This is a genomic window from Arthrobacter sp. N1, from assembly GCF_048288285.1.
GTDB lineage: Bacteria > Actinomycetota > Actinomycetes > Actinomycetales > Micrococcaceae > Arthrobacter_D.
On sequence record NZ_CP102608.1, the window covers coordinates 2,220,777 to 2,277,732 of the forward strand.

Sequence of the window (56,956 nt, forward strand, 5' to 3'; positions counted from 1 at the left end):
TACCGGCCGGTATGGAGACGAGGCTCCGGAACAGCGGGATCATCCGCCCGAAGAACACCGCCCGGTAGCCGTGCCGGTTGAACCAGTCCTCCACCTTGTCGACGTCCTCGATGTCGATCAGCGGCACCTTGGACACGAGGCGCCGCATGCGGTCCCGGCCGAGCCAGGCGCCGAGGGCGTAGAGCGCGAAGGCGCCGACGACGGAACCGAGGGTGGTCCACAGGATGGCCTCGAACAGGGAGAAGTTGCCCCTGCTGGCGGTGAACCCCGCGAGCGGCAGGATCACCTCGCTGGGCAGCGGCGGGAAGAGGTTCTCCAGCGCGATGGCCAGTCCCGCGCCGGGGGCTCCGATGGTCTCCATCAGGTTGACCGCCCAGTCGGTGACCGCGCCGAGTGCCGAGCCGTCCGACGATGGCGTGGTCGCTGCTGCGACGTGGACCGCCTGGGCTGCCTGGATGATGCTCACGGTGGTGTCCGTCCCTCTCGAGGTCCGCCCTGCGGGACGGCCGGTGCTGGTCGGCGTCGGTGACGCCGTTCTTCGTCGGTCAGTACTGCTGGTTGCTCGGGTGTCGCTGCGTGCTGTTCGGGGGTGCCGGTGCGGCTCAGGACAGCGCGACGACAAGATGCGGCAGGAGGGCCCGGAAGGCGATGCCGCGGTGGCTGATGGCGTTCTTCTCGTCACGTGTCAGTTCCGCGCAGCTGCGATCGAGGCCGGTCGGGACGAGGATCGGATCGTATCCGAACCCACCCTCGCCGCGGGGGGCCGCCAGCAGCGAGCCGCGCAGTTCGCCGCGCTCGGTGTGCCCGCCCGGGACCCGCGGACGTGCCAGGGCTGCAGCGCAGACGAAGGCCGCTCCCCTGCTATGCTCCGGGATGTCGGCGAGCTGCGCCAGGAGCAGGTGCAGGTTGGCGGGGTCGTCCCCGTGACGGCCTGCCCAGCGCGCCGAGAAGATGCCCGGAGCGCCCCCGAGGACATCGACGGCCAGGCCGGAGTCGTCCGCGACGGCGATCAGACCGGTTGCGGCGGCTGTCTGCTCGGCTTTCAGCAGGGCGTTCTCCTCGAACGTCACGCCGCTCTCGACCACGTCCGGTGCACCGGCGGCAGCGGCATCGACGACCTGCGTGTCGACGTCGAGTCCGGGGACCTGGCCCCGCAGCAGATCCCTCAGTTCCCGGAGCTTGCCCGAGTTGCGTGTCGCGAGGACGAGCCGGGGCTCGGGTGCATCAGCCACCGTGGGTGTCCCGCAGCGTGTCGATCTGGATCTGTGCGAGCTGGGCCGTGCCGAGCAGGGCCAGGTCGAGGAGGGCGTCGAGTTCGGCGCGGTCGAAGGGTGCACCCTCGGCCGTGCCCTGCACCTCGACGAACGTCCCGGAACCCGTGACGACGACGTTCATGTCCGTCTCCGCGCGCACGTCCTCGACGTACGGCAGATCGAGCATCGGGACGCCGTCGATGATGCCCACGCTGATGGCGGCGACGGTGTCGGTCAGCGGGGACGCCGACGCCGGGATGAGCTTCTTGTCTTTCGCGTAGCGGATCGCGTCGGCGAGGGCCACGTAGGCCCCGGTGATCGCTGCGGTGCGGGTGCCCCCGTCCGCCTGGAGCACGTCGCAGTCGAGCACGATCGTGTTCTCCCCGAGCGCCTTCGTGTCGATGATGGAGCGCAGCGAGCGTCCGATCAGGCGCGAGATCTCATGCGTGCGGCCACCGATCTTGCCCTTGACGGATTCGCGGTCGGACCGCGTGTTCGTGGCGCGCGGCAGCATCGCGTACTCCGCCGTGACCCAGCCCTTGCCCTCCCCTTTGAGCCAGCGCGGCACGCCGCTGGTCAGCGATGCGGTGCAGAGCACCCGCGTGTTGCCGAATTCGATGAGTGCGGAGCCCTCGGCCTGCTTCGACCACCCGCGCGTGATGCTGATGTTGCGCAGCTGGTCGGGAGTCCGGCCGTCCGCCCGCACCACGGGTGCTGCGGCGGGAGCGGAGGCGGAGGCGGGCGTGGCGTTCGCGGAGGTCATGATTTCCAGTCTAGACGGGCGGTCATGGGAGGGAACCCGGAGCACGGTGGGAGCTGCGGTGATCCGGACGCCCCTCTCCCCCGATCCGCAGGCAGGAGCGCCCGGGCGGTGACCGGGCCGGACGGGACTCCTCAGACCGTGTAGGACACGCCCGCGACGGCGACGGCGAGATGGCCGTCGTAACTCTCACGCGCCTCGCTCACCGCGAGGTTGGCGTCGTTCCAGACCGGCAGGTGGGTGAGCAGCAGGCGCTTCGCCGAGGCCCGGGTGGCGACGTCGCCCGCCCGCTTGCCCGTGAGGTGGACACCCGTGATGGCGTCGTCCCGCCCCTCGTGGAAGGCGGCCTCGCACAGGAAGATGTCCGCGTCACGCGCGGCGTCGACGAGGCCCTCGCAGGCGTCGGTGTCCCCCGAGTAGGTGAGGACGTGCGCCCGCGGGCTGCCGCCGGCGTCGGTCTCCGCGACCTCGACCCGCAGCGCATAGGCCTCGTCGATGGGGTGCAGCACCTGGAACGGTGTCACGGTGAACGGACCCACCGTGACGGGCGCCCGGTCGGTCCAGGAACGGAAGTCGAAATCCTCGTGCATCCCCGGATCGGGGTCGAGCCCGTAGGCGCTGGCCATGCGGTCGGCCGTCGCCGCCGGACCCCAGACGGGGATGCGCGGCATGCCCCAGCCCGAGGGATCCCAGTGCACGGCGACATGCAGTCCGCAGAGGTCCATGCAGTGGTCGGGGTGCAGGTGGGAGAGGAACACCCCGTCGATCTCGCGGAGGTCCATGTACCGCTGGAGGGCGCCGAGGGAGCCGTTGCCGAGGTCCAGCAGGATGCGCCACGTACGGCCCTGCCACTCGGCGCTCAGCAGATAGCAGGAGGCCGGCGACTGCGGGCCGGGGAACGAACCACTGCACCCGACGATGGTGAGCTTCATGCGCGCGGGAAGCCGGCGGCGGCGATCATCTCGGGGGTGATGCGCGCCAGGCTGCCGGTCGGGTACTGGGCTGCGACATGGTCCACGTGCTGCACCGACAGCACCTCGGGACCGAGGAACCGCCGGGCCAGGACCTCGAAGCTCGCGGCATCACCCGTCGCGATAAACCGGTGGACGGCGGTCTCCGTGCTGTCGCGTTCCAGCCCGTGGGACACGAGCGCCCGGTAGACGTCCTTCGCCGTCTCCTCGGCGCTGGAGACGAGCGTGACGTCGTCGCCCATGACGTAGGAGATGACGCCCGTCAGGAGGGGATAGTGGGTGCAGCCGAGCACGAGGGTGTCGATCCCGGCATCCTTCAGCGGCGCGAGGTACTCCTCGGCCGTGCGCAGCAGCGCGGGCCCACCGGTGATGCCCGCCTCGACGAACTCGACGAACGAGGGGCAGGCCACGGAGGTGACCTCAAGGTGTGGAGCGGCGGCGAAGGTGTCGTCGTAGGCGCGGGAGCCGACGGTGGCCGACGTGCCGATCACGCCGATCCGGCCCGATCTCGTCGACGCGACCGCGCGCCGGACGGCGGGCTGGATGACCTCGATGACGGGGATGCCGTACCGCTCGGTGTAGCGCTCCCGGGCGTCGCGCAGCACGGCCGCGGATGCCGAGTTGCAGGCGATGACCAGCAGCTTGACCCCGGAGTCCACGAGCTCGTCCATGACGCCGAGTGCGTGGGCGCGGACGCGCGCGATGGGCAGCGGACCGTACGGACCGCTCGCCGTGTCACCGACGTACATGATGGATTCGTGGGGAAGCTGGTCGATGACCGCTCTCGCGACGGTAAGTCCGCCGACGCCGGAGTCGAAGATGCCGATGGGCGCTTCGCTGCGGTCGGTGTTCGCTCGATCTGGACTCATGATCCTCCGAGAGTATGGCGTCCTGCCCGTGAACACCACGCGCCGATCCGTGGGGTTTGTCACAGGCAGACCATCGCCCCGGGCTCAGCGATCGAGCCGCGCGGCCTTCAGCATGGCCTGGACGAGGGACTCCTGCAGCCAGGTGACGAAGTTGTACACGAGCGCCAGGTAGGACTCGACGTCGTCCACGTCCTTGGAGTCGGCGATGTCGTGGAGGCGCTCGGCGTCCTCCTCCGACTCGATGGACAGCCGGTCCGCGAGGACCAGTCGCACGTCGTTCAGTGCCTGCGCCAGCAGCCTCGCCTGTTCGTCGTTCAGGGTCATGGGGCTGGACTCGATGAGCAGCGCGCTCCCCCTGAGGGCTCCGATCTTCTGCTCGCGCAGTGAGCGTTCCGTCAGGCGGCGGAAGGCGAGGGCCTCGTCGTCGTCGCCCCGGACGGCGTCGGGCAGGAGGCGGCGGACCGCGGAGTCGTCGGGAGCCGTCGCCTCGGCGTCGGCTCCCGACATGCCGACCAGGGCGGCCAGCGGATCCTCACTCGGCGCCGTGTCGGGCTCGAGCATGGTCACGACGTCGTCGAGCAGGGCACCGAGGAGGCGAGCCTCCCCGGGCTCCAGCGCACCGGTGATTCCACGGCGCGTCGATTTGAAGGCTTTAGCCATGGGGTGGGACTACTCGCTTCCGGCTTTTTCGAAGGTGGCCCAGAGACCATAGGAGTGGAGGGCCACGGTGTCCTGCTCCACCTTCTCCCGGGTGCCGGAGACGACGGCGGAGCGTCCCTCCTCGTGCACCTCGAGCATGAGGGTGCGGGCCTTGGCCTCCGAATAGCCGAAGTAGGACTGGAACACGTAGCTCACGTAGCTCATCAGGTTCACGGGATCATTCCAGACCACCACGACCCAGGGCTGGCCCAGATCGGTCTTCTCGTCCGTCCGAACCTTTTCCTCGGTATCGGTACCGGTGGCAAAGCCTACTGTCATAGGGTTCATTCTAGGTCGCGGCACCGACGCCCCGTGGCCGGGTACTCCCACAGCGGACGCCCGGCTATCGTTCTGAGGGTGACTGACGCCCTGAGCACCGATCCGCCCGCCGCCCCGCCGGCACACGCCCTGGTGAATGCGCCGAACAGCGCCCTGTTCACCGACCAGTACGAACTCACCATGCTGCAGGCCTCCCTCCATTCCGGAGCCGCACACCGCCGGTCCGTCTTCGAGGCCTTCGCACGCCGCCTCCCGGCCGGTCGCCGCTACGGCGTGGTCGCCGGAACCGGGCGGCTCCTGGAGGCGCTGTCCACCTTCCGGTTCGACGACGCCCAGCTGGCCTTCCTCTCGGATCGCGGGATCGTCGACGACACCACGCTCGCGTGGCTGGCGGACTTCCGCTTCACGGGCTCCATCTCGGGCTACGCGGAGGGAGAGGCCTTCTTCCCCAACTCCCCCATCCTCACGGTGGAGTCGACGTTCGCCGAGGCCTGCATCCTCGAGACGCTCATCCTGTCCATCCTCAACCACGACAGCGCGATCGCCTCGGCCGCCTCCCGCATGACGGGTGCGTCCGCCGGGCGTCCGTGTATCGAGATGGGCTCGCGCCGCACGCACGAGGAGTCCGCGGTCGCGGCGGCCCGGGCAGCCATCATCGGCGGATTCGCCAGCACGTCCAACCTGGAGGCCGGGCGGCGCTACGGCCTCCCGACGGTCGGCACCGCCGCCCACTCCTTCACGCTGCTGCATGATTCGGAGCGCGCGGCGTTCGAGGCGCAGGTCGCGTCGCTCGGCAGGAGCACCTCCCTGCTGGTGGACACGTACGACGTCGAGCAGGGTGTGCGCACCGCGGTCGAGGTGGCCGGACCGGAGCTCGGAGCCGTCCGGCTCGACTCCGGTGACCTCGTGGCCCAGGCACGCTGGGTCCGCCAGTTGCTCGACGACCTCGGTAACCACTCGACCCGGATCGTCGTCACCTCGGATCTCGACGAGTTCGCCATCGGCCTCCTCGCCTCCGCACCCGTGGACTCCTACGGTGTCGGGACGTCGCTCGTCACGGGCTCCGGCGCTCCGACCGCGGGCATGGTCTACAAGCTGGTCAGCCGCCAGGACGACGACGGCACGTTCGTCCCGGTGGCGAAGGCCGCGAAGAACAAGGTCTCCGTGGGCGGCATCAAGCACGCGCTCCGCCGTCTCGACGAGCACGGCACCGCGCAGGTCGAGGTGGTCGGCATCGGCCTGACGCCGGCCGACGACGGCAACGACCGCCCGCTCATCCAGGAGTTCGTCAGGGACGGCGTCGTCCTCCCGGGCTGGACCGGCCCGGAGGCGGTCACGCGCGCAGCCGAGCGCCACGCGCACTCCATCGCGGAGCTGCCCGGAGCCGTGCTGCGCCTGCAGCGCGGCGAACCCGTCATCCCCACCGAGTACGAGGAGGCATCAGCATGACACGCGCACTGATCATCGTGGACGTGCAGAACGACTTCTGCGAGGGCGGCACGCTCGCCGTGCAGGGCGGCGCCCAGGTCGCGGCCGACATCAGCGACCACATCGACGAGCAGGCGGGCTCCTACGACTACATCGTGGCGACGCAGGACTGGCACATCGATCCGGGCGCGCACTTCTCGGAGGCCCCCGACTTCGTCGGCTCCTGGCCGATCCACTGCGTCGCGGACACCAAGGGCTCCGACTTCCATCACGACCTCGACACCGAGAGCATCGACGCCGTGTTCCGCAAGGGCCAGTTCGAGGCGGCCTATTCGGGCTTCGAGGGCGTCAAGGCCCCCGACGACGAAGTGCCCACGGGCGAGCAGAAGCTGGGCGGGGCCGCCGAGAGCGACGACGACCCGATGACGCTGGACGACTGGCTGCGCGACCACGAGGTCGACGAGGTCGCCGTCGCGGGACTCGCGACCGACTACTGCGTGCGGGCGACGGCTCTCGACGCGCTCCAGGCCGGTTACGCCGTCACCCTGCTGACCGGGCTCACGAAGGGCGTGCACGCCGAGCGGACCGACGGCGTCCTCGACGAACTGGAATCAGCCGGTGTCGAGCTGGCGCGCTGACAACTGAGAACGCAGGAAGGCCGGGCTGCTGCAGCCCGGCCTTCCGTCGTCTCGCGGGCCTTCCTGGGCGGCCGGTCTTCCCTCGGTGACAGCGCTGTGTGTGCGAGCCACCTTCGACCGGCCTCCCTCAGGCGGCGGGCCGTCTCCTGCCCGCCCTACTTCTTGCCGATGAACCAGTCCTGCAGTTTCTGCAGGCGCCGCTGCAGCTGGTCCTCATTGGCCTGGGCGACGGCGGGGCCGCCGCATTGCCGCCGCAGCTCCGTGTGGACCTGGCCGTGGGGCATACCCGTGCGAGCGGCCCAGGCCGAGACGTTCTTCGCCAGCTGACCCCGCAGTTCGGTGAGCTGGCGGTGATCGACGACGAGCGGTTCCGCTGCCGCCGCAGCAGGCCCCCTGGCTTTCCGGCGCGACTGCTGCTCGTGCTGGCGCTGGCGCAGCAACTGCCCCACCTGGTCGGCGTCGAGGAGCCCCGGGATGCCCAGGAAGTCCTGTTCGTCCTCGCTTCCCATCTCACCGCCCGTGCCGAACTCGCCACCGTCGAACAGGACGCGGTCGAAGGAGGCCTGCGACTCCAACGCCTCGAACTTCTGCTTCATCAGCGAGTCGGAGGCCTTGTCCTCGCGGTTCGCCGCCTCCATGAGGCCGTCCTCGAGGCCGAAGCCCTCGTCGTCCTTCTCCGGACGGTCCAGCGCGTGGTCACGCTCCAGCTCGAGCTGGTTGGCGAGGGCCATCAGGTTGGGCACCGACGGAAGGAAGATCGACGCGGTCTCGCCCCTCCGCCGGGCACGGACGTAGCGCCCCACCGCCTGGGCGAAGAACAGCGGCGTCGCGGTGGAGGTGGCATAGACGCCGACCGCGAGCCGGGGGACGTCCACGCCCTCGGACACCATGCGGACGGCGACCATCCACCGCTTGTCGCCCTCGGAGAACTCCTCGATCTTCGACGACGCCTTCGCGTCGTCGGACAGGATGACCGTCGGGGACTCGCCGGTGATGCGCTTGAGCTGTCCCGCGTACGCGCGGGCGTCGTCGTGGTCCGTCGCGATGACCAGCCCGCCGGCGTCGTGCACCGTGCGGCGCACCTCGGTGAGCCGCTTGTCCGCGGCGGCGAGGACGGCGGGGATCCACTCGCCGGCCGGGTTGAGTGCCGTCCGCCACGCCTGCGCCGTGATGTCCTTCGTGACCGCGGCCTCCCCCAGGGAGGCCGCCATCTCCTCGCCGGCGCTGGTGCGCCACCGCATCTGGCCCGAGTAGGCCATGAACATGACCGGGCGCACCACGTGGTCCCTGAGCGCCTGGCCGTACCCGTAGGTGTAGTCGGCCTTCGAGCGGCGGACGCCGTCGCGGTCCTCGACGTACTCAACGAACGGGATGGCTGCCGTGTCGGATCGGAAGGGCGTCCCGGTGAGGGCTAGCCGTCGCGCTGCGGGTTCGAAGGCCTCCCGGATGCCGTCGCCCCACGAGAGGGCGTTGCCGCCGTGGTGGATCTCGTCGAGGATGACGAGCGTGCGGGCGGCCTCGGTCTTGGCGCGGTGGAGCATCGGTTTGCTCGCTACCTGCGCATAGGTCACGGCGACGCCGATGAACGCCCCGCCGTGGCGGCCGTCGGCGTTCTTGAAGTTCGGGTCGATCGCGAGACCGACGCGTGCGGCGGCGTCCGCCCACTGGCGCTTGAGGTGGTCGGTCGGGGCGACGACGGTGATCCGGTTGACGATCCCCCGATCCACGAGTTCGGTGGCCACGCGGAGTGCGAAGGTCGTCTTGCCCGCGCCGGGAGTTGCCACGGCGAGGAAATCGCTCGGCGAGTCGGTGAAGTACTTCTCCAGCGCTTCGCTCTGCCACTGGCGCAGCTTGGGAGCCGTACCCCAGGCCGCACGTTCCGGGTAGGCGGGGGGCAGGGCTGCGCCAGCACCGAACAGGGTGTCATTACTCACGCCGGGACAGTACCTTCCATTGACTTGCTGGGGGTCGAGGTGGGGGCGGCATCCGATGCCCTGGCCCCTCTCAGACCCGAAACTATACCTGCTGCCGTGGACACCCACAGAGCCAGCCAGATCGCAACGAACGTGGGCACGTGTCCCGGATTCCCGTCGTCGTGCAGGAGGGCGAACAGTGCTCCGGCACCCGCCGTGCCGACCACTCCGCCGAGCTGGTCGGAGATCTGGAGGGCAGCGGAGTTCCGGCCCTGCTCGGTGGTCGGCGAGAGCTTCAGGACCAGGACGGACGTGCTGGAGAGCGTCATGCCCATCGCGAATCCGGAGAGACTCCAGACGACGGCGAGCACCCAGAGCGGTGCTTCGACCGCCGTTGCGAGCGCGAAGCCGCCGAGGCTCAGCGACAGGATCGAGGAGCCGGCGACGAGGAGCCAGCCGCGCTCGAACGTCACGCGGGCCTGCACGAAGGAGCCCGCACTCCACCCGAGCGCCCCGGCACTCAGCGTCAGGCCCGCGGTGCCGGCACTGATGTCCCGTGAGCTCACCAGCATCAGCGGGATGAAGGCCTCGGTACCGAAGAACGCCACGTTCACGAGCCCGCGCGTGGCGATGACACTCGGCAGGCCGCGCGCAAGGACGAGGGTACCCGGCGGCAGGAGCGCGGGGAGGACCAGGAGGACGACGACGATGCCCGCCAGGGCGAGCGACACCAGTCCGGCGACCAGTCCGGCGCCGGGAGCTTCCGTGTCGGCAAGACGGACCACGGCCCACTGGGCGGCGAAGACCCCACCGGCGAGCGCCAGGCCGCGGAGGGTGCGTGCCCTCGCCGAGCCGGCCTCGGGCGCTCCGATGGGTCCGAGCTGCCTGGTCTTCGGCCAGACGATGATCACGGCGGCGAGGACCACGGGAGCCACCCCGAGGAACACCCAGCGCCAGCCGAACTGCTCGGTCACGAAACCGGAGACCACGGGTCCGATCAGCGCCGGAAGGACCCAGGCCGCGGCCAGCCAGCCGAACACCACGGGTTGTGCCTGCTGCGGGAATGACCTGCCGATCACCACGTAGACGGCGACGATCATGAATCCGCCGCCGAGGCCGGAGATCGCGCGGCCCACCGTCACGAGCCAGAACACGGGGGCGGCTCCCGCTGCCAGGAGTCCGAGGATCATGAGGGCCATGCCCACGGCCAACGCCGGACGCGGTCCCCTGCGGTCACACCAGGAGCCCGCGACCACGGTGCCGAGCAGGGATGCCGTGAGGTACATCGAGAAGGCCAGGCCGTAGCTCGATTCCCCGGAGAGCTCGCGCGCGACCGACGGCATCGCGGTCACCACCGCCATCGCCTCGAAAGCGGCGCAGGTGATAATCGCGAGGATGCCGATGGTGAGCGGGCGCAGCTCGGGGGACATCGCTCCTGGCTGCGTGCTCTTGCCGTCACCCGGGGTCTTACCGTTGGCCTTGCTCATGGCACCTGTTCTGCTGGTTGTGGATATGTGCTGTCACCCGGCCCGGTAGAGGTCCTGCCCTGGTGCGGCCGGCCTCAGGCTCCGAGACGTAGCAGTCAGTCCGTGCGCGCTGTCGACGACGCGTTCCCGATGTCCTGGAACTCGTCGTCGACCGGTAGTTCTCACCCCATCGACCTGTGATGGGACCGTCGCCGGCCTGTTTCGGACCGACGTCGGCCTGTTCAGAACCGTCGTCTCGCCCTACCCTGACGGTCATCAACCAGGTGCTGACCCGTCACTGGCTGGGGTTCTGGACCTGAATCGAGTCCGGCTCAGACGTCGTCGCCGGGTGACTACCGGAGCACGATCCGCTGGACCAGCGGCTCTCGTCCTGCTCCCGCAGGCATTACTTCTTGGGCTTGTCGTCCCCACCGGGTCGGAGCCCGTTGTAAATCTCCTTGCACTCGGGGCAGACCGGGAACTTCTCGGGATCGCGACCGGGCGTCCACACCTTTCCGCACAGGGCGATCACGGGTTCGCCAGTGAAGGCGGATTCCATGATCTTCTCCTTGCGGACGTAGTGGGCGAACCGCTCGGCATCTCCGGGCTCGACTTCCTGCTGAAGTTCCTCGCGTTCGAGCGTGGCGGTCGAACCGCCCATACCCGCGTCGGAGGGATCATTTGCGAAGGGGTCGGGAGGCATCGTCATGGCTCCAGTCTATCGCTCGGGCTCCCAGCGGTCAGATGGAGCGAACCCGCGTCCGAGCGGTTCTCGGCGGCTCCGGGTAGCTCCGGGCGGCGCGCCTCTTCAAACGTCCGCTGTTCGATCTTTCTGGCGGTTTCGCATTGAGCAACCGCGCCCGAACGACATCGGTGTAGAAAGAGTGGGCCCCTGATTGAGCACGGTCCTCCTCGCAGGAATGTCGGTGGGAGAAGGGATAATAGAGCATGAACACGAATTCGGAGGACCTGAAGGAGCTCGAGCAGATCTCCGCTCTTCTCCTCGCCTTGAATTCCGAGAAAGCTCGTATCGACGCGGAGATTGCCTGCTCGGTCGAACGTATGCGAGCGCTGTTCGAACACCGCGCTCAACTTCAGTCCTTCGCAGCAACGTCATTCAGTCGCAGTCGAGCAGCGTCGAGAACCACAGTCGACGGCGTAACGTCTGCGCTCGGCTCAGCAGAACCGAAGACAGCGTTCAGGACAGGCGGTCCGAGCGGCCCCGTGGACGCCGGGTCTGCCAATCCTGGCGTGCGCATCGAACGACGGAGCAACTTGGCCGACACGACAACCGCCACCGAGATCGCGTGCCTGCTTCGCATCTCCGAACGCACGGCACATCGGCTCGTCCACCATGCGGCAGTCCTGACGAACCATCATCCCGAAACTCTCCGTGCGCTCCGCTCAGGCACGATCTCGTGGTCCCACACCACCGCCCTGCTGCACGAGTACGCCGGGCTGCCCCATGCCACAGCCCAGGAGATGGAGCGCTCCCTCCTCCCCGTTGCGGAGGCCACCACGGTCTCCCGCCTCGCGTATCGCGCCCGGCGCCTACGTACCCGCTTGCACCCGGAACACCTCGATGACCGCGCCCGCGCGGCTGCCCATCACCGCCGTGTCGACTTCGAGCCTGCGGACGACGCCATGGCCTGGCTCCACGCCTACCTCCCGGCCGCCGATGCCTCCGCCATCGACGCGCAGCTCACTCGTCTTTCCCGGCAGCAGCAGGCACCGCAGGAGTCGCGCACCCTCCTGAACCTGCGTGCAGACACCCTCACCCGTCTGCTCCTCGTCACGCACCATCACCACTCCGCGGCTGGCGCCTGCACACCCGGAGACGTGAGTGCCCGAGTTGGAGCAGGCACACCAGGGGCCGGTCATTCCAGTGCTCCGACCGGGACCGTCAGCAGGGATTCCTCCGGGATCATGTCGGATGCCGTGCTGGGATGTGCAGAGCATTGCGTCGACGCCGGACAGATTCAGGGGCAGTCCCATGTCCGCGCCCACATCAACGTGACCGTGCCGGTCCTGACACTTCTGGGTGCCGATGACACTCCGGCCGATCTCGAGGGCTACGGGCCCATCCCGGCGACTGTCGCCCGGCGGCTGGCCGCGCATGCCCCGTCGTTCACCCGTCTCCTGACGCACCCGGAATCTGGGGCTGTCCTGAGCGTCGGTCGTAGCAGCTATGCCGTTCCCGCTGACCTCAAGCTATGGCTGCGCGTGCGCGACCAGACCTGCAGACATCCGGGCTGCGCCACGCCTGCTTCCCGCTGCGAACTCGACCACACCACGCCTTGGTCCCAGGAAGGGCGCACGGACCACACGAATCTCGCCCATCTGTGCCGCAAACACCACCGCCTGAAGTCCGAGGGCATCTGGCGCTACTCGCAGGACGAGACAGGAACAGTGACGGCGCACTCGCCCGCCAACAACACGTACGTCGACGCGGTCGATCCTCTTCTCGCCTGAATCCGTCAGTCGATATCAGCGGATCGGGGCCTCGCAGCCGATCCCACTGGGGTTCTCGATGCAGTTCTCGCTCACACTGTTGCCCTGTGTGCGCCAGATGCTCATCAGGTGCGGCTCCGAGACCACGGCGGCTTCGCCCGCCACGGGCTGGAAAGGACCGCCGTCCACCGAGTAGTCCCCCGCGAACAATGTGGTCAGCGTGAGTTGGAAGTCGCCGGTCTCCGCATACTGGTGACTCGTCGGGGTCTGGGTATCGAAAGCATCGCCTTCAACCGGCCCACCGGGGACCGAGGTCGTCAGGCTTGTTCCGTCGCCGTAGGACCATTCGTACGAGACGGGCCGGGCTTTGAGCACGATGGTCGCCTCCTGGAAGTCGAAGATGAACTCCTGCTCGGTAGCCTCGGCATAGATGTTGGAATGGGCGTTCTTCAGTCCGAAGTTCAGGGGCTGCGAGATGATCGTCGCAGCGACGACAGGCTGCTTCTGGAACTCCTCGAGCGTGATGACGATCGGTGCCTCCTCGGCCGCGGGAGCCGCCGTTCCTTCGACCGGAGGCTCAGGAGGCGCGCCGGGATACATGCACGACGAGCGTCCGGTCGGCGTCTGGGACGCAGGCTGCACGTTGCTGTCGACCTCGATCCAATTCACGAGGACGCCGCCCTCCTGAGCGTCGCACACAGCGTCGATAGTCGGGCATCGACCGGGATCGAGATCGCTGCCAATTCCTGCTGTGCAAGCACGCTCATACGCATACGAGATGCCGTCGTCTTCAGCCAACGCCGCGGGCTGTATAGGGGTGGGCAGCTTCACCTCTTCCTCGTCCGAATTCGCCCCTGCCGCTGTCTCCGCTGGTCGGATAGTCTTGCTCGAATTCGAAGCTTTTACAAATTGATCTTCAAAATCGATACCAGTATCCGCGGCAAAGGACACGGGAGCTGTTATCAATCCAATGAAGCCTAACGCGGCAGTTGACGTTATCGTAACCAGGAGGCTCTCTCGGCGAACCATCACTCGGATCCTTCAGGTGGTCCGAAATCCAACATAAGCCATTGAGTGTCATCGAAGATCGCAAAAGTAATGTTCGTGGAAGGTGCTTTCGAAGAGTCGTTCCCCGTTTCTCCGCCCGATTCCGAGAAAGTCGTGGTCTCTGATTGAACGACCTCTACAAACGAGCTAACTGATCCCTGCGTATTGGCTCTAAAATCAGTTGAAAATGCAGTCACTTCAGATTGTGCTCCAACAACCCAACCACCCGGCTGATAAATCTTCTGTACTGCCGCCACAACGTTGGAGCAGGTGCCACATCCAGGATCAGTGACCGCCTCGAAGGGCGCCCAGTCGTTCGTCTCGTACCCGTAGGAGAACAGTTCGAACCAGTACTTCGTGAAGGCCTCGAGGCCCGCTGCCGTGTTTTCATCGGCAAGTGCCGGTTTGACTGGAACCGGCAGATTGGTCGCGGGGCCGGCGGACGAGGCAGGAGAAGGCCGAGGAGTCGCCGCGGCGGTCGGCGAGGCGGTGGGCATGTCACCGGTCGGGGTTGCCGAGGCGGAGGCCTGCGGCGCGGAAGGAGCCGCCGTGGGAGTCGGCTCGGTGTCGCCCTGACAACCGGACAGCAGCATGACCGCCACAGCACCGCCGGCCAGCGCCGCAGCGACACGCCCGAGTCCCTGGCCGTCCGTACGAACAAAGACCATGGGACTCCTCCATCGCACTCGCCCGGCACTCGAATGCCCAACAGCATAGCGTGGCGCTTTTCCACCCTTCCGTTATGCACAACCGGCGCCAGCCGGAGACCGGGGAGCCTCTGGAGCCGCGTGCCAACAGCAACGTCAGCAACAGCAACGTCGCCAAGATCGGCGACGAGCACTCAACGGTTCGCCGACACCGCCAGCAGCAGCTCAGGAGCACGCCGGTCGTACCAGCGGCCGCCGACCCGTAGACCGACCACGAGCAGCACTCCGCCCAGCGCCACCCCTACCGCCAGCGCGAGCCACCCGAACAGGGCATCGCCGCTGACGAGGTACACGATCGCGAGGACGATCTCCGGCAGCGCCAGCACGAGCATCACGAACCAGCCGATGAACTGCACCGCGAACATCATGAAGTTGGTCCCGGGCGGCGTCTTGAAGGCGCTCTCCCCCGGCAACGGCACGTTGTAGGTGTACCTTGCGGAGACGATGCTGGACAGTCCCGCCCCCGTGAGGAGCAGTCCCAGCGAGAGTCCGAGCATCGCCGGCAGATCGCCGATCCGTCCCGCGATCACGAGCGGGACGACCGTGAAGACCAGCGTGATCGGCACCGCGAACACCAGCAGCGCCACTGCCCTGCCCAGGCGGTCGTCCCGCCCGCGGACACCGGTGGAGAGATGCAGGCTGAACGCCGTGTTGTCGTAGGAGATGTCGGCGGAGATGGACCAGGCCATCAGGAACGCCGTGATGGGCCCGAGGAAGGCGAACGCGCCTCCGGTCGTCCCGCCGGAGAAGAAGAGCAGAACGGCGATGAACGGGATCACCACCAGGGACGCGAAGTACCGGGGGTCCCTGAACCAGTACGTCAGCGCCCGCGCTGCCACGGCGCCCGCCGGCGTCGCCGGGAATCGCCCGAGGAACCCGAGGTTGCCGCCGGCCCGTTTGGCGACCGCGTTGTACGGCGGCGTCACCAGGGCGTGGCTGAGGCTGCGGCTCCACAGGAGGACGAACAACGCCAGCGTGCCGGCTCCGATGAGGAGCCGGACGACGCCGAGTCCCGGAGCGCCGGCGGCGACGTCCGCCGGCGCTGCCCACAGGGCGCCGAGCGGGGTCCAGGCCAGCACATCGGCGAGCTTCGCGGCGAAGCCGGGCGAGTTCTGGAACCCTGCGGTCACGCCACCGATGATGGGCCCGAGGAAGAGCAGCGGGATGAAGGCGACGATCCCGTTGACGTCCTTGAAACGCCGGGACCCGGTCATCGAGGACACCACCGTCGTCACGAGTCGGGACGCCACCACGCAGAGCAGGACGGCGATCAGCGCACAGACCAGCGCCATGGCCGCCGCTGCGGGGTAGCGGATCCAGGTCAGCACCTGCGCGAGGCTCGCGATGAGCGTGATGATGCCGGGGATCCCGGCCACGCCACCGAGCACCAGCCCGGCGAGGAGTTGGCGCATCGGGATGGCGAACGTGACGAATCGCGCGGGGTCCAGCGTCATGTCGATGCCGGTCGCGGCGATCGGGATGATGATCCAGCCGAGAACTGTCGCCGAACCGCCGATCACCAGGATGGTGCGGATGAGCTCGAGGTCGGCCGAGCCGAGGAGCACCAGGCCGACGACGATGAAACCGAGGATACCGAGGCCGTACAGTCCGCCGAGGATCACCCCGACGAGCTGAGCGGTGCTGCGTCGGAAGGAGTTGCGCAGCAGGAGGAGCTTCAGTCTCAGGAGGTCCGCAACCATGACAGGCCTTCCGACGTCGTACGCCCGCCGACGAGTTCCACGAAACGGTCCTCGAGGGAGCCGTCTCCCCGGACCTCGTCGATCGTCCCGGCCGCGAGCACGGTCCCGGCGGCGATAACCGCGACGTGATCACACATGCGCTGCACCAGGTCCATCACGTGGCTCGAGACGATCACGGACCCGCCGGACCGCACGTACCCGCTGAGTATGTCGCGGATGTTCGCCGCCGACACCGGATCGACGGATTCGAACGGCTCGTCGAGGACGAGGAGCTTCGGTGCATGGATGAGCGCGGAGGCGAGGGCGATCTTCTTCGTCATGCCGGCGGAGTAGTCGACCACCAGCGTCCCGGCATCCTGTGTGAGGTCGAGCGCCCGCAGGAGGTCACCCGTCCGCTCGACCACGGTGTCCCGGTCCATCCCCCGCAGGAGGCCGGCGTAGGTCACGAGCTGTTCTCCCGTGAGCCGGTCGAACAGGCGGACGCCGTCGGGCAGGATGCCCATCAGCTTCTTCGCCTCGAGCGGCTGGCCCCAGACGTCCACGCCGTGGACGAGCGCCTGCCCGTAGTCCGGACGGAGGAGGCCGGTCGCCATCGAAAGCGTCGTGGTCTTGCCGGCGCCGTTGGGGCCCACCAGCCCGTAGAAGGAACCGGACGGGACCTCGAGGTCGACACCGTTGACGGCGATCTTCTCGCCGAACCGCTTGGCGAGACCGCGGATGCTCAGCGCCGCTGTTCCGGCCTTCGCCTCGGGATTGTTCTCATCGGACGGAGGAGGCACGAGGGAGCTCATGGATCCACGCTAGCAACGCGTGCGCGGCCCACTCGTCATCCCAAAGGAGGAGAAGCGGACCTGGTTCCTCTATCGCGGCGCCGGGTCAGAACGCTCCGGCCCGCTCGTACTGCGGCGCGGGCACGAGCTCGTGGCCCAGCTCGTGGGCCGCACGCATCCACCAGTGCGGATCACGCAATGCCGCCCGCGCGATCAGCACGACGTCGGCACGGTCCTCGCGGACGACGGCGTCCGCCTGGCGCGCGTCGCTGATCAGTCCGACGGCACCGGTGGGGACACCGGAGCCGCGTACCTCTTCGGCCAGCGCCACCTGGTAGCCCGGCCCGACGGGGATCGTGGCTGCCGGGACCGCGCCGCCCGAGGAGACATCGACGAAGTCCACGCCCTCCTCCGCCGCACGCTTCGCGAGCCTCGCCGAGACCGCACCGTCGATCCCGCCGTCGCTCCAGTCGGAGGCCGAGATGCGCAGCAGCAGCGGCATGGTCTCCGGGATGACCCGCCGCACCTCGCGGACCACCTCGAGCGTCAGACGGAAGCGGGCCTCTTCCGATCCACCCCACCCGTCCGTCCGGGTGTTGACCAGGGGCGAGAGGAACTGGTGCAGTAGGTAGCCGTGGGCCGCGTGGATCTCCATGGTGTCGAAGCCTGCATCGACGGCCCGCACCGCCGCGGCGCCGAAGTCGGCGATGACCTTCGCGATGTCCTCCTCGGTCATCGCCCGGGGCGCGGCGTACGACCCGAACGCCTCGTCGGTCGGGCCGACGGTCTCCCAGCCGCCCTCGGCCGCGGGAACCGAGTTGCGCCTGCCGCTGAAGGGCCAGTAGGTGGACGCCTTGCGCCCCGCGTGGGCCAGCTGGATGGCCGTCTTCGTCCCCACGGCGCTGTGCTCGTGGACGAAGTCGTTGATCCTGCGCCACGCATCGGCCTGCTCCTGCGTCCAGATCCCGGCGTCGCGCGGGCTGATCATGCCCTCGTGGCTGACGGCGGCCGCCTCCGTGATGATCAGGGCGGCGCCGCCGGTGGCGAACTGGCCGAGGTGGACGAGGTGCCAGTCGGTGGGGACACCGGGAGCGACCGCGGGGTCGCACGAGTACTGGCACATGGCCGCGACCCAGCCCCGATGCGGAAGCTCGAGCGATCGGAGGGTGATGGGATCGAAGAGGCCGGCGGTGCCGGTCGGCGTGGCGGCGTGGGTCATGGCGTCCTTCGCGGGAGGTCTCGGCAAATGTGGTCGGGTGCTAGAAGAGGGCGCGCGCGAGGGCACCCCGGGCCTTGACGACGCGCGGGTCCGTCACGCCCACGACGTCGAACAGATCGAGAAGCCGTTTGCGTGCCGTCTCCCTGTCCTCTCCGGCGGTCCGGCCGATGAAGGTGATCACGCGCTGCAATGCGTCCTCCACGTGCCCGCCCGTCAGGTCCAGGTCGGCGACCGCGAGCTGGGCCTGCACGTCGTCGGGACTGTCCGCCCCGCGCCGGCGCACGTCCGCGGCGTCGAGATGCTGCACGCGCTGCATCAGCTCGACCTGCGCGAGCCCTGCCTTGGCATCGGCGTCCGCGGGCTGCTCCGCGAGCGCGCGGCGGTAGGCCGCTGCCGCCGTCGGGTAGTCGCCCTCCTCGATCGCGTCGAAGGCCGCTTGGTGCAGTGGTGGCAGCGGCGGCTCCTCGGCCTCGGCCGGTGCAGGCTGTGAACCGTCGTTGAGGCTCCCGGTCACCCCGTTCGCTTCAGCGACCTTCATCAGCTCGTCGAGGTAGGCGAGGATCTGCTGTTCGGGCAGTGCGCCCTCGAACAGCGGGACCGGCTGGCCCTTGACCACGGCGACGACGGTCGGTGCGCCCTGCGCCTGGAAGGCCTGGGCGATCTGCGGCTGCGCCTGCAGATCGACGTTCGCGAGCAGCATGGTGCCGTCGGCCGCCACGGTTGCCGCCTCGAGCACCGCGGTGACCTGGTTGGACTGGTCGCTCCAGGTGGCGCGGAGGTTCACGACGACGGGCACCTGGGACGAGAGCTGCACGAGCTGCGGGAAGGTCTGCTCCGTCACCTCGACCACATAGGGACTCGGGGCGTCGGACGCAGGACGTGCCGGGGCGGGTCGTGCCGCCGCATCCGCGCGCGCCTTCAGGGCGGACAGGTCCACCGCTCCCCGCAGGTTCATGCTCGACGGCGGCATTCCGCCCCGCTGTGCTGGTGTGGACAATGCTCTGCCTCTCTCTGGCGGACTGCTGGTGGTGGATGGTTCTACGGGCTCGGGGTGCGTCAGCGCAGGGTGGCGGATACCAGCTGCTGCGCGGCACCGATGACACGGATCTTGTCATCGCTGCCGGCCGGGGGTACGTACATCATGACCGCCTCGCCGTAGTTGACGTCGATCCCCTTGGTGCTGACGGCCTTCCCGGTGAGGGCCTGGTACACGGTCCCCTTGAGGTCGATCGTGTCACCCTCGCCCTTCGGAAGGCTGGTGTAGGTGTGGGTGAGATATCCGAAGACCATCGCACCGCCGTCTCCGGTCAGGAGGGCATGGGTCCCGTCCTCTTCCGCGGCGTGCGTGAAGGTGATCTTGGCGGCCTTGTTGCCCGGGTCCGCGACGACGCCGGACTGGAACTCCGTAATGGCCTCGGCGAAGGAATTCTCCTCGAATGTCTCGGCGTTGGCTCCCGAGGGCTTAGTGAGGAAATCGGCGATGGAGTCGACGGCGGCCTGCGGAGCCGTGGCGAGCGCCCCTGCAGTGTCCAGGGGGACGGACCCGGTGGCTCCGGGCGCAGGTGCCGAGGGGAAGGTGCTGCCCGGGAGCATCTGCACCGCGGACATCAGCCGGTAGTTGTCCCGGGGTGTCTCCTGCACCAGCAGGAGCGCCTGCGGTACCGGGTTGTCGTCACCCTGCGTCAGCGCGACGACGGTCCGCGGCCATTCCGTACCGGTCGGGATCATCTGGAGCAGCAGCGGTGCATCGGCGACCGGGACGGGCGCCGTCGCCTTGGCGTCCTTCGCTGCCACTGCGTAGGAGGCGGTGCGGAGCTCCAGCGCGGCTCCTGCGACACGGGGCTCCAGGCGGTCGGCATCGGATGCGGCGTCGGCGTCCGCGACGGTCGAGGCGACCGAGCCGAGGATGCGCTCCAGCTGGCTCTCGAGCACGACCGGGGGTCCACTCGCGTCACTTCCGGCCGAGGGTGCGCCGCCCTGGACGGACGTCGGCTCGGCCGAGGCCGAGGGAGAGGCGGAGGCCGAGGCGGAGGGAGCGGCAGAGGCGGAGGGACTGCTCGACGCGCCGGACGGGGCCGACGGCGACGTCGTCGCCACGCCAGGGGCGATCCCCAGGAACGATCCGGCGCCGACAAGGCCCGCGACGACGACGGCAGTGGGTGCGGCGGCGAACGGGGCGGCGCCCTTCACCCCGGCCTGTCCGTGGCGTCGCGCGTAGGCCCTCGTCCCCTCGACGGGCTCGCGGCCGTTGCCTCGCGAACCTCCGCTCCGGTCGGAACGCGGCGCGATGAAGAGCAGGGCGATTCCGAGCACGACGACGAGCGCACCGCCGATGATCAGGGGCAGGGCGAAGGGCGTGGATCGGTCATTGGGGCGCGTGACGGACACCTCGGTAGGTGCAGGTGCCTCACCGTCCGCCGCGAGGAGGATCGACCAGTCACCCTCGAGGGGCTCGCTCCAGCGGTAGGTCAGGGTCCCGTCCCCGGGCTCCTCGCTGATCCACAGGTCGCTCCCGCTCGGATCGGGCACCGTCTCCTCGCCGTCGATCCGCTCGCTGGACAGGGTGTCCTCACTGACGCCGGTGACCTCCAGGTGGGCCGCCTCGCCCACCCACGCCTCGACGTCGGACGTCCTGCCGACCGCGAGCGTGAACGGACCGTCCGCGGTCACCGTCACCTCGACGGCTCCGTCGGCGCTTCCGCGTGCACCCGGCTCGATCACCGTGACCGGGGCGGCTTGCGCATCCTGCGCGACGCTCGCCGTCACGGTCTCCGCGGGTGCCCACACCGTCCGCTGCCCGATGCCCAGGAGCATCAGCAGGAGCCCTGCCACGATGATCGGAACTGCTGTCTTCACGCGCACTGATTGCCTATCGTCGTCCGTTACGGCGGACCACGTGGCCCCCTCCGCTCTGGCGGTCCGGCATGCAGCCCGTGACCTGCTCAGGAATGATCACCCAATGGTAACGAAGTTCTGTCCGGGTCCGCCGGGCATGTGCGGTGCCTCACCCCGCGGGATGCTCGCTCGGCCCGGCTGCGGTGTCCGCGTCAAGCACCTCCGCGGCGATGCCCGACTGTTAGGGTTTCGCTAGACCGCGGTGGAGGCACCGCTCACGTGAAAGCAGAGCTCTTCGTTGACAGACCACCAGGACGTCCCACTCGATCAGCCGCTTCCACGGCCCGAGTCCGTCGCCACCGGCGTCGAGGCATCGCCCACCGCGGAGCGGCCCGCGACCCCGACCGCCCCGCCGTCCACCCTGCGCTCGCTGTTCTCCCTCGCCCGCCGGTCACTGCCTTCGGCGCAACCCCGTCCGCGCTTCGAGTTCCCGCCGGAGGTCGACCGCGGTCCCGTCGCCGTCGACCCCGACGTGGCCCTGAGCGACGAGCGGCTCAAGTTCGGCGGTGCGTATCCCCGCAGCATGCGCTCCCACCCCATCCACTTCGGCTTCATGATGAGCGTCGGCGTCGGTCTCGCCCTGCTGGCCTTCTTCATCATCACCAACGTGGGCGAGCTGCTCGTCTGGATCGGCGCCGCGCTGTTCATCGCCCTGGGGCTGGACCCGATCGTCCGCTGGCTCGAGACGAAGCACGTCCCGCGTCCCGCAGGAATCGCGGTGGCCCTCTCGATCCTCGTGGGGATCGTCGCCGGCTTCTTCGCGCTCCTGATCCCGACGATCGTCAGCCAGACCTCGCAGATCGTGGACCGCGCGCCGGGCTACGCCGACGACTTCCTCAGCTCGGAGTTCTTCACCACCCTCGACGCCCAGTTCCAGCTGCGCGACCGCGTCAGCTCCGAGATCGACCGGTTCTTCGCGAACAGCGAAGCCGTCGGCGGGATCTTCGGTGGGGTACTGGGCGTCGGGTCGGTCATCCTCAACGGACTCTTCGGCACCCTCGTGGTCCTCGTCCTCGCGCTCTACTTCCTCGCCTCGCTGCCCGGGATGAAGAAATGGGCGTACCGCCTGGCTCCGAGGTCGCGCAGGCCGCGGGTCGAGGTGCTGTCCGAGGAGATCACGCGCAGCGTCGGCATGTACGTGATCGGACAGGCCTGCGTCGCCCTCCTCAACGGGACCTTCGCCTTCATCGTGATGTCCATCGCGGACGTCCCCTTCTCGGTCCTCCTCGCCTTCGTCGTCGCGCTCCTGGCCTTCATCCCGCTGGTCGGCGGGACCATCGCCGCGGTCCTCGTGAGCCTGATCGCCCTGACCGTCGGCTGGCACACGGCCCTGCTGTTCGCCATCCCCTACATCGCCTACCTCCAGTTCGAGGCCTACTTCATCTCGCCCCGCATCATGCAGCGCGCCGTCGCGGTCCCGGGTGCCGTCGCGGTCATCGCGGTCATCGCCGGCGGAAGCCTCCTGGGCGTGCTCGGCGCCCTGATCGCCATCCCCACCGCCGCGGCCGTCATGCTGCTCCTCAAGGAGGTCTTCATCGCGCGGCAGGACAGCCAGTAGCAGCGACCGATCGGCCGGCGGGCCGGTCGGGCTCTGGTCAGCGGGAGGTGACGGGCGAGGGCGCGACGGCGGCCGGCCCCGTCCACCGGGCCGGCAGCGGAACGGCTACGTACGGACGCACGACGGCGACGATCTCGTCGAGCGCGCGGGCCGCGTACTTCTCCCCCACCCACAGGTGCTTGGCGCCGTCGATACCCGTGACGTCCGCCTGCGGTACCCGGGCGAACCGTACCGCGGCGTCCTCGGGCACGAGGTAGTCGTCGAACTCGGGGACGAGGACCTTCAGCGGCAGCCCGCTCGCGGCCCAGGTGTCGAGATCGGCGTCGCCGGCGCGGTGCAGCGGAGGGGAGAGCAGGATGGCGCCCTCGATGAGCTCGGCCACCGGATCCTGCGCCCCGTACTTGAGGCACAGCTCGGTGCCGAAGGACCAGCCGACGAGCCAGATATGGTGCAGGCCCTCGGCGACGGCCCAGTCGACGGCGGCCTGGAGGTCGAGCCGCTCGCCGTCCCCGCCGTCGAACGCTCCGTCGCTGCAGCCCCTCGGCGAGCAGGTACCGCGGGTGTTGAACCGCAGGACGGCGATGTCCGCGAGGGCCGGGAGGCGGAAGGACGCCTTCCTGTAGACGTGCGAGTCCATGAAGCCGCCGTGCGTCGGCAGGGGGTGCAGGGTGACGAGCGTGGCCTTCGGTGCCCGGCCCCCGGCAGGAGCGGCGTACTCCCCCACCAGCGTGAGCCCGTCGGCCGTCCGCAGCTCGATGTTCCGGCGATCGGCGGGCAGGACCGTCGAGGCCCGGATCTCGATCTCCGCACCGCTCGTCGTGAAGGTGTACTCGGGAGTGTCGCTGCTGGCCATCCGTCCAGTCTAGGCGGGCGCGGACCGTCGCCGCCCGTCACGGATCCGGGGCCGGGGCGGGCGCCTCAGTACCGGAAGCTGCGCGTCTGCCAGCACCGGACGTGCCAGTGGCGGCGGTCGGCCAGGGCTGCCTCGGTCCCGAAGAACGAGTCCTCCCGCCAGACCACGAGGTGGGCGATCCCGGGCAGGATGAACGAGTTGCAGCCCGGGCACGTGTAGGTCTTCGCGGCGTTCCGCTCCGTGATCCGCCGGATGGACCAGTCGCCGTCGGGCGCCGACTCGCGCTGGGGCAGGCCCGCCCGGGCACGTTCGAGGTCCAGCTCCGGCGGGGCGGCCCACTTGGGCCGGGAGGACCCGCGCGGGCGGTTCGGTCGGTTGGAACGGGGCACCCTCCCAGTCTGCCATCCGGACCGTACCCGCCCGCTCCGGCCCTGCGGGGGCCACGGCGCTCCGGACGGTAGAGTCTTCGTCGTGCGTCTTGTCATAGCCCGCTGCTCCGTCGACTACGTCGGCCGCCTCCGCGCCCACCTCCCCCTGGCCACGCGACTCCTCGTGGTGAAGTCCGACGGCTCCGTCCTGGTGCACTCGGACGGCGGCTCCTACAAGCCGTTGAACTGGATGAGCCCGCCCTCGACGCTGCGCGTGACGGCTCCGGACGACGCCGACCGCGCCGAGGGCATCACCGAGGTCTGGACCGTCCAGCACGGCAAGAGCGACGACAGGCTCGTCATCAGCATCCGTGAGCAGCTCCACGACTCCTCCCACGACCTCGGCGTCGATCCCGGCCTCGTCAAGGACGGCGTCGAGGCCGACCTCCAGCGCCTCCTCGCCGAGCAGATCGAACTCCTCGGTGCCGGGTTCACGCTGATCCGCCGCGAGTACATGACGGCCATCGGCCCGGTCGACATCCTCGCGCGGGATTCCGCCGGGCGGACCGTCGCCATCGAGCTCAAGCGGCGCGGCGACATCGACGGCGTCGAGCAGCTCACGCGGTACCTCGAACTGCTGAACCGGGATCCCATCATGGCGCCGGTCCGCGGCGTCTTCGCGGCCCAGCAGATCAAGCCGCAGGCCCGCGTCCTCGCCACCGACCGCGGGATCGACTGCCTCACTCTGGACTACGACGCCATGCGCGGCGTGGACGACAGCGCCTCACGCCTCTTCTAGCCGCCCGGCGGTACCCGCGCGGCTTCGCACCCGACGGAGCCTTTCCTGCCCCCGGTGCTGGGAAGGGCGACCGCCTAGAATCGGACCATGGCCCTTCCCCACGGAACCTCCGATGCCCTGTCCGGACGACTCGTGACCGACGCGGGGATCATCGACGACGGCGTGCTGCGCTGGGACGGCTCGCGCATCACTCGGGTGGGCCCGGCGGACGGGCATCCTGCAGGATCGCGCCTCCCGGAGGACCACCTGATCCTCCCGGGACTCGTCGACCTGCACTGCCACGGCGCGGGCGGCGGGGACTTCACGTCGGGGTCGGCGGCGGACATCGAGGCCGCGGCCGCCCACCTGCACCGCAGTGGCTCGACGACGGTCCTGGCCAGCACGTGCGCCGCACCGCTCGACGAGCTCGAGGCCGCCTTCGCCCGCCTCGCGGATGCGGCCGAGGCCGGCCTCGTCGCCGGTATCCACGCCGAGGGCCCGTTCCTCTCGAAGGAGCGCCACGGAGCGCACGATCCGGCCTTCCTCCTCCTGCCCACCCAGGAGGATGTCGCCCGGCTCGTCACCGCGGGGCGGGGCCGGCTGGCCTCCATGACGTACGCCCCGGAGCTGCCGGGCAGCGACGTGCTCGTCTACGAGCTGGTGATGCACGGCGTGATCCCGTCGATCGGGCACACCGACAGCTCGACCGAGGAGACCGCGGCCGCGCTGGACCTCATCAACGAGGAGCTCGCCTCGACGGGTTTCGCCGGCTTCAGCGGGAGGCCGACGGCAACCCACCTGTTCAACGCGATGCCGGGCATCCACCACCGGTCGCCCGGTCCTGTCCCGCTCCTCCTGCAGCGCGCCCGTGCAGGGGAGATCGCCGTCGAACTGATCGCGGACAACGTGCACCTGCACGCCGAGACCGTGCGGATGGCCTTCACCATCGCGGGCTGCGAGAACATCTGTCTCGTCAGCGACTCGACGTCGGCCGCCGGCCGCACCTCGGGCGCCTACCGTCTGGGTCGCAGCGAGGTGAGCGTGATCGGCGGATCAGCGGTGCTGACGGCGACGGGGGCGCTGGCCGGGGGTGCGGGCAGCCTCCTCGACGTCCTGCGCTGCACGGTGCAGGCCGGCGTGGGGCTCGTGGACGCGGTCCGCTCGGCGACGGCGGTTCCGGCGGGGGTCCTGGGTCTCGCCGACGAGGTCGGGAGCCTCCGGAGTGGCCTGCGTGCCGACGCGCTGGTGGTCACCGAGGACCTGGAACTGAAGGGCGTCCTGCGCAACGGAGCGTGGATCAGGCCGCTCGAGGTCTGACGGTCGGGCCCTCCGCACCGCCATCGACGACGCCGGTGAGCCGCGCGGTCAGCGCCAAGTGCCGATACCGATGACCGGGCCGGCCTCGATCCAGGAGGAGAGGCCTGCGTACACGTCGTACTTCATCGCCAGATCGAAGGACTCGCCCTCGTAGGCGAGGTGCACGATGATCGCTCCGGGCTGCACGCGCACGCGCTCGGCCTCGGTGGGCGGGCGCCATCCCTCGACCTCGAGGGAGCTGCGCAGGAAGCGGAAGCGTGCCAGGGGGCTCAGCGACAGGAGGCTGAGCCACTCCAGGTGCTTGTCCGTATAACGACAAACCCCCACCCGCCAGCCCTGGGGAGGGAGGCGGATGGAGGCGTCGAAGGTGCCGAGGGCACGGTTGAGCTGATAGCGGCGGAGGAGGAACGCGCCGATCACGAGCACGAGAAGTCCGAACAGGACCGCAAGGCAGATGAACGTCACACCCAGAGCCTCCACGCTCGGGATCCTAGGCGGATTCCGGAGTCACCGAACCGCCGACCCTGGCGTTGTCCGCCACGATCACGACCCGGTTGGAGTCGACCGAGAAGAAGCCGCCGTCGACCCCGACCACGAGGCGCTCACCGTTGACAGGCTCCACGGACAGTTCGCCTGCCTCGAGGATCGCCAGGATGGGCGCGTGGCCCGGCAGGATGCCGATCTGGCCGTTCGCGGTGCGGGCGTTGACCGTGCGCGCCGCGCCCGACCACACGAAGTGGTCGGCCGCGACGATTTCGACCTCGAGTTCGCCGTGTGTCGCCATCGGCGCTACTTACCGGTCTGCTCTTGGATCTTGGCCCACTGGCGCTCGACGTCGTCGAGGCCGCCGACGTTGAAGAACGCCTGCTCCGCGATGTGGTCGAGGTCGCCGTTGCAGATGGCCGAGAAGCCTTCGATGGTGTCCTTGATGGAGACGGTCGAACCCTCGACACCGGTGAACTGCTTGGCGGTGTAGGTGTTCTGCGAGAGGAACTGCTGGATGCGGCGTGCACGCGCGACGATCACCTTGTCCTCCTCGCTGAGCTCGTCGATACCGAGGATCGCGATGATGTCCTGCAGTTCCTTGTTCTTCTGGAGGATCTGCTTGACGCGGACGGCCGTGTTGTAGTGGTCGTGGCCGATGTACTGCGGGTCCAGGATGCGTGAGGTCGACGCGAGCGGGTCCACGGCCGGGTAGAGGCCACGGGACGCGATCTCGCGGGAGAGCTCGGTGGTCGCATCGAGGTGCGCGAAGGTGGTCGCCGGCGCCGGGTCGGTGTAGTCGTCCGCAGGCACGTAGATGGCCTGCATGGACGTGATCGAGTGACCCTTCGTCGAGGTGATGCGCTCCTGCAGGAGACCCATCTCGTCGGCGAGGTTCGGCTGGTACCCCACGGCCGACGGCATGCGACCCAGCAGGGTCGAGACCTCGGAGCCCGCCTGGGTGAAGCGGAAGATGTTGTCGATGAAGAGCAGCACGTCCTGGTTCTGCACATCGCGGAAGTACTCCGCCATGGTCAGTGCGGACAGTGCCACGCGGAGGCGCGTTCCGGGCGGCTCGTCCATCTGGCCGAACACGAGGGCGGTGTCCTTGAGGACGCCCGCCTCCTCCATCTCGACCCAGAGGTCGTTGCCCTCACGGGTGCGCTCGCCGACACCGGCGAAGACCGAGGTGCCACCGAAGTTCCGGGCGACACGCGTGATCATCTCCTGGATGAGGACGGTCTTGCCGACGCCGGCACCGCCGAAGAGACCGATCTTGCCACCCTTGATGTACGGGGTGAGCAGGTCGATGACCTTGATACCGGTCTCGAGCATCTCCGTGGAGCCCTCGAGGGACGCGAAGCTCGGCGCCTTGCGGTGGATGGGCCAGCGCTCGGTGATCTCGAGCGCCGATTCCTCGACGTCGAGCGGCTTGCCCAGGACGTTGAAGATGTGGCCCTTGACGCCGTCGCCCACCGGCACGGAGATCGCCGCGCCGGTGTCCTGCACCACGGTGCCGCGGACGAGTCCGTCGGTCGCCTGCAGCGAGATGGCACGCACGAGGTTGTCGCCGAGGTGCTGCGACGTCTCGAAGGTGATCAGGCGGGTCTCACCGTTGAGCGTGATCTCGGTGGTGAGGGCGTTGTACATTGCGGGGATTGCGTCGGCCGGGAACTCGACGTCGACAACCGGGCCGATGACACGTGCAATACGGCCGGTGGCGCCGGGGGCAACTGAGTCCGTACCGTGTTCAACAGTCTGGGCAGTCATCTCTCTCACTTCATTTACGTAGATGGCGTGGAACTAAGTCTAGCTGTGCCACCCGGCGCCCCTGCGGGGCCCGGGCGGGGAGGATGTCAGGAGGCGTTCAGCGCGTCCGCGCCGGCCACGATCTCGGAGAGCTCCTGGGTGATCTCGGCCTGGCGTGCGGTGTTCCGCAACCGGGTGTACTTCTTGATCAGCTCGGTGGCGTTGTCACCCGCGGACTTCATCGCCCGCTGGCGGGCGGCGAGCTCGCTGGCTGCTGCCTGCAGCATCGCCGCGAAGATCCGCGATTCGATGTAGCGCGGCAGCAGTGCGTCGAGCACCTGCTCGGGCTCGGGCTCGTACTCGTAGAGGGGCAGGAGGTCGCCCTCCTGCGTGACCTGCTCGTCGACCACTTCGAGCGGGAGCAGGCGCATGACCGACGGCTCCTGCACCACCATCGAGCGGAACTTCGTGTAGACCACGTGGATCTCCTCCACGCCGCCGTCCTCGTAGTCCTCCAGGAAGGAGGACAGCAGAGCCGCTCCGACCTCCCGGGCGGTCTCGAACTCGGGAGCATCGGTGTTCCCCGTCCAGACCTTCTCGTAGCCGCGGCCGCGGAAGTCGAAGTAGGACTGCGCCTTGCGTCCGATCAGATAGGCCTTGACGTCCTTGCCTTCGCTCCGCAGTGTCTCGAACAGGCCTTCGGCCTGCTTGAGCGCACTCGCGGAGTACGAACCCGCCAGGCCGCGATCGGACGTGAGGACCAGGACTGCTGCACGCCTGACCTCGCCGCGCTCGGTCGTGAGGGGGTGGTCGATTTCCGACTGCGACGAAACGGCCGACACGGCGCGGGTGATCGCATTGGCGTACGGCAGGGCCGCGGCGACACGCGTGCGTGCCTTGCCGATGCGAGAAGTCGCGATCAGCTCCATCGCCTTGAAGATCTTCCGCGTGGACGTCGTCGACGCGATCTTCTGGCGGTAGACCCGGATCTGGGCTCCCATTCTTGTCCTTTCCTCCGCTCCCCCCGAGGGAAGCGTTCAGGCCAGGGTCCTGCAGGCCGGGAGGGGCGGTGCCCCTCCCGGCAGCAGATCCTCTAGCGCTTCTGCCTGACGATCTTTTCCTGCTCGACCGAATCGGCGTCGATCGCCTCGTGCTGCTCGCTGCCGACCCCGAAGCCGTTGGCCCCGGCACCGAAGAAGCCCTGCTTGAAGTCGGTGATCTGCGTCTTCAGCTCCTCCGCCGTCGAATCCTCGAGCTTGCCCGTCTGGGCCAGCGTCGTGAGGATCTGCGACTTGTGGCCGAGGTGCTCCAGGAACTCCGTCTCGAAGCGGTTGATGTCCTCGACGGGGACGTCATCCAGGTAACCGTTGGTGCCGGCCCAGATGGACACGACCTGCTGCTCGACCGGCATCGGCGAGTACTGGCCCTGCTTGAGCAGTTCCATCAGGCGTGCACCACGCGTCAGCTGCTGGCGCGACGCGGCATCGAGGTCCGACGCGAACATCGCGAAGGCCTGCATGTCGCGGTACTGGGCGAGGTCCAGCTTCAAGGTGCCCGAGACCTTCTTCATCGACTTCACCTGCGCGGCGCCACCCACGCGGGACACCGACACGCCGACGTCCACGGCGGGACGCTGGTTGGCGTTGAAGAGGTCCGACTGCAGGAAGATCTGGCCGTCGGTGATCGAGATGACGTTGGTCGGGATGTACGCCGAGACGTCGTTCGCCTTCGTCTCGATGAGCGGGAGACCCGTCATCGAACCGGCACCGAGCTCGTCGGAGAGCTTGGCACAGCGCTCGAGCAGACGGGAGTGCAGGTAGAACACGTCGCCCGGGTAGGCTTCGCGTCCCGGCGGACGGCGCAGCAGCAGCGACACGGCGCGGTAGGCCTCGGCCTGCTTGGACAGGTCGTCGAACACGATGAGGACGTGCTTGCCGCCGTACATCCAGTGCTGCCCGATGGCGGACCCGGCATAGGGCGCCAGGTACTTGAAGCCTGCGGGGTCGGACGCAGGAGACGCGACGATGGTCGTGTACTCCAGGGCGCCCTTGTCCTCGAGGGTCTGGCGGACGGCGGCGATGGTGGACGCCTTCTGGCCGATCGCGACATAGATGCAGCGGACCTGCTTGTTCACGTCACCGGAGGCCCAGTTGGCCTTCTGGTTGATGATGGTGTCCACCGCGATCGCGGTCTTGCCGGTCTGGCGGTCACCGATGATCAGCTGGCGCTGCCCGCGACCGATGGGGATCATGGCGTCGATGGCCTTGAGCCCGGTCTGCATGGGCTCGTGCACCGACTTGCGCTGCGTGACACCGGGAGCCTGGGTCTCCAGGGCACGGCGCCCCTCGGAGACGATCTCGCCGAGGTCGTCGATGGGCTGACCCAGCGGGTCGACGACGCGACCGAGGAAGGCATCGCCCACGGGAACCGAGAGGATCTCGCCCGTGCGGTGCACTTCCTGGCCTTCTTCGATGCCGTTGTAGTCACCGAGGACGACGACACCGATCTCGCGGGTGTCGAGGTTCTGGGCGAGTCCGAGCGTGCCGTCCTCGAACCGCAGCAGCTCATTGGCCATGACCGAGGGAAGCCCCTCGACACGGGCAATGCCGTCGCTGGCGGTGGTCACGCGGCCGACTTCGACGCGCTCCGCGTTCCCGGGCTCGTAGGACGCCGCAAAGTCGTTCAACGCACTACGGACGTCTTCGGCGTTGATGGTCAATTCGGCCATCTCAGTCCCTGCTCTCCTGTGTTGTGGTCACCGCAGGATGCGTGGCGACCGATGGGTGATTCAGTGTGTGTGGCACGGAACGGGGCGCGAACGCCTATCCCGCCAGCTTCCGGCGAAGCTCCGACAGGCGTGTGACGACGGTCGAATCGACCATCTCGTCACCGACGCTGACGCGGACGCCACCGATGAGGGCCGGATCGACCTTCACGTTGACCTTCAACTGGCGGCCGTACATGGCATTGAGCCCTGCCTCGAGGCGCTCGAACTGGCTCGCCGACAGCGGACGGGTGACGCTGACATCGGCGATCCAGCGCTGCTGGCGCGCCGCGACCAGTTCCAGGAACCGCTCGACCAGCGCAGCGGGCTTGAGTCCGCGCGGCGACCGGACGGCCTGCGTGATGAGCAGGCGGCTCGCAGGCCCTGCCGACGGCACGAGCTTCAGGCCGAGGGTGACCTTCGACTCCGACGACGCCTGCGCCTCGGAGAGCGCCCTCTGCAGGGCGTGGTCCGAAGCGACGACCTGGATGAAGGAGTACAGCTCGTTCTCGAGTTGCTCCAGACCCTCGACGCCGCTTCCCTGCTCGGCGACCGAGATCACCACGGTGGCCGCCAGGGTCTCCAGCGCATCACCGATGTCACGGGCATTGGCCCAGCGCTCACCGACGAGGTCGCGCACGACACCGGCCGCCTCCGAGGACACGCGTCCGGCGATCAGCTGATCGACGAGCACGGCCTTGTCCTTCCCGGTGCGGGACGGATCCGTCAGCGCCCGGCGGAGGCCTGCGTTGCTGTCAAGGATCGCCAGGACGCCGAACAGGTCCTCGGCCAGCGCGAGGTTCGCGCCCGCCAAGCGGGACTCGAGTCCTTCACGGACCGTTGCCAGGGAGACGCTCGATACTCCGGCCATTACTGCGATGCACCTGCGCTCGACGAGGTCTCGAGATCGGCGAGGAAGCGATCGACGACGCGCCCGGAGCGGGCGTCGTCGGCGAGGGATTCACCGACGATACGGCTCGCCAGATCGGTCGCCAGCGTGCCGACCTCGGCGCGGAGCGAGACCACGGCGGCCTGACGCTCGGCCTCGATCTGGACGTGGGCCTGCTCGGTGATACGAGCCGACTCCGCAGCCGCCTTCTCCTTCAGGTCCGCGAGGATCTGCGCACCTTCGGCACGTGCTTCCTCACGGATGCGGTTGGCCTCGGTGCGTGCGTCGACAAGCTGTTGCTTGTACTCGTCGAGGGCCGCGTTGGCTTCGGCCTGTGCGGCCTCCGCCTTGGCGATACCGCCTTCGATCGCCTCGGTGCGCTCTGCGAACGTCTTCTCGAACGCCGGCATGACGTACTTGAAGACGATGAACAGCAGGACGGCGAAGCCGACAACGGTCACCAGCAGTTCCCATAGGTTCGGGATCAGAGGATTGGAGCCCTCTTCCGCCGCCATAATCGCTGCGTTAAGCATTTTTCACCCGTCTTTCTTCAACTGGTCTTCGGTCGGTCAGGACGGCTGTGTCAGGCGCCGATGACGAAGGCGAAGACGAGGCCCAGGATCGCGAGGGCTTCGGTCAGTGCCAGGCCGAGGAAGGCGATGGGCTGGAGGACACGCTGTGCCTCAGGCTGGCGAGCCACGCCATTGATGTAGGCCGCGAAGACGAGACCCACACCGATACCACCGCCGATTGCGGAGAGACCGTATCCAACGAGGTTGAGGCTACCCTGTACTTCCATTGTGTTCCTTTCAAGATGCCGCCTTGATGCGACAGGTTGTTTGGGATCATCCCCGACGGGGAAGACATGTGTGAATCAGTGGGCGTCGGCGTGCAGTGCGCCTTCGATGTAGATCGCGGCCAGCAGCGTGAAGACGTAGGCCTGCAGGATCATGATCAGTGCTTCGAGCATGTACATCGCGACGGATCCGACGAGGACCAGGACGCTGGTTCCCTGCAGCAGGATGTTGCCCGTCATGACCATGTACTCGATGGCCGAACCCGCGAGGGTCACGATCAGGTGGCCCGCGAGCATGGTGGCGAAGAGTCGGAGCGAGTGCGTGACCGGCCGGACGATGAAGTTCGAGATGATCTCGATCGGCACCACGATCAGCAGGATGTACCAGGGGACACCTGAGGGGACCACGGCCAGCTTGAAGTAGCGGATACCGTGCCTCTTCAGGCCGATGCCGACCCAGAGGAAGAAGAAGATGGCGGCGATGCCGTAGGCGCTGCCGGGGTGGGAGAACGTCGGCAGCTGCAGGAAGGGAACCGCGCCGAAGATGTTGTTCACCAGCACGAAGAAGAACGCGGTGAAAAGCCACGGCACGTACTTCAGGAATTCCTTGCCGCCGATGATGTCCTTGCCGATGGAGTTCCGGACGAATCCGTAGGCGGACTCCCCCAGGAACTGCAGCTTGCCGGGCACCAGCTGGTTCCGCCTCGAGGCGACGAGGAAGAAGGCGGCGATGAGGACCACCGAGAGGATGGTCAGCAGCATCTGCTTCCCGAAGCCGCCCTCGAGGAGGACGCCGTATTCCCCACCCCAGGGCAGGATGTCCCGGTAGTGGGTGTCATCGATAGTCGGGGCTACGAATCCCTCTTCGGTAGTTGCGGCCGGGAGCGCAAGCGCGATCAACGCGTTTCCTCTCTGCAGTGTCCATCGTTGGGCAAGATCTGTTCGGCCGCGTGACTGGTCCGACTCGTTGAGTTATGGGGAGTCACTCGGGTCCTGTACCGGCATCGGGCGTCGGCCGGGATCCGCTCTGCGGATTCGGCGTATGGTCCCGGGTGAGGTTGTGCATGTGGGAGAGGTAGAAACCGCCCGCTGCACCTAAGAACGCTCCCGCCAGCACCAACCAGCGCGTGTCGAGGAGATTATCCAGCCACCAGCCTATCAAACTCCACACCAGGATCCCGCCAATGATGTAGCTGAAGACGGCCATCCCGGCGTTGTAGCCGCCGTTGGAATAGCGGGCGTCGCCGCTTCCGCGCGGCGTGCCGGGGCCACCGCCAGCTTCCGGTCCTGTCATCGGCATGTCAGTGTCCTTCCGGTCCGTGCGGGGTGGGCCGGGCGTCGGCCGGCCCCTCTACAGGCGGCTGCGCGGGGACGTGCCCGGGCTGGGTCCGGGGCTCCTCGCCGTCGCCGTACAGGGGGGTACGGAGGCGCGAGAAGGCGATGACCTCGGCGACCTGCCAGGCGATGACGGTGGCGAGTGCCCCGCTGAAGAACCAGGTGCGGTCCAGCCATCCCGGCGTTCCCAGGAAGAACAGCACGGCGGCGAACCCCACGACCTTGATGGCGTAGGTGACGGCGAAGAGGCCGAGTGCCCCGGACGGATTGGTGCGGCCCGCATAGTGGCCGATCAGGAGGCTGATACCGAAGAAGGCGACGACGAGCGCCGCTCCGGAGAGGACGCTGAGACCGGCTGCGGGCGACGTCGCCACGGTCGCGACGACGGCCAGGCCCACGGCGATCGCTCCCCCGGCCCCGGCGCTCCGTGCCAGGATCCCGAGCCAGGGTGACGCCGTCGCTCCCGATGCGGGCACGATGTGGGCCTGGTCGGGTCCTGTGGCCGGCTCATCCGGTCGTGGCACGTCATGTCCGCTCTGTCGGCTGCGCCGTCCGGCGCCCTGCTGGTCCTCCACCGACGGCGTCGGGAGGGCTGTACCGGATCGGCGGGACGGATAATCACCGCGCCCGGCGCATGGAATTCTACCGTACCCGCGCTGCGCCCCCTCTGCCGTCCGGCCTCCGGCACCGGCTCCCGCCGCCCCACCGGACGTCCCCGGCGATCCGCCGCCCCGGGCCCTTCACGGCTTCCTGGGCTCCCGCCTCCCCCGCCACAGTGCCTGCGATCAGGCGCCCGCAGCGACCCGTCGGCGGGCCGCGGCGCGGAAGATCCGCGGCGAGTAGAGGTACACGGCGACGACGGCGGCGGCGAACAGGGACGCCGACACCGCGAGCGGCGCGGGTGCCGTGGCGAGCACGAAGCCCGCTGCTCCGGTCAGGGCGGACAGCACGGAGACGAGGACGGAGACCTGTACGTGGGAGAGTCCCGTGTCCGTGAGTCGCTGGTAGACGTGCTGGCGGTGCGCCGTCGAGAGGCGTTCGCCGCGCCGCGCGCGCCGGAGGAACGTGGTGAAGGTGTCGGCGAGGTAGATGAGGACCGGCGAGAGCAGGTATTCCAGGTACACCCCTGCGAGCAGGCCGGTCACGGCGATCGCCGCGATGGAGGCGCCGAGCAGATAGCTGCCGACGTCGCCGAGGAAGACGAACCCGCGGCCGAGGTTCCAGGGCAGGAACCCCGCGAAGGCCGCCGCCACCACGAGTCCGGCGACGGTGAGCCAGAGCTGGTCCGACAGCACGCCGGCCCAGGCATAGAAGAGGCCGACCACGAGGCCGTGCATACCGGAGATGCCGTTGATGCCGTCCATGAAATTGGCTGCGTTGATGTAGGTGGCGACCGCGACGGCGCCGACCGGGATCCACCAGTAGCTGCTGTCGTCGATCGTCGTCGCCAGGGCGGCGGTACCGACCGCACCGATGAGCAGCTGGGTCGCCAGCCTGACCCGGACGGACAGTCCGCGGAAGTCCTCGATCCATCCCAGGGCGGACGCCGCGGCCACCAGCACGAGGATCACCAGGATCAGCGACCGGTCGACTGCGACGAGGCCCGTCGCGAGCGAGAGGGCGAGGGCCACGAGGATCGCGAGCGAGACCGCGAGGCCCATGCCGCGCAGGACGACCGTGCTGTGCGACGAGCGGGTGTTCGGGATGTCGATCACGCCGAGCCGCCGGAGCAGCGGCCTGACGGCGAAGGGCAACAGGAGCGAGAGGACGAGTGCGATCAGGCCGATCACGACCAGCAGCGTGGTCATGGCGTCGTCCCGCCGGACCCCGAGGTGGAGGACGCGGACGGACGGGATGCCGCGGAACGTGCGTCGTGACCGTGGTCGTCGGACCGCGTCGGACCGTCCGGCGCCGATCCTGCGGGAGCATCCAGCTCCGTCGCCGCATCGAGGGAGGCGATGCTGCGGTGATCGTGGCCGAAGCCGCCCTCGGCCTTCCACGCCTGCAGGTCCAGCTGCTGCGGGTCGAGGGCCACGACGGAGGTGTGCGAGATCTTCGGATGCAGCGGGCGCGAGTCGTCTTCGCCCGCGCCCATGAGGTCCTCGTGCATCTTCTCGCCGGGGCGCAGCCCGGTGAAGACGATGTCGATGTCCTTGCCGGACATCGCGATCATGCGCTGGGCGACGTCGAGGATCCGGACCGCCTCCCCCATGTCGAGGATCAGGACCTCCCCGCCCCTGCCGATGGCGCCGGCCTGCACCACGAGCTGGCATGCCTCGGGGATGGTCATGAAGAAGCGCGTCACTTCCGGGTCCGTCACGGTGATGGGACCGCCGGTGCGGATCTGCTCCGTGAACAGCGGCAGCATGGAGCCGCGGCTGCCGATCACGTTGCCGAACCTGACGGAGACGTACTGCTGCCCGGTCCGCTGGGCGTGGTGGGACGTGAGCTTCTCGGCGACGCGCTTGGAGTGGCCGAGGACGCTGGTGGGGTCCGCCGCCTTGTCCGTCGAGATGTTCACGAAGTTCGTCACCCCCACCGAGGCGGACGCCCGCAGCACGTTCAGCGAGCCCTGCACGTTCGTCTTCCAGGCCTCCTCCGGGTACTGCTCGAGGAGGGAGACGTGCTTGAGTGCCGCGGCGTGGAAGACGACCTGCGGCTTGCGGTCCTCGAAGATGTCAAGCAGTGCGTCCGCGTCCCGGATGTCCGCGAGGACGGTGTCGCGGCCGGTCAGCAGTCCACGTCCCGTGAGGGAGATCTGCGTGGACTGCAGGCCCGTCTCGTCACGGTCGAGCATGATCAGTTCGGCCGGGGCGAACGCGGACAGCTGGCGGCACAGCTCGGAGCCGATCGAGCCGCCCGCTCCCGTCACGAGCACGCGCTTGCCGGTGATGTAGCCGGCCACCTCGTCCGGGTGGATGTCCACCGGACGGCGTCCGATGAGGTCCTCGACCGCGACCTCACGGAAGTCGGCGATGGCCGGGCCCGAGGCACCCAGCATGTCGCGCAGCGGCGGGAGGACGAGCACCTTGATGCCGAGGCCCGCGACGAGGTCGGAGACGCGACGCACCTGGGCGGCCTCGACCCCGGCGAAGGCGATGACCAGGAGCGAGGCCTGCGTCCTCGCCACGACCTCGCGCAGATCGTCGATCCGTCCGAGGACCGGCACCGAGGAGAGGCGGAGGTGCTTCTTGGCGGGATCGTCGTCGATCAGGCCGACGGGGAAGTAGGGCGATCCGGGGTCCTGCATCATGCGGACCACCAGGGAGTTGCCGAGGAAACCGGCACCGTAGATGAGCGTCCGCTGCGCATCCTCGCCCGGCTTGGCCTTGCTCTCCACGTACATCCGCTTGAGGTACCGGGTCGCTGCGAGGAACATGCAGGCGAACGGGAAGGCGATGATGCCGATGCTGCGCGGGACCTCGATGACGGTGAAGAAGGCGACGCTGACGAGGACGAGGATGACGCCGACCAGCACCGCGACGATGACGAGGAGCTTCGCCTCGTGGAAGCTGCCGAAGCTGTACCTGCCCCGGTAGAGCGCGAAGCTCAGTCCGACGACCAGCTGTGCCAGGACCGCGACCGCGCAGAAGGCCGCGATACCAGGGACATTGACCTCCTTCACGAGCAGCTCGTACCTCAGGATGAGGGCCAGGAGGATCGCGACGATCCAGGCGGCGGCGTCCAGCAGGTACTGCGACCACAGCCAGATGGCGGGTTTGTCGCCGCTCGACCCGACGGCGGTGGAGCCGGATGTCCGGGCCGCGGCCCGTCCTTCGTTGAGTCCCATGATTCCTAACGATGTCTTGCAGGCCGGGACCGCGTTCCCACCGTCGGACCTGCCGTCTCCGGGCCCGCCGGTGGTGACGGGCGGGCCGGTCCGGCAGCAGCTGGAACACGGTGTAATAGACTGCTACTACCCGAGAATACTAACTGCACGGCCTGTACCAGGCCCGTCGCGCACCGCCCTGGCGCGGCCCGGAAGGAGCAGTTTGCACGCCCCTGACGCCGGCTCCCCCCGCGTGTTCATCGTCATCACGACGTACAACCGGGCGTCCTTCCTGAGGGATCTCCTCGACTCCATCGCAGCCCTGGACCCCGCCCCGGCGGGGGTCGTCGTCGTGGACAACGCCAGCACCGACGACACCGCAGGGGTCCTCGCGGACCTGGACCTCGCCGTGCCGGTCGTCGTGCTGCGACTGCCGGCGAACGTCGGGGGTGCGGGCGGCTTCGCGGCCGGCGTGGCCCGCGGGCTCGAGGCAGGCGCCGACTGGCTCTGGCTGATGGACGACGACGTCGTCGTCCTCCCTGATGCCCTCGCGTCCTTCCGGCCCTGGATGGACCGCTACTCCTGCATCCACGGTCGTCGCCTCGACCACGCCGGGCGACCCTTCTTCTGGCAGCACCAGCTCCACGAGCGGCTCGGCGTCCACCTGCCGGTCCGCGGGGACGTCTTCGCCACCTCCCCGGTGTTCCACACGAACGTGGGCTGCTTCGAGGGGATGCTCGTCGCGGCCGACACCGTGCGGGAGACCGGTCTGCCCGACGCACGGTTCTTCCTCAACGGGGACGACACCACCTACGGGTGGCTGATCTCCCGGCACCACCCGGTCGCCTACGTCGATGCGTTCGTCCTCCGGAAGACGCGGGCGCAGCGGAAGATCGACCTCGGCGTGCGTCACCTCAACGACTCGAGCGACCTGTCCCGGTTCTGCGGCATGCGCAACCGCGGGCACCTCGCGCGCTACCTCCAGCTCCACGGCCGGTACTCCCGCCTCGGCTTCGGGCTGGGCACCCTCCTCTCCGCGGGGAAGGAGATCTTCCGCCTCCTGGCGGTCGAGCACTCCGTGTCCGGGCTGTCCGCCGTGTGGCGTGGCTGGCGGGCTGCGCGCGTGATCCTGCGGGACCGGAGCTGGCGTCCCGAGCCGTCGCCGGCGGGCTCCACCGGCACGGGTGGCCCAGGATGAGCTGGCTGGTCATCGGCGGCTCCGGCTTCGTCGGCCACGAGATCCTCGGTGCGGCCCGCGCAGCGGGCATCGAGACCCGCAGCGCTCCTGCACCCCGGCTCCGGACGACGGCGGACACCCCGGAGGCGGTCCTCGCGGAAGCGCGCCGCAGTGACGTCGCTGCACTGACCGGACTCATGGCGGGTCACGACGTCGTCGTCAACGCGGCCGGACTCGCGACGCCGTCCGCCGAGGACAGTGCCGGGCTGAGGGGTGCGAACGCGTTGCTTCCGGCCGTCCTCGCCAGGGCGGCCGGCGCCGCGGGTGTCCGCCGCCTCGTCCACCTCAGCAGCGCTGCGGTCCAGGGACGCACGCCGCTGCTGGACGAATCCGGCGGCGTCCAGCCCTTCTCCCCGTACTCCCGCAGCAAGGCGCTCGGCGAGCAGGCCCTGGCCCTGCTGGACCTGGGCGGCCTGGCGGTCGTCACGGTCCGCGCCACCTCCGTCCAGGGAGCAGGGCGGCCCACGACGGCGGCACTGGCGCGCCTCGCCCGTTCACCGCTGGCGTCGGTGGCGGCACCCGGTACAGCCGCCTCGCCCGTCACCTCGGTGGGCGCGCTCGCGGACCTCGTGATCGCCGTGGGGCGTCACTCCGGCGAGGTGCCCGCCGTCGTCCTGCAACCGTGGGAGGGACTGTCCGTACGGTCGGTCCTCGAGGCCGCGGGCGGAAGACCGCGTGTCCTGCCGGCGTGGCTGTGCAGGACTGTCGTCAGCGGGGGCTTCGCCACGTCGCGGCTCCTCGGCGGGAGGCTGGACGGCCATGTCCGTCGCGTCGAGCTCATGTGGTTCGGACAGGACCAGGTGGCGGGCTGGGCCGCTGCCGAAGGGCTGGCGCCCGCGCCCCGGGTGAGGGGTGTCCTCGGAGCGGCAGCGCTGCCCGACCAGCGGTAGGCGTCCGGGCGGCGCCCCGGGGCGGGGACGGCCGAGGAGGGCTCAGCTGTCGACGGCGACCGTGCCGTCGCCGTCGTCCGTGCCGGGACCTGCGTCGCCATCGACGCCGATGATCCCCCGAACGATCTCCCGAAGCCGCTCCAGCGGAAGTGTCCCCTGGCGGACCACGCGCAGGGCCTCCCCCGTGGCGTCGACGATGGTCGAGCCCGTGCCGCCGCCCTCGCTTCTCGGACCTCCGTCGAGGTACACCGCGACCGAGGCTGCCAGCTGGTTGGCAGCCTCGGCCGCCGTCGTCGCCGCCGGTTGCCCGGTCCTGTTGGCGGACGACACGGCCAGCGGACCGGTGAGCATCAGCAGCTCGAGGGCGATCTCGTCGTCGGGCACCCTGAGCGCCACCGTACCGAGGGTGTCCCCCAGGTCCCACGTCAGGGAGGGCTGGGCATGGCAGATGAGGGTCAGTCCGCCGGGCCAGAACGCCTCGGCGAGCTTCCGCGCGTCCGGGTGGACGTCGGTGGCGAGGCCATCGAGCGTCTGGAGGCGGGGGATGAGGACCGGCGGCGGCATGGTGCGCCCGCGCCCCTTCGAGGCCAGCAGCGTGGCGACGGCCTGGGGCGAGAAGGCGTCCGCCCCGATCCCGTACACGGTGTCGGTGGGCAGGACGACGCACTGCTTCAGCGAGACGGCGCGCTGCGCGGCCGCGAGGCCTTCACGGCGCTGGGCGGGATCGGAGCAGTCGTAGCTGGTGGTCACCGGGTCATCTCTCCATTCGCCGGCGGTGCACGCCGGAGTCGGGGTATCGGGTGGGTGGGGTCGATCGGGTCGAGGCGTCGGCCCGCGGTGCACGCGCCTCGTCGATCAGGCCGACGGCGGGGGCCCGAAGCCCCGGCCGCGGAAGCCGGCCGAGTAGGCGGCGAACCAGGACCTCAGGCCCGTGAGGTCACGCTGCGTGAGGAAGTAGTAGGGGAAGCCGATCATGTCGGCGCCGAACCACCGGAGGTTCCGGTACTTCCGTGCCAGGTAGGCACGGTTGCGGAAGTAGGAGGCACGCTTGAACTCCCCCACCGGGATCACGGGGGTGATGAAGCCGCCGAAGATCGGCTTCATCTCCGACCAGGTGGCCGGGTGACGGACCGCGACGGTGGCGAGGGTCCCGAACTTCAGTCCCGCCTTCCGCACACGGGCCAGGAAGTCGACCTCGTCCCCGCGGATGAAGAACTTCATGTCCGGCAGTCCGATGGTCGAGAAGACCTCGGTGCGGATCAGGGCCCCGTTGAAGAAGTGCACCATGTCGGGCAGGAAACCGAGCGGCTCGAGGGTTGCACGGTCATTGGTCAGCAGGCCGCCGATGCGGAAGTTGAAGGACAGCCGCGTCGGATCGTCGGTCGCGGCGACCAGCGGGCTCACGATATCGAGGTCGTGCTCGTGGGCCGCGCGCAGCAGTTCGGCGAGGCAGCGCTCGTCCTCCGGATGCCCGTCGTCGTCCATGAGCCAGATCCACCGGGCGCCGCTCGCGATGGCCGCGAGGATCGCGAAGGCGAAGCCGCCGGCCCCGCCGAGGTTCGCCTCCGAGCGCAGGTAGTGGATGGAGCCGCCGGCAGCCTCCACGACGTCGGTGGCAGGACGCGTGCCGGAGTCGACGAGGGCGACCGTCCTGATCGGTGCGGTCTGCCGGGCGAGCGCCTGCAGGAGCTGGGCGAGTTCCTCGTGGCGGTCGTAGGTGACTGCGGCGACGGCGACGGTGTCGGCGAGCTGCCCGGTGAGCTGCCCGGTGAGCTGCCCCGTCCCCTCCGCGGTTCGATCCGAGGCCTCGATGGCATCCGCGGCTCCGCCGTGCACCGGCTGATCCGGCTGATCCGGCTGGTCCGGGTGATCCGGGTGATCCGTCTGCTCCGTCATCGTCCGCCTCCTGTGGCTGTGTCCGCGACGTCGGCTTCCGACGTCGATGTCCCGTCCACGCGGAGCTGCCCCAGGACGGCGCTGGTGGCACGGTCGCGCCCGCCGAGGTCCTGGTGCGTGGTGACGTCCGCCCACACGCCGGCCTCCCCGAGGAACGCGGCGACCCAGGGCGCCTGCACCTCGGCGTGCTCCATGACGAAGTACCCGCCCGCCCTGAGCAGGCGGGCGGCCGAGGCTGCCGCGGCCCGCGGCAGCCGGAGCCCGTCGGCTCCCCCGCCGTACAGCGCCATCTGCGGATCGTGCTCGGCCACCTCGGGTTCGGTGGGCACGGCGTCGGCCGGGATGTACGGCGGGTTCGACACGACGATGTCGAAGGTGCCGTTCTCCTCGGGCAGCGCCGTCGCGAGGTCACCCTGGACGAGGCGGACCCCGTAGGGCTCGAGGTTCGCGCGGGCCCAGGCGATCGCGAGGTCGCTCAGTTCGACGGCGTAGACCTCGGCGCCGGGCACCTCGTCCGCGACCGACGCGGCGATCGCCCCGGAGCCGGTGCCCAGGTCCACGATCCTGGGAGCCGCCAGCGTGCCCGCCCGGTCGATCACGAGCTGCGCCACCGACTCGGTCTCGGGACGCGGGATGAAGACTCCCGGGCCGACCGACAGCTCGATCCGCCGGAAGGATGCAGCGCCGGTGAGGTGCTGCAGTGGGACACGGCGCGCGCGCTCGTCGACGAGGGCGTCCAGCCCCTCCGGCGCCGGAGCGCCGATGAGTGCCATCGATCGGAGCCGGCCGCGGGACACCCCGAGCAGATGGGCTGCCAGGAGCTCGGCGTCGACCCGGGGACTCGGCACGCCCGCCGCGCGCAGCCGTTCCTCCGCCGCACGCAGGGCGTCCTCCACGCCTACTCTTCCGTGCCGATGGCGTCCAGGCGGGCCTGCTCGTCCATCTCGATGGCCGACTGCACCACGGGCTCGAGGTCACCGTTCATGACGGCGTCCAGGTTGTAGGCCTTGTAGCCCGTGCGATGGTCCGCGATCCGGTTCTCGGGGTAGTTGTAGGTGCGGATGCGCTCGGAGCGGTCCATGGTGCGGATCTGGGACTTCCGGATGTCCGAGTTCGCGGCGTCGATCTTCTCCTGCTCGTGCGCGAGGATGCGGGAGCGCAGCACGCGCATCGCCGCCTCGCGGTTCTGCAGCTGCGACTTCTCGTTCTGCATCGCCACGACGATCCCCGTGGGCAGGTGCGTGATGCGGACCGCCGAGTCGGTCGTGTTGACGGACTGGCCACCCGGACCGGAGGAACGGTAGACGTCGATCTTCAGGTCGTTCTGGCTGATCTCGACCTCCTCCGGCTCGTCGACCTCGGGCAGCACGAGCACGCCCGCCGCGGAGGTGTGGATGCGGCCCTGCGACTCGGTGACCGGGACGCGCTGGACGCGGTGCACGCCGCCCTCGAACTTCAGGCGCGCGTAGACGCCCTCCGCCGGATCGTTGGAGGACCCCTTGATGGCCATCTGGACATCTTTGTAGCCGCCGAGGTCGGACTCGTTGGCGGAGATGAGCTCCGTCTTCCAGCCCCGGGACTCCGCGTACCGCGCGTACATGCGCAGCAGGTCCCCGGCGAACAGCGCGGCTTCGTCGCCACCCTCGCCGCCCTTGACCTCGATGATGACGTTGCGGCCGTCGTTCGGGTCCCGCGGGATGAGCAGGCGTCGCAGGCGCTCCTGCGCCACGGCGAGCTGTTCCTCGAGCACAGGGACCTCGGCCGCGAACTCGGGGTCCTCGGACGCCATCTCGCGTGCGGCCTCGAGGTCGTCGTTCAGGGCGGCCCACCGGTTGTGGGCGTCGACGATCCTGCCGAGCTCGGCATACCGGCGGCCGAGCCTGCGGGCCAGCGCCTGGTCGGCGTGGACGGCGGGGTCGGCGAGCTGGTCCTGCAGTTCGGAGTGCTCGTCGAGCAGTCCCTGGATGGACTCAAACATCTGGTGTACCTCTTTCGGCGTCTACCGCCAGTCTACGAAGGTCGGGACGGCCCGGTTGACCACGCTGTGCCGGGACGCGACTTAACGGGCGAAGCCGCTCGCCCTGCCGTCCCGGGGAGGGACGGCAGGACGAACGGCGTCGTGGGGTGCGCTAGTCGGAGTCCTTGGAGCCCAGGGTGGTCTTCTGGACCTGCATGAGGAACTCGACGTTGGACTGCGTCTCCCGGATCTTGTTGGTCAGCAGCTCGAGTGCCTGCTGGGTCTCGAGACCCGACAGCACGCGGCGCAGCTTCCACATGATCTTGACCTCGTCCGGCGAGAGCAGGTTCTCCTCGCGGCGCGTACCGGACGCGTTGACGTCCACGGCCGGGAAGATGCGCTTGTCGGCGAGGCTGCGCGAGAGGCGGAGCTCCATGTTGCCGGTGCCCTTGAACTCCTCGAAGATGACCTCGTCCATCTTGGAACCGGTCTCGACGAGCGCGGTCGCGAGGATGGTGAGCGAGCCACCGTTCTCGATGTTGCGGGCAGCACCGAAGAAACGCTTCGGCGGGTACAGCGCTGCGGAATCGACACCACCGGACAGGATACGGCCCGAGGCCGGCGCGGCCAGGTTGTAGGCACGGCCGAGGCGCGTCATCGAGTCGAGGAGCACGACGACGTCCATACCCATCTCCACGAGGCGCTTGGCGCGCTCGATGGAGAGCTCGGCGACCGTGGTGTGGTCGTCCGCGGGCCGGTCGAAGGTGGAGGCGATGACCTCACCCTTCACCGTGCGCTGCATGTCGGTGACTTCCTCGGGACGCTCGTCCACGAGGACCATCATGAGGTGCACCTCGGGGTTGTTGATCGTGATGGCGTTCGCGATCGCCTGCAGGATCAGCGTCTTGCCGGCCTTGGGCGGCGAGACGATCAGGCCGCGCTGGCCCTTGCCGATCGGCGCCACGAGGTCGATGACGCGGGGGCCGATCTTCTTCGGGTCCGTCTCGAGGCGCAGGCGGTCCGACGGGTAGAGCGGCACGAGCTTCGCGAACTCGACGCGGTCCTTGAGGTCCTCGGCCGGCTTGCCGTTCACCGTGGTGACGCGGACGAGGGCGTTGAACTTCTGGCGTGCGCTGGCCTGCGTCTCGCCCTCGCGGGGAGCGCGGATGGCACCGACGACGGCGTCGCCCTTGCGCAGGTTGTGCTTCTTGACCTGGGCCAGGGAGACGTAGACGTCGTTCGGACCCGGCAGGTAGCCGGACGTGCGCACGAAGGCGTAGTTCTCGAGGACGTCGAGGATGCCCGCGACGGGCAGCAGGACGTCGTCCTCGGTGACCTCGACGTCGTCGACGTCGGGCTGATTGCGGCCACGGCGACGGTCGTTGCGCTCATTGCGCTCGTTGCGGTCACGGAAGCGGCTGCTGCGGTCCTCGACGGGATTCCCACCGTTGCGGTTGGCACGGTTGCGGCGGTTCCGGCCGCGACCCTCGTCGTCGTTCGATGCGTTGGAGCCGTTGGAGCCGTTGCCCCCGGAGTTCCGGTTGTCGCTGCGCTCGCTGCCGGTGCGGCCGCCGTCGTTCTGGCCGTCACTGTTCGAGCCGCTGTTGTTCGAGTTGTTGTTCGAGCCGTTGGAGGACCCGTTGTGGGAGCGGTCCTCGTCGCGGCCGTTGCGTGAGCGGTTGCGGCGCTCGTTGCGGTCGCCGCGCTCCTCGCCCTGCTGGCCAGAGCCGGAGTCACCCTGCTGGACGGACTCGTTCTGTCCGTCGTTCTGGTTCTCGTTGCGGGTCTCGGCCGCGGTCTCGGTCTGGCCGGACTGTGCGTCGCTGCGGTCCTCGCCGCGACGGTTGCGGCGGTTGCGCTGGTTGCGGCCGCCGGTTTCGCGGTCACCGCGATCCTGCTGGTCCCCGGCGGACGGGGCGTCGGCGGTCTCACGCGACGGGGCCTCGACCTGCTCGCCGGTGACGACGGCAGCGTCCGACGCAGGCACGGAGACGACGCCGTCGCTTCCCGCGCGGCGATTCCGGTTCCGCGTCCGGGGCTGGCGCTCGGGCGCCTCCTGCCCGTCCTGCGTCGGAGCGGCCGGTGCTTCGGTGGCGTCCGGGGTGCCGGCGACGACAGGGCGCGCGCCGTCCGCGTTCCGCTCGCTGCGGACGGCGGGGGCCTTCTGGCGGTCGGCCACCGCGCCTCCGCGCTGGTGGTCCGAGATGGCGGAGACGAGGTCGCTCTTGCGCATCCTCGATCCGCCGGTGATGCCGAGCTGACCGGCGAGTGCCTGCAGCTGGGCGAGCTTCAGGCCGGCGAGACCGCTGCTCTTGGAAGTTGTTGCGCCGGTCGCTTCAGCGTCTTGGGTGGCCACACCTGGTAACAGGTCAGTGGTTTCAGTCACGAAGGATCCTTCCCCCTCGTCGGGCGGCCACCTGATCAGTGGTCCGCGGTGGTTTGCCCCGTGCCGCATGTGAAGCAGGCGGGGTTCAGTCGGGCCGGGAACTGTCCGGCCTCGACTGGGCGTGCTGAAGCCTGAGGATGTCTTCGCAGGCAGGACTGGCCCGCGCACGAAGATCAGGTCGGAGGCTACACCGGAGGATGCGCTACTGCTGATGGACCCTGCAGTTTTCGCGGCGGTCCGAAGAAGAGGACGGCCGACTCAGCAGAAGCACACGATGCCTTGAGAGACACAGTGACACGTGGTGCGCACAGCGTACGCGGAACGGTCACTACCCTTGGTGCACTCCTACTTTAGCACCCGAACGCTCCACCGTGAGTCGCAGGATGCGCCAGGGTTCCGGCGTGTCGAGGGTGCGAAGAAGCGCCCGCAGCGTCTCCTCGGCCGCCTCCGCCCCCGCCGCGCCGACGGCCAGCGTCATGATGCTGGGCCCCGCTCCGGAGATGGTGCTCGCGAAGCCCGCAGCGCGCAGTCCGCGCAGGAGCGTGGCACTCGGGAGCATGGCCTGGGCGCGGTAGTCCTGGTGCAGCCAGTCCTGCGTCGCGGGGAAGAGGAGTGACGGATCCTCCGCAAGGGCGTGCACCAGCAGCGCCGCACGCCCGGCGTTCGCGGCCGCGCTGTGGTGGGAGACCGACGCCGGCAGCAGCGCCCGGGCGCTCTCCGTCGACAGCACGCTCCCGGGGACGGCGACCACGGGGACGACGTCTGGATGCACCTCCACACGCGTGCTGTGGTAGGCGTGTCCGCTCTCCCAGGAGACGGCGAGGGAACCCATGAGGGCGGGGGCCACATTGTCCGGATGGCCCTCGAGCTGTGCCGCCCACTGCAGGAGGTGGGCGTCGTCGAGCCTGCGGTCGACGGGCAGGAGCGCGTTGCCCGCGAGGACACCCGCGACGATCGCGGCCGCGGAGGAGCCGAGGCCCCTGCCGTGCGGGATCACGTTGGTCGTGTCCAGTTCAAGGCCGGGTGATGCGAACCCGGCGCGCTCCAGCGTACTGAGGAGCGAACGCGCCACGAGGTGCGTCCCGTCCGTCGGCAGGGCGGCGGAGCCCTCCCCCGTCGGCCTCACCACCGTCGTCCCGGCGGTGACCGTGCGGACGCGGACCGTGTCGTAGAGCGACAGTGCCAGACCGAGTGCGTCGAAGCCCGGTCCGAGGTTCGCACTCGTCGCGGGGACGCGCACCTCGACGGACTGTCCGGGCGCTACGCCGGGGAGTCCGGCGGTCCCGTCCGGATCGGCGACGGGGACCGGCACCGCGTGGAGGCCGGTCACCTCAGCCCTCGAGCCCGAGGGCCGCGGCGACGCTGACGACGTCGAACTCCACCTTGGTGGGCTCGACATCCGCGCCGTCGGCGGTGCGGAGCGCCCACTGCGGGTCCTTCAGGCCGTGACCGGTGACCGTGATGACGATCGTCTTGCCCGTCGGCGCGAGGCCCTCGGCGTGCTTCTTGATGAGTCCTGCGACGCCGGCAGCGGAGGCGGGTTCCACGAAGACGCCCTCGCGGGAGGACAGCCAGCGGTGCGCGTCGAGGATCTCCTCGTCCGTCACGGCCTCGATGAGTCCGCCGGACTCGTCACGGGCGGCCACGGCGAAGTCCCAGGACGCGGGGTTGCCGATCCGGATGGCGGTCGCAATGGTGTCCGGTTCGGTGATCGGGTGGCCCTTGACCAGCGGGGACGCGCCCTCTGCCTGGAAGCCCCACATGATCGGCGTCCGGGTCGCCACGGCCGGCAGCTCACCGTGGTGCATCGAGGCGTACGGCGCCGCGTACTCCTTGTAGCCCTTCCAGTAGGCGCTGATGTTGCCCGCGTTCCCGACCGGCATCAGATGGTAGTCCGGTGCATCGCCGAGCGTGTCGACCACCTCGAAGGCTGCGGTCTTCTGCCCCTCCAGCCGCGCGGGGTTGACGGAGTTCACCAGGAACACGGGATAGGCCTCGGCGAGCTTCCGCGCCACGTCGAGGCAGTTGTCGAAGTTGCCGTTGACCTGCAGGAGCTGCGCACCGTGGGCGATCGCCTGGCTCAGCTTGCCCATGGAGATCTTGCCGTCGGGAACGAGCACGGCGCAGGTGATTCCGGCCTGCGTGGCGTAGGCCGCAGCGGAGGCGGAGGTGTTGCCCGTGGACGCACAGACCACGGCCTTGGCCCCGGCGGCGACCGCGGCCGTCATGGCCATGGTCATGCCGCGGTCCTTGAAGGAGCCGGTGGGGTTCATGCCCTCGACCTTGAGGTAGACGGTGTTGCCCGTCAGCTCGGACAGATGGCGGGCGTGCACGAGGGGCGTACCGCCCTCGCCGAGGGTGATGACCTCGGTGGCCTCGGTGACAGGTAGGCGTTCTGCGTATTCGCGGATGACTCCGCGCCACTGGTGGGCCACTTAGATTCCCTCTACTCGGAGCACGGATGAGACGGCGGTGATGACGTCGAGCGCACCGACCTGCTTGACGGTCGCCGCGAGGGACGCCTCGGGGGCGCGATGGGTGACGATGCGCAGCTCGGCGGTGGTGCCGCCGTCGGGCCCGCGCTGATGGATGCGCTGGCGCATCGTCTCGATGGAGACGCCGTTCTCGGCGAAGATGTGGGCGATCCGGGCGAGGACACCGGGCTGGTCCGCGACCTGCAGGCCGATGCAGTAGCTCGTGCGGACGGTGTCGATGCTCAGCGGCGGCACGTGGCCCGTGGTGGTCTCGGTGCGGCCGGGCCCGCCGAGGACCATGCGGCGGGCCGCGCTCACGACGTCGCCGAGCACGGCCGACGCCGTCGGCGTCCCGCCTGCACCCTGGCCGTAGAACATGAGCTCGCCCGCGTTCTCCGCCTCGATGAACACGGCGTTGAACGCGCCGTGGACGGCCGCGAGCGGGTGCGAGCGCGGCAGGAGGGTGGGGTGGACGCGGACGCCCACGCCCGCTGCGCCGGCCTCGTCGGTCAGGATCTCGGCGATGGCGAGCAGCTTGATGACGTAGCCGTCCTCGGCGGCGGCCGCGATGTCGTCCGCGGTGACCGCGGTGATGCCCTCGCAGTACACGTTCTCGAGCGCGAACCGGGTGTGGAAGGACAGCGAGGCGAGGATCGCGGCCTTCGCGGCGGCGTCGTGCCCCTCGACGTCGGCCGTCGGGTCGGCCTCCGCGTACCCGAGGTCCTGCGCCGCCTTCAGCGCGTCGGCGAACTGCGCCCCCGTGGAGTCCATCTGGTCCAGGATGTAGTTCGTGGTGCCGTTGACGATGCCCAGCACGCGGGTGATGCGGTCCCCCGACAGGCTGTCGCGGATGGGTCGCAGAATGGGGATGGCTCCGGCGACGGCGGCCTCGTAGGACAACTGCACGCCGGCCTTGTCGGCCTGCTCGTAGAGCTCCGGCCCGTCCTGCGCGAGGAGGGCCTTGTTCCCGCTGACCACCGTGGCACCGTGCGCGATGGCGCGCAGGATCAGCGTCTTGGCCGGCTCGATGCCGCCCATGAGCTCGATGACGATGTCCGCCCGCTCGACGAGCGACTCGGCGTCCTGGGTCAGCAGCCCCGCCGGCAGGTCAACGTCGCGCTCCGCCTCCAGCGAACGGATCGCCACCCCGATGAGTTCGAGGGGGGCGCCTGCCCTGAGCCCGAGGTCCGCGGCGTCCTCGAGGAGGATCCGGGCCACCTGGGAGCCGACGTTGCCGCAGCCCAGCAGGGCGACGCGGAGGGGTGCGGGAGAGGGTGCTGGTGCATTCATGCGGTCTGTGAAGCTCCTGGATCCGGGGCGGCTACTGCTGGTGAGGGCTGGGCGGTCTCGCGCTGGACGTCCCTGCGGAACAGGTCCTCCTCGGTCTCGCCGCGGACGATCAGTCGGGCCGCACCGTCGACGACCGCCACGACCGGAGGCCGCGCCAGGTAGTTGTAGTTGCTCGAGAGCACCCAGCAGTAGGCTCCCGTTCCCGGGACGGCGAGAAGGTCACCTGCTCCGGTGTCCTCCGGGAGGTAGACGTCCCGCACCACAATGTCACCGCTCTCGCAGTGTTTTCCAACCACACGGGACAGGACGGGCGGCCCCTCGGGCGTCCGCGAGGCGAGGACGGCCGAGTAATCCGCGCCGTAGAGCACCGGACGGGCGTTGTCGCTCATCCCGCCGTCCACCGACACATAGCGTCGCGGGTGCGTAACGGAGGTGTCCTGCACCACCTCGGAGCCGTTGGCGGCTGCGTCGACGCGCACGGTCTTCGTGGTGCCCGCGGTGTAGAGGGTGAAGGTCGTCGGTCCCACGATGGCACGGCCGGGCTCGATCGAGATCCGGGGGACGCGCAGGCCGAGCTCACGGCAGGTGGAGCCGACGACGGTGGCCATCGCGCGGGCGATCTCCGCCGCGGGCCGCGGCTGGTCGGCCTCGGTGTAGGCGATGCCGTAGCCGCCGCCGAGGTCCAGTTCGGGCAGCTCGACGCCGTGCCGGTCACGGACCCCGGCGAGGAAAACGAGCAGCCGGCGGGCCGCCAGCTCGAAGCCCTCCGGTTCGAAGATCTGCGAGCCGATGTGGCAGTGCACACCGAGGAGGTTGATGCCCGGATGGGCCAGGGCGTCGGCGACGGCCCGCGCGGCCGGGGAGGAGCCGCCGTCGTCCTGTCCGTCCTGCTGCCCGGGCCCCTGCTCGGTGGTGAGCGACAGCCCGAACTTCTGGTCCTCGTGGGCGGTGGCGATGAACTCGTGCGTGTGGGCGTGGACGCCGGGCGTCAGGCGGATCATCACGTTGGCGCGGCGGCCGCGTTCGACGGCGAGGTCACCCACCAGGGCGACCTCCTGGAGGCTGTCGACGACGATCCGGCCGAGGTCCGCGTCGATGGCCCGCGTGATCTCCGCAGCGGACTTGTTGTTGCCGTGCAGGCCCAGGCGATTCCCTGGCATGCCGGCGCGCAGGCCCACGGCGAGTTCGCCGCCGGAGCAGGTGTCGAGGCCGAGGCCCTCCTCGCGGACCCAGTGGGCCACTTCGGTGCAGATGAAGGATTTGCCCGCGTAGAAGACGTCCACTCCCCCGCACAGATCGCGGAAGGCGTCGTCGAATGCGTCGCGGAAGGTGGCGGCCCGGGTGCGGAAGTCCCGCTCGGACATCACGAACAGCGGGGTGCCGAACTCGGCGGCGAGGTCGGCGACGGAGACGCCGTCGATCCGCAGGACGCCGTCGCTCCCGCGCGCGACGTCCTCGGCCCAGAGCTTCGCGTCCAGCCGGGCAGGTTCCGCCGGGACGGACAGCCAGTCTGGCGCGAGGGGCGAGGGGTGGGTGGGGTCCACGACGGTCATGGTCACATCCTCTCCGGTGCCGATACCCCGAGGAGCCCGAGGCCGTTCGCGAGGACCTGCTGCGTGGCGTTGTTCAGCCAGAGGCGCGAGCGGTGGACGTCCTCGACCGGGGCGTCGCCCAGCGGGGACACGCGGCAGGCGTCGTACCAGCGGTGGTAGGTGCCGGCGATCACCTCGAGGTGGCGGGCCACGCGGTGCGGTTCGCGGAAGGTCGCGGACTGGGCGACGACGCCGGGGAACTGCCCGAGGGCAGCGAGCAGCGCCCCTTCCGTCGGGTGCGCCAGTGCTGCGGCGTCGAAGGACCTGGCGTCCACACCTGCGGAGACGGCGTTGCGCGCCACGGCGTGCGTCCTGGCGTGGGCGTACTGCACGTAGAACACCGGGTTCTCGTTGGTGTGCCGGGTCAGGAGGTCCAGGTCGATGTCGATGTTCGAATCGGCGGAGAAGCGGGCCAGCGTGTAGCGCGCGGCGTCGACGCCGACTGCGTCCACGAGGTCTTCGAGCGTGACGACCGTTCCTGCGCGCTTCGACATGCGCACCGGTGCGCCGTCCTTCACGAGGTTCACCAGCTGGCCGATCAGGACCTCCACGGCATCGGGATCGTCACCCAGGGCAGCCGCCGCGGCTTTCAGGCGCGCCACGTACCCGTGGTGGTCCGCCCCGAGCATGATGATGTTGAGGTCGAAGCCACGGTTCCGCTTGTTGACGAAGTACCCGATGTCTCCGGCGATGTAGGCGGGCGCGCCGTTCGACTTGATCACCACGCGGTCCCGGTCGTCGCCGTAGTCGGTGGACCTCAGCCACCAGGCGCCGTCCTCGAGGAAGAGGTTGCCGGACGCCTTGAGCTTGTCGAGGAGGTCCTCGACGAAATCGTTCTCGAACAGCGAGTGCTCGTGGAAGTACACGTCGAAGTCCACGCCGAAATCATGCAGGGACGCCTTGATGTCCGAGAACATGAGGTCCACGCCGATCTCCCTGAACCGCTCGACGGACGCCGGTCCGCCGAGGGCCAGCGCGTCGGGATCGGCGGCGAGGACACGCTGGGCTATGTCGACGATGTACTGGCCGCTGTAGCCGTCCTCCGGGGCCGGATCGCCGGTGGCGGAGGCGTGGAGTGAGCGGGCGAAGCGGTCGATCTGCGCGCCGTGGTCGTTGAAGTAGTACTCGCGGGTGACCTCCGCACCCTGCGACTGCAGGATCCGCGCGAGTGCGTCACCGACGGCCGCCCAGCGGGTCCCTCCGATGTGGATGGGACCGGTCGGGTTGGCGGAGACGAATTCGAGGTTGATCTTCCGGCCCGCGAGCGCATCGTTGGTGCCGTAGGCCTGGCCCGCCTCGACGATGGTGCGGGCCAGCTCACCCGCGGCACCGGCGTCGAGCGTGATGTTGAGGAAGCCGGGACCGGCGATGTCGACGCTCCTGACGCCCTCGATGCCCGCGAGGCGGTCGCTGAGCAGCTGCGCGAACTCCCGGGGGTTCATCCCGGCCTTCTTGCCGAGCTGCAGCGCGATGTTCGTGGCCCAGTCCCCGTGCTCCCGGTTCTTCGGTCGCTCCACCCGCACCTCGGAGGGGAGGTCGATGGTCAGGTCACCGGCGTCGACGGCGGCCCTGAGGCAGGCGGAAATAGCGGAGGAGAGTTCTTCGGGAGTCACCCGTCAAGCATAGCCGCGGCGCCCCGTCCGCCCTGATTCGCGTGACGCGGCGAGCGCCTGCGGCACAGGCGCGAATCCGCCCCACGGGTCTGCCGACCGGTGCGCGGCCGGTACAGTCCGGAAGGCCGGGAGAAACGAATGGCGTCATGGGACGTTGGAATGCATCAGTGGCTCTCCTCGACGTCCACGCCTCCCTCGGTGCGGAGCCCTTCCGCCCGGTCCCGCTACCGCGATCCACCAGGAGCATCCAGTGACCATGACAGGCCAGACCGAAACACCCCTTATGACGGCGCCGGCGCGGGCCGGGTTCCCCCTCCACAAGCGCGTCCTGACGGCGCTCGCCGCCGTGTCGATCCTCGGTGCGGCCGGCTGCGCCGGCGCCGAGGCCGAGACCCCGGCCGCCGAAGCTCCCGCTGCTGAATCCTCCGCAGCCGATGCCACCGATGCCACCGAGGCACCCGGAGCGGCACCGACCGGGGCAGCGACCGCGGACGCCGCCGCAACGGACCAGAGCTACGAGGACGGCACCTACACCCAGACGGGCGGCTACCAGTCCCCCGCCGGCCCCGAGGAGGTCGGCGTGACCCTGACACTGGCGGCCGATGTCGTGACCGCCGTCGAGGTGGAGCCGATGCCGGACAACCCCACCACCACGATGTACCAGGAGCGTTTCGCCGGTGGTATCTCGGACGCGATCGTCGGGAAGAAACTCGACGAGCTCGCCGTGGACAAGGTCGCCGGGTCCTCCCTGACCAGCGGCGGCTTCAACGAAGCGGCCGACAAGATCAAGAGCGAAGCACAGCTGTAGGGCGCAGCGGCGTGGGGTACTCCTTCAGCTTCGAGGCGATCGGTACGGCCTGGCGCGTGGACAGTGCCGCGCCGCTCCTGGCCGCCCAGAAGGCCGGCCTCCTCCGTATCGCCGACGATTACGACGCGCTGTACTCCCGCTTCCGCGCCGACTCCGGCATCACCGAGCTGGCGGCCTCAGGGGGCTCCCTCTCCCTGCCGGGCCACGGCGCCCGGCTGGGGCGCCTCCTGCGCACGCTGCACGACGTCACCGGCGGCGGCGTGTCCCCCCTGGTCGGCGAGCGCCTGGCCGACCAGGGCTACGACGCCGGATACAGCTTCGTCCCTACCGCGGCACCGGCGCCCGCGAGAGCCTGGGACGGCCTCCTGGAGTGGACGGAGGACGGCGTGAGCCTCGCGGCCCCGGCGCTCCTCGATGTCGGCGCCGCAGGCAAGGGGCAACTCGTGGACCTGATGCTCGAGTACCTCCTCGCGGCCGGGCACGGGCAGGCGGTCGTCGACGCCAGCGGTGACATGCGACGAACCGGCAGCGGCTCCATCACGGTGGCCCTCGAACACCCCTACGATCCGTCGTCGGCCATCGGCACGGTCGTGCTCACCGAGGGGGCGCTGTGCGCCTCGGCGTCGAACCGTCGGGTCTGGGGTGACGGACTGCACCACGTCCTGGATGCCCGGACGGGGCACTGCGTCGACACGGTCGTCGCCACGTGGGTCCTCGCAGCCGACGCCATGACCGCCGACGGGCTGTGCACGGCCCTGTTCGTCACCGACCCCGCGGACCTCGCCGGGTCCTTCGACTTCGACTTCGTCCTGATGTACTCCGACGGACGCGCCCGCTATTCCGCCCCACTCGCAGGAGCACTGTTCTCATGACCGCAGCACTCGACGGCCTGCTGGGCCGCATGACCATGTACCGCCTGACCCTGGGCCTGCTGCTCCTGCTGACCGTCGAGGCCCTCGTGCTCTCGCTGACGGGACTGCTCGCCTACACCCCGGCCGAGATCGGCGGCACCCTCGTGGCCGCCGTGGGAGGGACGATCATCGGGACGCGGCTCATGGCGCTGATCCTGCGGCTGCGCCCGCACGGCGACTCGTCGCTCATCACCGGGCTGATCGTCTTCCTCATCATGTTCCCCTCCAGCACGGCTGCGGGCCTCGGCGGCATCCTCACGGCGGGCGTCGCGGCCGGAGCGTCCAAGTTCCTGCTCGCCTTCCGCGGCCGCCACATCTTCAACCCCGCAGCCACGGGGGCCGTCGTCGCGACCCTGCTGGGGGTCGGCGCGGCGGCCTGGTGGGTGGCGAACGCGTACATGCTGCCGGTCGTCGCGGTCGGCGCCGCCCTGCTGCTCCACCGGACGCGGAAGGTGTCCATGGGTGCGGTGTTCCTCGTCGTCGCCCTCGGGATCCTGCTCGTCGGCCTGGTGCAGGGCGGGCTGACCGCCGGTGCAGGACTCCAGCTGGTCCTGACGTCCTACCCGGTCCTGTTCCTGCTCGGCTTCATGATGACCGAGCCCCTGACGCTCCCCCCGCTGCGCTGGCAGCAATGGCTCTTCGCCGCGATCGTCGCCGCCGTCTTCGCCCTGCAGGTGTCCGTCGGACCCGTATTCCTCGGACCGGAGTTCGCGCTCGTCATCGGTAACGCCGTCGCGTTCCTGATGGGCCAGCGACGCGGTGTCCGGCTCTCCTTCGCCGGGTCACGGCAGCTGACGCCCACGAGCACGGAGCTCGTCTTCGAACCGGCCCGTCCCGTGCGCTTCACCGCGGGGCAGTACATGGAACTGTCCATGCCGCACCGCGGGGCGGACAGCCGTGGCAGCCGCCGCGTCTTCAGCATCACGTCCGCACCCCAGCAGGCCGACGCCGTCACCTTCGGATTGCGCACCACGGCGCAGGGGAGCTCGTTCAAGAAGGCCCTGCTCGAGCTGCCGAAGGACGCGCACATCACCGGGACCCTCGTGGGCGGCGACTTCCGCCTGCCGCGGGATGCGTCCGTCCCGCTCCTGCTGGCCGCCGGCGGGATCGGTGTCACCCCGTTCATCAGCCAGCTCAGGGACATCGCCGCACGCGGGGAGGACCGCGACATCGTCCTCGTGTACGTGGTGCGCAGCGCCGAGGAGATCGCCTTCCGGGACGAACTGGCCGGGCTCGGTACGCGCGTGGTGCTCTTCGTCCCGGCCGACGACGGCGTTCCGGCGGTGCCCGGCACCTGGGCCCTTACGGGGAGCGGGCTCTCCTCCGAGGAGCTGCTCGCAGCCGTCCCCGACCTCAAGCGACGCCGGGTCCTGGTCTCCGGGTCGCCGGCGTTCATCGGGGACCTCCGCCGCGTGGTCCGCACCGCCGGGGTCTCCCGGGTGCGGACGGACGCTTTCCTGGGGTACTGAGGCGTGGACCGACCGGGTCCGGCCCGTGCGTTTTCCGACGCAGGCGGCACCTGCTAAGCTCGATGAGTCCCGCACGGGTACGGGAAATCCCGTCTCCGCCTTCGTAGCTCAGGGGATAGAGCGTCTGCCTCCGGAGCAGAAGGTCGTAGGTTCGAATCCTATCGAGGGCACCCCGGACTCCCACGGAGTCAACCGCCGTCGGCCCACCGGGCCGGGGGCGGTTCTGCTTTTGGTAGGCTCCACTGGACGCGGCCCCCGGGGCTGCACCAGCACCGACCGGCGGGGGAATCGTGGGGACGAAGCGCAGGTCGCGGCATTCGCATCCCCGCGTGGACGCACCTACGCTCCTCACCGTCGTCGTCCTCGTCCTCGCGGTGGTCGCCGCCGGTTTCATGGGCCGGCTGACGGCCCAGCCGGTCATCGACGCGCCCGTCACCACCGCCGCGCAGGAGAGCACCGCCGAACCCACACCAGCCGTGAGTGGCCCCGCGGAACCGGTCCCGGACGCCGAGCGGCTGATCATCAGCGGCGACACCGCGGCGGGTGCGATCCTCCTCCTCGTCATGATCAGCCTCGCCCTCCTCGTCCGGCTGCTCCTGCGCATCAGGCGGCGCCCGGAGCGTGACGGCAGCCCCGAGCCGACCGGCCTGCAGCAGGCCGGATCGCCCGGCCTCGTCGACGACGTGCTCCCTTCATGGACCGAGGACGC

At 69.4% G+C, this 56,956-nt stretch carries 54 protein-coding genes and 1 tRNA gene (2 of these 55 only partly in view); 13 read left to right on the forward strand and 42 right to left on the reverse strand.

What is annotated here, in order from left to right; genetic code table 11:
• The 7 genes from NVV32_RS10110 to clpS all read right to left on the reverse strand — a co-directional run.
• Positions 1 to 466, reverse strand: partial view of a DedA family protein gene (locus NVV32_RS10110; RefSeq protein WP_235499023.1) — the 5' portion only. The gene continues 221 nt to the left of window position 1, outside the view; 466 of the gene's 687 nt are visible here — the first part of the coding sequence; the start codon lies at positions 464 to 466; its stop codon lies beyond the left edge, outside the window.
• A gap of 136 nt (positions 467 to 602) precedes the next feature.
• A complete protein-coding gene (gene rdgB / locus NVV32_RS10115) occupies positions 603 to 1,232 on the reverse strand; it encodes an RdgB/HAM1 family non-canonical purine NTP pyrophosphatase (protein ID WP_055772915.1) in 630 nt (209 codons plus the stop codon).
• Positions 1,225 to 2,016, reverse strand: coding sequence for a ribonuclease PH (gene rph / locus NVV32_RS10120; RefSeq protein WP_055772918.1), 792 nt, complete (start codon positions 2,014 to 2,016; stop codon positions 1,225 to 1,227). Before rph ends, rdgB begins: the two co-directional genes overlap by 8 nt.
• Before the next feature lie 131 nt (positions 2,017 to 2,147).
• Positions 2,148 to 2,945 (reverse strand): MBL fold metallo-hydrolase, encoded by a 798-nt coding sequence (locus tag NVV32_RS10125; RefSeq protein WP_422390057.1) that lies wholly within the window; start codon positions 2,943 to 2,945, stop codon positions 2,148 to 2,150.
• The gene (murI, locus tag NVV32_RS10130; RefSeq protein ID WP_422390058.1) at positions 2,942 to 3,853 is read right to left on the reverse strand and encodes a glutamate racemase; all 912 of its coding nucleotides are present in this window, start codon (positions 3,851 to 3,853) and stop codon (positions 2,942 to 2,944) included. The genes NVV32_RS10125 and murI overlap by 4 nt, the downstream gene beginning before the upstream one ends.
• An 84-nt stretch (positions 3,854 to 3,937) precedes the next feature.
• Positions 3,938 to 4,513 (reverse strand): DUF2017 domain-containing protein, encoded by a 576-nt coding sequence (locus NVV32_RS10135; protein WP_055772927.1) that lies wholly within the window; start codon positions 4,511 to 4,513, stop codon positions 3,938 to 3,940.
• 9 nt (positions 4,514 to 4,522) lie between these two features.
• On the reverse strand, positions 4,523 to 4,831 hold the full coding sequence (gene clpS, locus NVV32_RS10140) for an ATP-dependent Clp protease adapter ClpS (protein ID WP_055772930.1): 309 nt from the start codon (positions 4,829 to 4,831) through the stop codon (positions 4,523 to 4,525).
• 180 nt (positions 4,832 to 5,011) lie between these two features.
• On the opposite strand from clpS, the gene NVV32_RS10145 reads away from it, so the two are divergent.
• Together NVV32_RS10145 and NVV32_RS10150 are read left to right on the forward strand one after the other, a co-directional pair.
• Positions 5,012 to 6,280, forward strand: a complete 1,269-nt coding sequence (locus NVV32_RS10145; protein WP_235499032.1) for a nicotinate phosphoribosyltransferase — start codon at positions 5,012 to 5,014, stop codon at positions 6,278 to 6,280.
• Entirely contained in the window at positions 6,277 to 6,897 is a 621-nt protein-coding gene (locus tag NVV32_RS10150; protein WP_055772933.1) for an isochorismatase family protein, read from the forward strand. Before NVV32_RS10145 ends, NVV32_RS10150 begins: the two co-directional genes overlap by 4 nt.
• A 155-nt stretch (positions 6,898 to 7,052) precedes the next feature.
• Here the strand turns inward: NVV32_RS10150 and NVV32_RS10155 are convergent, their stop codons facing one another.
• From NVV32_RS10155 to NVV32_RS10165, 3 genes are all read right to left on the reverse strand, one after another.
• Entirely contained in the window at positions 7,053 to 8,831 is a 1,779-nt protein-coding gene (locus tag NVV32_RS10155; protein ID WP_422390059.1) for a DEAD/DEAH box helicase, read from the reverse strand.
• Positions 8,828 to 10,297: an MFS transporter gene (locus NVV32_RS10160; protein ID WP_422390060.1), complete on the reverse strand. Its 1,470-nt coding sequence runs from the start codon at positions 10,295 to 10,297 to the stop codon at positions 8,828 to 8,830. Before NVV32_RS10160 ends, NVV32_RS10155 begins: the two co-directional genes overlap by 4 nt.
• Positions 10,298 to 10,682: 385 nt before the next feature.
• Complete coding sequence (locus tag NVV32_RS10165; protein ID WP_055772942.1) at positions 10,683 to 10,985, reverse strand: DUF3039 domain-containing protein; 303 nt, start codon at positions 10,983 to 10,985, stop codon at positions 10,683 to 10,685.
• Positions 10,986 to 11,551: 566 nt separating this feature from the next.
• Here NVV32_RS10165 and NVV32_RS10170 point away from each other — a divergent pair.
• Positions 11,552 to 12,748 (forward strand): DUF222 domain-containing protein, encoded by a 1,197-nt coding sequence (locus tag NVV32_RS10170; protein WP_422390061.1) that lies wholly within the window; start codon positions 11,552 to 11,554, stop codon positions 12,746 to 12,748.
• A gap of 15 nt (positions 12,749 to 12,763) precedes the next feature.
• On the opposite strand, the gene NVV32_RS10175 is transcribed toward NVV32_RS10170, so the two are convergent.
• From NVV32_RS10175 to NVV32_RS10205, 7 genes are all read right to left on the reverse strand, one after another.
• A complete protein-coding gene (locus NVV32_RS10175; protein ID WP_422390062.1) occupies positions 12,764 to 13,678 on the reverse strand; it encodes a hypothetical protein in 915 nt (304 codons plus the stop codon).
• A 77-nt stretch (positions 13,679 to 13,755) separates the two neighbouring features.
• Positions 13,756 to 14,442 carry a DUF6318 family protein gene (locus NVV32_RS10180; RefSeq protein ID WP_422390063.1) on the reverse strand — a complete coding sequence of 229 codons (687 nt, stop codon included), beginning with the start codon at positions 14,440 to 14,442 and terminating at the stop codon, positions 13,756 to 13,758.
• Positions 14,443 to 14,615: 173 nt separating this feature from the next.
• Positions 14,616 to 16,181, reverse strand: a complete 1,566-nt coding sequence (locus NVV32_RS10185; RefSeq protein ID WP_422390064.1) for a transporter — start codon at positions 16,179 to 16,181, stop codon at positions 14,616 to 14,618.
• Positions 16,163 to 16,972 (reverse strand): ABC transporter ATP-binding protein, encoded by an 810-nt coding sequence (locus NVV32_RS10190; RefSeq protein ID WP_082471616.1) that lies wholly within the window; start codon positions 16,970 to 16,972, stop codon positions 16,163 to 16,165. Before NVV32_RS10190 ends, NVV32_RS10185 begins: the two co-directional genes overlap by 19 nt.
• A gap of 85 nt (positions 16,973 to 17,057) precedes the next feature.
• Positions 17,058 to 18,170, reverse strand: coding sequence for an NADH:flavin oxidoreductase/NADH oxidase (locus NVV32_RS10195; protein ID WP_422390065.1), 1,113 nt, complete (start codon positions 18,168 to 18,170; stop codon positions 17,058 to 17,060).
• 40 nt (positions 18,171 to 18,210) lie between these two features.
• Entirely contained in the window at positions 18,211 to 19,167 is a 957-nt protein-coding gene (locus NVV32_RS10200; RefSeq protein WP_055772963.1) for a tetratricopeptide repeat protein, read from the reverse strand.
• 59 nt (positions 19,168 to 19,226) lie between these two features.
• The gene (locus NVV32_RS10205) at positions 19,227 to 21,026 is read right to left on the reverse strand and encodes a hypothetical protein (protein ID WP_422390066.1); all 1,800 of its coding nucleotides are present in this window, start codon (positions 21,024 to 21,026) and stop codon (positions 19,227 to 19,229) included.
• A gap of 277 nt (positions 21,027 to 21,303) precedes the next feature.
• Here NVV32_RS10205 and NVV32_RS10210 point away from each other — a divergent pair, with 277 nt between their 5' ends.
• Positions 21,304 to 22,623 carry an AI-2E family transporter gene (locus NVV32_RS10210; protein ID WP_422390067.1) on the forward strand — a complete coding sequence of 440 codons (1,320 nt, stop codon included), beginning with the start codon at positions 21,304 to 21,306 and terminating at the stop codon, positions 22,621 to 22,623.
• Between the two features lie 37 nt (positions 22,624 to 22,660).
• On the opposite strand, the gene NVV32_RS10215 is transcribed toward NVV32_RS10210, so the two are convergent.
• Positions 22,661 to 23,476, reverse strand: coding sequence for an alpha/beta hydrolase (locus NVV32_RS10215; RefSeq protein WP_422390068.1), 816 nt, complete (start codon positions 23,474 to 23,476; stop codon positions 22,661 to 22,663).
• A 65-nt stretch (positions 23,477 to 23,541) separates the two neighbouring features.
• Positions 23,542 to 23,865 (reverse strand): hypothetical protein, encoded by a 324-nt coding sequence (locus NVV32_RS10220; RefSeq protein WP_055772972.1) that lies wholly within the window; start codon positions 23,863 to 23,865, stop codon positions 23,542 to 23,544.
• A gap of 82 nt (positions 23,866 to 23,947) precedes the next feature.
• Here NVV32_RS10220 and nucS point away from each other — a divergent pair, with 82 nt between their 5' ends.
• On the forward strand, positions 23,948 to 24,643 hold the full coding sequence (gene nucS / locus NVV32_RS10225; protein ID WP_422390069.1) for an endonuclease NucS: 696 nt from the start codon (positions 23,948 to 23,950) through the stop codon (positions 24,641 to 24,643).
• 87 nt (positions 24,644 to 24,730) lie between these two features.
• Positions 24,731 to 25,939: an N-acetylglucosamine-6-phosphate deacetylase gene (locus tag NVV32_RS10230; protein WP_055772978.1), complete on the forward strand. Its 1,209-nt coding sequence runs from the start codon at positions 24,731 to 24,733 to the stop codon at positions 25,937 to 25,939.
• 48 nt (positions 25,940 to 25,987) lie between these two features.
• Here NVV32_RS10230 and NVV32_RS10235 read toward each other — a convergent pair whose 3' ends face one another.
• From NVV32_RS10235 to NVV32_RS10295, 13 genes are all read right to left on the reverse strand, one after another.
• Complete coding sequence (locus NVV32_RS10235; protein WP_055772981.1) at positions 25,988 to 26,419, reverse strand: DUF2550 domain-containing protein; 432 nt, start codon at positions 26,417 to 26,419, stop codon at positions 25,988 to 25,990.
• Between the two features lie 10 nt (positions 26,420 to 26,429).
• On the reverse strand, positions 26,430 to 26,723 hold the full coding sequence (locus NVV32_RS10240; protein WP_055772985.1) for a F0F1 ATP synthase subunit epsilon: 294 nt from the start codon (positions 26,721 to 26,723) through the stop codon (positions 26,430 to 26,432).
• Positions 26,724 to 26,728: 5 nt separating this feature from the next.
• On the reverse strand, positions 26,729 to 28,192 hold the full coding sequence (gene atpD / locus NVV32_RS10245) for a F0F1 ATP synthase subunit beta (protein WP_055772988.1): 1,464 nt from the start codon (positions 28,190 to 28,192) through the stop codon (positions 26,729 to 26,731).
• Positions 28,193 to 28,278: 86 nt separating this feature from the next.
• Positions 28,279 to 29,172 (reverse strand): F0F1 ATP synthase subunit gamma, encoded by an 894-nt coding sequence (locus NVV32_RS10250; protein WP_055772991.1) that lies wholly within the window; start codon positions 29,170 to 29,172, stop codon positions 28,279 to 28,281.
• Between the two features lie 92 nt (positions 29,173 to 29,264).
• Positions 29,265 to 30,899 (reverse strand): F0F1 ATP synthase subunit alpha, encoded by a 1,635-nt coding sequence (atpA, locus tag NVV32_RS10255; protein ID WP_055772994.1) that lies wholly within the window; start codon positions 30,897 to 30,899, stop codon positions 29,265 to 29,267.
• Positions 30,900 to 30,993: 94 nt separating this feature from the next.
• Positions 30,994 to 31,806: a F0F1 ATP synthase subunit delta gene (locus tag NVV32_RS10260; RefSeq protein ID WP_055772997.1), complete on the reverse strand. Its 813-nt coding sequence runs from the start codon at positions 31,804 to 31,806 to the stop codon at positions 30,994 to 30,996.
• Positions 31,806 to 32,357 carry a F0F1 ATP synthase subunit B gene (locus NVV32_RS10265; protein ID WP_055772999.1) on the reverse strand — a complete coding sequence of 184 codons (552 nt, stop codon included), beginning with the start codon at positions 32,355 to 32,357 and terminating at the stop codon, positions 31,806 to 31,808. The genes NVV32_RS10260 and NVV32_RS10265 overlap by 1 nt, the downstream gene beginning before the upstream one ends.
• 50 nt (positions 32,358 to 32,407) lie before the next feature.
• The gene (locus tag NVV32_RS10270; RefSeq protein ID WP_019481292.1) at positions 32,408 to 32,623 is read right to left on the reverse strand and encodes an ATP synthase F0 subunit C; all 216 of its coding nucleotides are present in this window, start codon (positions 32,621 to 32,623) and stop codon (positions 32,408 to 32,410) included.
• A 75-nt stretch (positions 32,624 to 32,698) separates the two neighbouring features.
• Entirely contained in the window at positions 32,699 to 33,520 is an 822-nt protein-coding gene (gene atpB, locus NVV32_RS10275) for a F0F1 ATP synthase subunit A (protein WP_055773003.1), read from the reverse strand.
• 82 nt (positions 33,521 to 33,602) lie between these two features.
• Entirely contained in the window at positions 33,603 to 33,920 is a 318-nt protein-coding gene (locus NVV32_RS10280) for an AtpZ/AtpI family protein (protein ID WP_235499024.1), read from the reverse strand.
• A gap of 1 nt (position 33,921) precedes the next feature.
• The gene (locus tag NVV32_RS10285) at positions 33,922 to 34,479 is read right to left on the reverse strand and encodes a hypothetical protein (RefSeq protein WP_200914848.1); all 558 of its coding nucleotides are present in this window, start codon (positions 34,477 to 34,479) and stop codon (positions 33,922 to 33,924) included.
• 261 nt (positions 34,480 to 34,740) lie between these two features.
• Positions 34,741 to 35,763 carry an MraY family glycosyltransferase gene (locus NVV32_RS10290; RefSeq protein WP_055773005.1) on the reverse strand — a complete coding sequence of 341 codons (1,023 nt, stop codon included), beginning with the start codon at positions 35,761 to 35,763 and terminating at the stop codon, positions 34,741 to 34,743.
• Positions 35,760 to 37,745: a polysaccharide biosynthesis protein gene (locus NVV32_RS10295; RefSeq protein ID WP_422390070.1), complete on the reverse strand. Its 1,986-nt coding sequence runs from the start codon at positions 37,743 to 37,745 to the stop codon at positions 35,760 to 35,762. Before NVV32_RS10295 ends, NVV32_RS10290 begins: the two co-directional genes overlap by 4 nt.
• A gap of 202 nt (positions 37,746 to 37,947) precedes the next feature.
• Here NVV32_RS10295 and NVV32_RS10300 point away from each other — a divergent pair, with 202 nt between their 5' ends.
• Positions 37,948 to 38,922, forward strand: coding sequence for a glycosyltransferase (locus NVV32_RS10300; protein WP_422390071.1), 975 nt, complete (start codon positions 37,948 to 37,950; stop codon positions 38,920 to 38,922).
• A complete protein-coding gene (locus tag NVV32_RS10305; RefSeq protein ID WP_422390072.1) occupies positions 38,919 to 39,851 on the forward strand; it encodes an NAD-dependent epimerase/dehydratase family protein in 933 nt (310 codons plus the stop codon). Before NVV32_RS10300 ends, NVV32_RS10305 begins: the two co-directional genes overlap by 4 nt.
• Positions 39,852 to 39,893: 42 nt before the next feature.
• Here the strand turns inward: NVV32_RS10305 and NVV32_RS10310 are convergent, their stop codons facing one another.
• The 10 genes from NVV32_RS10310 to argS all read right to left on the reverse strand — a co-directional run bounded on the left by NVV32_RS10310 (position 39,894) and on the right by argS (position 53,059).
• Positions 39,894 to 40,601, reverse strand: a complete 708-nt coding sequence (locus NVV32_RS10310; protein ID WP_422390073.1) for an L-threonylcarbamoyladenylate synthase — start codon at positions 40,599 to 40,601, stop codon at positions 39,894 to 39,896.
• 105 nt (positions 40,602 to 40,706) lie between these two features.
• Positions 40,707 to 41,747, reverse strand: coding sequence for a glycosyltransferase (locus tag NVV32_RS10315; RefSeq protein WP_422390074.1), 1,041 nt, complete (start codon positions 41,745 to 41,747; stop codon positions 40,707 to 40,709).
• On the reverse strand, positions 41,744 to 42,643 hold the full coding sequence (prmC, locus tag NVV32_RS10320; protein WP_422390075.1) for a peptide chain release factor N(5)-glutamine methyltransferase: 900 nt from the start codon (positions 42,641 to 42,643) through the stop codon (positions 41,744 to 41,746). The genes NVV32_RS10315 and prmC overlap by 4 nt, the downstream gene beginning before the upstream one ends.
• Before the next feature lie 2 nt (positions 42,644 to 42,645).
• On the reverse strand, positions 42,646 to 43,725 hold the full coding sequence (gene prfA / locus NVV32_RS10325; RefSeq protein ID WP_055773017.1) for a peptide chain release factor 1: 1,080 nt from the start codon (positions 43,723 to 43,725) through the stop codon (positions 42,646 to 42,648).
• Between the two features lie 151 nt (positions 43,726 to 43,876).
• Positions 43,877 to 46,090 carry a transcription termination factor Rho gene (gene rho / locus NVV32_RS10330; RefSeq protein ID WP_422390076.1) on the reverse strand — a complete coding sequence of 738 codons (2,214 nt, stop codon included), beginning with the start codon at positions 46,088 to 46,090 and terminating at the stop codon, positions 43,877 to 43,879.
• Positions 46,091 to 46,418: 328 nt separating this feature from the next.
• Positions 46,419 to 47,420, reverse strand: coding sequence for a homoserine kinase (gene thrB / locus NVV32_RS10335; RefSeq protein ID WP_422390077.1), 1,002 nt, complete (start codon positions 47,418 to 47,420; stop codon positions 46,419 to 46,421).
• Position 47,421: 1 nt separating this feature from the next.
• On the reverse strand, positions 47,422 to 48,525 hold the full coding sequence (gene thrC, locus NVV32_RS10340; protein ID WP_055773024.1) for a threonine synthase: 1,104 nt from the start codon (positions 48,523 to 48,525) through the stop codon (positions 47,422 to 47,424).
• A complete protein-coding gene (locus NVV32_RS10345) occupies positions 48,526 to 49,854 on the reverse strand; it encodes a homoserine dehydrogenase (RefSeq protein ID WP_422390078.1) in 1,329 nt (442 codons plus the stop codon).
• Entirely contained in the window at positions 49,851 to 51,407 is a 1,557-nt protein-coding gene (gene lysA, locus NVV32_RS10350; RefSeq protein ID WP_422390079.1) for a diaminopimelate decarboxylase, read from the reverse strand. Before lysA ends, NVV32_RS10345 begins: the two co-directional genes overlap by 4 nt.
• Before the next feature lie 2 nt (positions 51,408 to 51,409).
• Positions 51,410 to 53,059: an arginine--tRNA ligase gene (gene argS / locus NVV32_RS10355; RefSeq protein ID WP_422390080.1), complete on the reverse strand. Its 1,650-nt coding sequence runs from the start codon at positions 53,057 to 53,059 to the stop codon at positions 51,410 to 51,412.
• Positions 53,060 to 53,342: 283 nt separating this feature from the next.
• Between argS and NVV32_RS10360 the strand changes: the two genes are divergently transcribed.
• The 5 genes from NVV32_RS10360 to NVV32_RS10380 form a co-directional block, all read left to right on the forward strand.
• Positions 53,343 to 53,867, forward strand: coding sequence for an FMN-binding protein (locus tag NVV32_RS10360; RefSeq protein WP_422390081.1), 525 nt, complete (start codon positions 53,343 to 53,345; stop codon positions 53,865 to 53,867).
• A gap of 11 nt (positions 53,868 to 53,878) precedes the next feature.
• Positions 53,879 to 54,739: an FAD:protein FMN transferase gene (locus NVV32_RS10365; protein ID WP_422390082.1), complete on the forward strand. Its 861-nt coding sequence runs from the start codon at positions 53,879 to 53,881 to the stop codon at positions 54,737 to 54,739.
• Complete coding sequence (locus NVV32_RS10370; RefSeq protein ID WP_422390083.1) at positions 54,736 to 56,247, forward strand: FAD-dependent oxidoreductase; 1,512 nt, start codon at positions 54,736 to 54,738, stop codon at positions 56,245 to 56,247. The genes NVV32_RS10365 and NVV32_RS10370 overlap by 4 nt, the downstream gene beginning before the upstream one ends.
• A 97-nt stretch (positions 56,248 to 56,344) precedes the next feature.
• Positions 56,345 to 56,417: transfer RNA gene (locus NVV32_RS10375), tRNA-Arg, on the forward strand.
• Positions 56,418 to 56,576: 159 nt separating this feature from the next.
• Positions 56,577 to 56,956, forward strand: the 5' portion of a protein-coding gene (locus NVV32_RS10380) for a DUF4129 domain-containing protein (RefSeq protein ID WP_422390084.1). It continues 361 nt past the right edge of the window; only the first 380 of its 741 coding nucleotides appear in the window; it begins with the start codon at positions 56,577 to 56,579; the stop codon falls past the right edge of the window.

What these genes read in the sequence shown, in the direction of transcription:
- rph (WP_055772918.1), bottom strand. Translation starts at nt 2,016, where the DNA reads ATGACCTCCGCGAACGCCACGCCCGCCTCCGCCTCCGCTCCCGCCGCA.
- NVV32_RS10125 (WP_422390057.1), bottom strand. Translation starts at nt 2,945, where the DNA reads ATGAAGCTCACCATCGTCGGGTGCAGTGGTTCGTTCCCCGGCCCGCAG.
- murI (WP_422390058.1), bottom strand. Translation starts at nt 3,853, where the DNA reads ATGAGTCCAGATCGAGCGAACACCGACCGCAGCGAAGCGCCCATCGGC.
- NVV32_RS10135 (WP_055772927.1), bottom strand. Translation starts at nt 4,513, where the DNA reads ATGGCTAAAGCCTTCAAATCGACGCGCCGTGGAATCACCGGTGCGCTG.
- clpS (WP_055772930.1), bottom strand. Translation starts at nt 4,831, where the DNA reads ATGACAGTAGGCTTTGCCACCGGTACCGATACCGAGGAAAAGGTTCGG.
- NVV32_RS10145 (WP_235499032.1), top strand. Translation starts at nt 5,012, where the DNA reads ATGCTGCAGGCCTCCCTCCATTCCGGAGCCGCACACCGCCGGTCCGTC.
- NVV32_RS10150 (WP_055772933.1), top strand. Translation starts at nt 6,277, where the DNA reads ATGACACGCGCACTGATCATCGTGGACGTGCAGAACGACTTCTGCGAG.
- NVV32_RS10160 (WP_422390060.1), bottom strand. Translation starts at nt 10,297, where the DNA reads ATGAGCAAGGCCAACGGTAAGACCCCGGGTGACGGCAAGAGCACGCAG.
- NVV32_RS10165 (WP_055772942.1), bottom strand. Translation starts at nt 10,985, where the DNA reads ATGACGATGCCTCCCGACCCCTTCGCAAATGATCCCTCCGACGCGGGT.
- NVV32_RS10180 (WP_422390063.1), bottom strand. Translation starts at nt 14,442, where the DNA reads ATGGTCTTTGTTCGTACGGACGGCCAGGGACTCGGGCGTGTCGCTGCG.
- NVV32_RS10185 (WP_422390064.1), bottom strand. Translation starts at nt 16,181, where the DNA reads ATGGTTGCGGACCTCCTGAGACTGAAGCTCCTCCTGCTGCGCAACTCC.
- NVV32_RS10190 (WP_082471616.1), bottom strand. Translation starts at nt 16,972, where the DNA reads ATGAGCTCCCTCGTGCCTCCTCCGTCCGATGAGAACAATCCCGAGGCG.
- NVV32_RS10195 (WP_422390065.1), bottom strand. Translation starts at nt 18,170, where the DNA reads ATGACCCACGCCGCCACGCCGACCGGCACCGCCGGCCTCTTCGATCCC.
- NVV32_RS10215 (WP_422390068.1), bottom strand. Translation starts at nt 23,476, where the DNA reads ATGGCCAGCAGCGACACTCCCGAGTACACCTTCACGACGAGCGGTGCG.
- NVV32_RS10230 (WP_055772978.1), top strand. Translation starts at nt 24,731, where the DNA reads ATGGCCCTTCCCCACGGAACCTCCGATGCCCTGTCCGGACGACTCGTG.
- NVV32_RS10240 (WP_055772985.1), bottom strand. Translation starts at nt 26,723, where the DNA reads ATGGCGACACACGGCGAACTCGAGGTCGAAATCGTCGCGGCCGACCAC.
- atpD (WP_055772988.1), bottom strand. Translation starts at nt 28,192, where the DNA reads ATGACTGCCCAGACTGTTGAACACGGTACGGACTCAGTTGCCCCCGGC.
- NVV32_RS10250 (WP_055772991.1), bottom strand. Translation starts at nt 29,172, where the DNA reads ATGGGAGCCCAGATCCGGGTCTACCGCCAGAAGATCGCGTCGACGACG.
- atpA (WP_055772994.1), bottom strand. Translation starts at nt 30,899, where the DNA reads ATGGCCGAATTGACCATCAACGCCGAAGACGTCCGTAGTGCGTTGAAC.
- NVV32_RS10260 (WP_055772997.1), bottom strand. Translation starts at nt 31,806, where the DNA reads ATGGCCGGAGTATCGAGCGTCTCCCTGGCAACGGTCCGTGAAGGACTC.
- NVV32_RS10265 (WP_055772999.1), bottom strand. Translation starts at nt 32,357, where the DNA reads ATGCTTAACGCAGCGATTATGGCGGCGGAAGAGGGCTCCAATCCTCTG.
- NVV32_RS10270 (WP_019481292.1), bottom strand. Translation starts at nt 32,623, where the DNA reads ATGGAAGTACAGGGTAGCCTCAACCTCGTTGGATACGGTCTCTCCGCA.
- NVV32_RS10280 (WP_235499024.1), bottom strand. Translation starts at nt 33,920, where the DNA reads ATGCCGATGACAGGACCGGAAGCTGGCGGTGGCCCCGGCACGCCGCGC.
- NVV32_RS10290 (WP_055773005.1), bottom strand. Translation starts at nt 35,763, where the DNA reads ATGACCACGCTGCTGGTCGTGATCGGCCTGATCGCACTCGTCCTCTCG.
- NVV32_RS10295 (WP_422390070.1), bottom strand. Translation starts at nt 37,745, where the DNA reads ATGGGACTCAACGAAGGACGGGCCGCGGCCCGGACATCCGGCTCCACC.
- NVV32_RS10305 (WP_422390072.1), top strand. Translation starts at nt 38,919, where the DNA reads ATGAGCTGGCTGGTCATCGGCGGCTCCGGCTTCGTCGGCCACGAGATC.
- NVV32_RS10315 (WP_422390074.1), bottom strand. Translation starts at nt 41,747, where the DNA reads ATGACGGAGCAGACGGATCACCCGGATCACCCGGACCAGCCGGATCAG.
- prfA (WP_055773017.1), bottom strand. Translation starts at nt 43,725, where the DNA reads ATGTTTGAGTCCATCCAGGGACTGCTCGACGAGCACTCCGAACTGCAG.
- NVV32_RS10345 (WP_422390078.1), bottom strand. Translation starts at nt 49,854, where the DNA reads ATGAATGCACCAGCACCCTCTCCCGCACCCCTCCGCGTCGCCCTGCTG.
- lysA (WP_422390079.1), bottom strand. Translation starts at nt 51,407, where the DNA reads ATGACCGTCGTGGACCCCACCCACCCCTCGCCCCTCGCGCCAGACTGG.
- NVV32_RS10360 (WP_422390081.1), top strand. Translation starts at nt 53,343, where the DNA reads ATGACGGCGCCGGCGCGGGCCGGGTTCCCCCTCCACAAGCGCGTCCTG.
- NVV32_RS10370 (WP_422390083.1), top strand. Translation starts at nt 54,736, where the DNA reads ATGACCGCAGCACTCGACGGCCTGCTGGGCCGCATGACCATGTACCGC.